The following is a 45,066-nucleotide window of genomic DNA, read 5'->3' as shown; positions in this document are numbered from 1 at the left end:
TTGATTAAAAAGGGAAAAGCACCCTTTTTAATTGATTAATCTTTTTGATTATTCTTTGATGTGCATTGGCTTGCGCTCAATGCCTTTGATTGATTAAAAAGGGAAAAGCACCCTTTTTAATTGATTAATCTTTTTGATTATTCTTTGATGTGCATTGGCTTCCGCTCAATGCCTCTGATTGATTAAAAAGGGAAAAGCACCCTTTTTAATCAATCTCTTATGTAAAGTTGTATGGGTGCATGTCGATTGAGACTTGTAGTTGTCCTTGGTTGATTTCACGTATGAAGTGTTGCTGTATTTCACGTAGTGTTTCTAGTAACCTCGGTTCGTTTCTGTATTTTATCATGCATTGATATCGATATCTATCTTTTATCCTTGCTAAAGGAGAAGCGACTGGACCTAGAACAGTGGTTGTATTTTTAAGCTCTCTTTTTAAAAACGAAGCAATTTTTTCTGATATTGTAATGACTTTTGTTAACTCTGGATGTGATATCGTAATTAACACCATAAAAACGTATGGTGGGTATAATGCCGTTTTACGTTGCGTCATCTCCATTTGAAAAAACTGCTCATAATCATGGTTTTTCACAAGTTCTATACTATAGTGTTCTGGTGTATAGGATTGGATGACTACCCTGCCTTCTAATTCATGTCTTCCAGCCCGTCCACTTACTTGCTCCATAAGCTGAAACGTACGTTCTGCTGATCTGAAGTCAGGAATGTGAAGCATGGAGTCTGCTGCAAGAACACCTACTAGTGTGATTTTAGGGAAGTCAAGCCCCTTTGCAATCATTTGTGTTCCCAGTAATATATCAGCCTCGCCTCGTCCGAATGCTGACAGCAATCTTTCATGCGATCCCTTTTTACGAGTTGTATCAACATCCATTCGAATCACTTTCGCTTCAGGTAACACACGTGTTAATTCCTCTTCTACTTTCTGTGTACCTGAACCAAAAAAACGAATATGGTCACTCCCACAAGAATCACACGTATTTGGCATTTTTTCCTCGTGTCCACAATAATGACACTTTAATGAGTGATGTGTCCGGTGATATGTCAAAGAAATATCACAGTGATCACAAGTTGCGACATATCCACAGTCTCGACACATTACAAATGTTGAATACCCTCTACGATTTAAAAACAGAACTGACTGTTCACCTTTTTCGAGCCGGTCCTTTAACATATCCAATAACGTAAAAGAGAACATCGACCTGTTCCCTTGACGTAATTCCTCTCGCATATCAATCACTTCTACCCCTGGCATTGCACGATTATGGACTCTATTCGTCAAAGGAAGAAGGTTGTATACCCCTTTTTTTGCACGAGCATATGATTCGAGTGAAGGAGTTGCACTTCCTAAAATAACTGGACAGTTATGATATTCTCCTCGAAAAATCGCCACATCCCTTGCATGATATTTCGGGTTTTCTTCTTGTTTATAACTAGTTTCATGTTCTTCATCTATTATAATAAGCCCGAGGTTAGAAAAAGGTGCAAAGATAGCCGACCTAGCACCTACTACAACCTCAACTTCTTTTCTTAAGATCTTTCGCCATTCGTCATACTTCTCACCCATCGATAAGCCTGAGTGTAACACTGCTACCTTTGATCCAAAGCGCCCTTTAAAACGTTGGACCATTTGTGGGGTGAGTGAAATTTCAGGTACTAGAACAATCGCTTCCCCTTCTCTTTTCAGCGCTTGGTCAATGGCCTGTAGATAAACTTCTGTCTTTCCACTACCCGTCACACCATGTAGTAAAAAGGTCTCATGATTGTCGTTCTCAACCGAATGAAGAATAGGTGTTAAGACATCTTGTTGCTGCTCCGTTAATGGTAACGGAGTTGTCCGTTCATATTCGACACCTGCGAGTGGATCACGATATACCTCTTTTTCAAACTCCTGAACATATCCCTTTTTAATTAGGGCCGTTAGCGTTTGTCTTGTGGTATTTACCGAATTCAAAAGCGTCTTAACAGGGATCTCGTTTGTTTCTTTTAAAAACGTAAGAAGTTCTTGTTGCTTAACAGCCTTAGCAGGTATTTCATTTGTTTGATTGTCTTTTACTAGTTTAATATAACGCTCTGTTTTCTTTTTTCCTTTTTCCTCAACTTGGTAGCGAACTTCAAGAATATCTTCTTTTACAAGTTGTTGAATAACTTTCACCTTTGCTTTGTCACCTTTAGTAAGGTCATCCCAAAATGGTCTTTTCTCATCTTGAAAGTGGTTGCGAAATTCAGGTGGTAAATCATCTAACTTTGTAAGCAACTGAAGTTCTTTTTTTACTTTAGTACGTAGAGCAGCCGGGATCATTAATTGATAGGCTGATAATCGAAAACTAAGAGTCTGCTCTGATAACCAATTCCCTAATGTAAGCAATTCCTCTGTCAAAACTGGTACAACATCTAAAATTTCATAAATTGGCTTACGTTTACCATGTTCTGAAACATTTGTTATATCAACGACAAAACCTTGAATTTTCCGTGGGCCAAACGGAACAATTACCCTGATACCAGGTTGTAAAACTTCACTCCACTCACTTGGAATATCATAATCGAATAGTCGATCGGTTTGAGAAGTAGGAACATCGACTATGACTTTAGCAATCATAAATCCTCTTGCCTTTCCATATAGGAGGTAATATCGTTAAGAATACACTCTGCCACTTCTGATTTTGATAAAACTGGATACTCTTTTTTCGTACCATCTTTGCTATACGTAGTAATGATATTAGTATCCCCTTTAAATCCAGCACCCTCTTGTGAGATATTATTAGCAACAATCAAATCAAGATTTTTAGATTCCAGCTTTTTTAATGCATATTCTTCTACTCGCTCAGATTCAGCAGCAAACCCTACTAGAAGTTGAGAGGTCTTTCGCTCACCTAATGTTTTTAGAATATCAATCGTTCTTTCCATTTCAACGGCCCAGTTACCTGGTTGTTTTTTACGCTTTTCACTGAACGTTTCTTTTGGTCGATAATCAGCTACAGCTGCAGACTTAATCACGATGTCAGCTTGTCCAAATCTCTTTATAACAGCCTCATACATATCGTTAGCTGAAACAACATCGACAATTTCAACTCCAGCTGGTGCCTGTAAATTGGTTGGTCCGGAAATAAGCACGACTTCAGCTCCCTGATCTTTTGCTGCTGTGGCGATTGCGTATCCCATTTTCCCAGACGAATGATTGGTGAAATAACGCACAGGGTCAATTCGCTCTTGAGTTGGGCCAGCAGTAATTACAACCTTTTTCCCAATAAGTGGTTTATCCTTTGTAGAGAAGTGTTGCGAAACAATCTTCAAAAGATCTTCCGGCTCTGCAAGTCTCCCCTTCCCTGTCCAACCACAAGCAAGGTATCCTTCGTCACCATCAATAATTTTATAACCATCTTGCTTGAGGGTGGTAACATTTCGCCTTACCGACTTACTGTTGTACATATTCACATTCATCGCAGGTGCGAGATAAATAGGTGCTGTGGTTGCCAGCAATGTTGTTGTTAACATATCATCAGCTACACCATTCGCTAGTTTTCCAAGCACATTGGCAGTTGCTGGTGCAACAAGAACAAGATCAGCCCAATCAGCAAGGTCTATATGGGCAATTTTGGTTGGGTCTGGTTCATTAAAGGTATTGTCGTACACTGGTTGACGTGAGAGGGCTTGAAATGTAAGAGGCGTTACAAATTCCTTTGCTGATTTTGTCATAATTACTTTCACATTTGCTTCAGCCTGTATTAATTTACTTGTTAAGGCCGCCACCTTAAACACAGCAATCCCTCCACTAACTGCGAGGAGTATATTCTTTCCTTTAAGCATTTTTCCACCTGCTCCCTATAAACTTAAATGAAAACTACCATAGAAAAAAAGGCTGACCCAAAGATCAAACCCTTAACCAGTACTTATCGCTTGTGTATATGCGGGTCATGGGCTTATGTGTTGAGTCAGCCTTGTAACGTTTTTATTCCTCGTCTTCTAGTGGGGTAATTCGTTTAAAATGCAAATGATCGTCAATGATTTCTTCGAGTGCAACTCCAACAGGTTTATGCGAAGCAGGACGACTTACCATTGGTCCACGTGTATAATCTTCGCGAATTTCACGTGCACGTTTGGCTGAAACCGTAACGAGAGTATATTTGGAATCTAATTTTGTTAATAGTGAGTCAATAGAAGGGTATAGCATTATTCAACCTCCACGAGTTCTTTATATTTTTCAATTAAACGTTCACGTTTGCAATGTTCTGCAGTAACTATTGATTTGATTCGTTCAACAGCTAAATGTACTTGATCATTTTCTACGACATAATCGTATTTTTTCATCATATCAAGTTCTTCACGCGCAACTGTCATTCTTTCATTAATAATATCTTCTGTTTCCGTTCCACGTCCAACAATACGACTTCTAAGTTCAGCCAAACTTGGTGGCATTAAGAAGATAAACACACCTTCAGGAAAACGTTCCTTTACTTTTAAAGCGCCTTGAACTTCAATTTCTAGAATTATATCTTGGCCACTTTCTATTGTTTCTTTAACGTACTCAATTGGTGTGCCATAATAGTTCCCTACATATTCTGCCCATTCCAGCAATTGATCTTGCTTAATCATCTGCTCAAATTGTTCTCTTGTTTTAAAGAAGTAATTGATACCCTCTTGCTCTCCTTCTCGTGGAGAACGAGTCGTTGCAGAAACAGAATACTGAACTGACGTATTCTCATTTCTTAAAGCCGTGCAGACAGTTCCTTTCCCAACGCCTGCAGGGCCTGATAATACCAGTAATATACCTTTATCTTTCTTCATGGAGACCTCCTACACGCTTCACGCATTCACTTATGTATCTTGATATATTCTTGATTAGTCTTCACCCGTATCGTCTCTTGTAGTCAAACGCTGAGCTACTGTCTCTGGTTGGACTGCACTTAAAATTACGTGATCACTATCAGCAATAATGACAGCTCGAGTTCTACGACCATATGTTGCATCAATTAACATATTACGATCCCGTGCATCTTGAATAATTCGTTTAATTGGTGCTGACTCTGGACTTACGATGGAAATAATTCGATTTGCTGAAACAATATTTCCAAAACCGATGTTTATTAATTTAATGTTCATTCTTCTTACCCCCACTTTAGGAGAGTAGCATCCACTCTCAACATTGTTATCCAAACTAATCTAACTATATACGAAACTTCTTTCGAATTCTAGCTCCTATTCAACATTTTGTACTTGTTCTTTTAATTTTTCAAGAAAACCTTTCATCTCAACAACGTGTTGTCTAATCAAAGAATCAGCAGCCTTGGAACCAATTGTATTCACTTCACGGTTCATTTCTTGAACAAGAAAATCAAGACGCCTTCCGATTTCTTCATCTTGATGTAAGTAATACTTGTATTGGTTTACATGCGCACGTAAGCGAACTAACTCTTCACTAATATCCATTTTCTCTGTAAAAATCGCCACTTCTGTTAAAATTCTTGTATGGTCAATTTCCATTCCATCATTTACGTACGATCGAATTCTCGCTTCGAGCTTTTCACGATAACGTTCTATTAGTGTGGGAGCACTTTCTTCTACTTCATTACAGCAATCTAATAATTTCTGTAACCTCAGCTCCATGTCCTGTTGTAAAAAAAGCCCTTCTGTCACTCTCATTGAATCAAGTGATTGGAGCGCTTCTTCAAGACCTTTTAATAATTCCTTCTCTTTTTTTGACCAGTCAATATTGCTTACCTCTTCGACTTGAGCAATATTTTTATTACCTAATAATGTACTAACATCAAGTGAGGATTCATGTCCTAGTTTTGCCTTAATCATTTCTGAAGCTCTTACATACTGATCAAGTAGCTCCTCATCTAGTACTAAGACTCTTTTATATGTTGACTTTAATTCAACATGTATCGAAACATCGACTTTCCCACGTGACACATTATTTTTCACAAGCTTTCGAAAGCCTTCTTCCAAAAAAGATAGTATTGGAGGTACCTTTAATTGGCACTCTAAAAATCGGTGATTGGTCGCTTTTACTTCTATGGAAACTTCACCACATTCAAACTTCACAACCGAAGAACCATATCCTGTCATACTTTTCATTTTTATCACATCCAACTAACATTTTACAGAAAAATACTTTGTGCAACAAGAGAGAAGATATACAAAGAGGTTGACTCTTACATAGCCCGTTAAGCTACAAGTCAACCTCTTTATATTATTTTCTTTTGATTAACTGAAAACCACCAAGAACAACTGTTGGTATAGCAGCCATTCCTAGTACAAGTAACCACTCATGTCCAGTTAGCGCCACCGTATGGAAAATGGCTTGTAATGGTGGGTAATAGATTACTGCTACCATTAATAGAGTGGAGATCACAACCGCCCCTACTAAATAGCGATTTTCAAAAGGATTTCGATGATAAACAGAATATTCACTTCGACAATCAAATACATGAATAAGTTGCGCCATAACGAGGGTAACAAACGCTACGGTTTGTGCTCTTGTTAAATCATTCGGATCTGCTTGCAGCGTAAGCCAAAATGCTAGTAAGGTAACTACCCCAATCATGAAGCCTCGACTCAAAATTTTCCATGTCAATCCCCTTGCAAATACACCTTCGTTTGGATCTCGAGGTGAGCGTTTCATCACATCTCCTTCGGCTTGGTCCATCCCAAGAGCCATCGCTGGAAGACCATCAGTCACTAGATTAATCCATAGTATTTGAATTGCAACTAAAGGTAGTGGCATCCCAAGCATCATTGCAAAAAGCATAACAAGAATTTCACCAACATTTGAGGCCATCATGTAACGAATAAACTTTCGAATGTTCTCGTATATGTTACGGCCCTCTTTAATTGCTGCTTTAATTGTTGAGAAATTATCATCACTCAATATGAGAGATGATGCTTCTTTGGCAACATCCGTTCCCGTTATCCCCATGGCGATCCCGATATTTGCAGCTTTGATTGCTGGTGCATCATTCACACCATCTCCTGTCATGGCAACAATATGACCTTTAGCCTGAAGGGCTTTTACGATTTTTAACTTATGTTCAGGTGAGACACGTGCATAGACATCTACATCATCAACGACTTCTTCTAATTCTGCTACACTTAGCTTCGAGAGCGTTTGCCCGTCTAATACTTTTCCATCCTTTGATAAAATTCCTAATTGACGAGCAATTGCAGCTGCTGTTACCTTATGATCGCCAGTAATCATGACGGTTTTGATTCCAGCTTGGCCACACTCTATAATTGAATCTTTCACCTCAGGTCTTGGAGGGTCAATCATGCCTTGCAGTCCAATAAATGTCAAACCTTTTTCAGCTTCAAACGATTGTTTGCAGGATTCATTTGCGTTGAGTGGACGATAGGCAATGGCAATCGTCCTAAGTGCACGTCCAGCTAACTGATCGATGATCGATTCTACCTCTTTTTTTCTCTTTGATGTAAGCGCTTCTTCAGTTCCACCGTACGTAATTTTTCGACACTGACCTAAAACAACGTCCGGGGCCCCTTTTGTAATAACATAAGATCTGCCCCTTTTATCTTTTACTATGACAGACATCATCTTTCTTGCTGAGTCAAACGGAAACTCTACTACTCTAGAAAAATGGTTTTCTAAGCCAGCCTTCGTGTAACCTGCTTTCATTGCAGCCACAACAAGTGCACCTTCTGTAGGATCACCATCCATAACGTATTCTGTAACTGGCTTTTTAAGGATTCCTTGTTTAGTAGTTTTTTCTATTAAGTTAGCATTATTACAGAGCCACCCATAGCTTACTAATTGCTGGAGCCTCCGTTCTTTCCTTGGGTCTATCTTCTTTCCATTCTCACGGAAAATTCCAACAGGTTCATAGCCTCCACCTGAAATTTCCCAAAGCTTACCACCACTCCAAGCGTGAGTAACAGTCATTTTATTTTGAGTGAGAGTACCTGTTTTATCCGAACAAATAACAGAGGCACATCCCAATGTTTCAACTGCAGGTAGTTTTCTTACTATTGCTTTTCGTTTAATCATTCTCTGTACGCCCAAAGCTAAGGCAACAGTAACAATGGCAGGCAGCCCTTCCGGAATCGCAGCAACCGCTAAAGAAACCCCTGATAATACCATTGTATAAACATCGTGACCTTGTAATACCCCAATAATGACAACTAAAGCTGTTAACACTAACGCAACAGAAATTAAGACCTTTCCTAATTGCTCAAGCCTACGTTGCAAAGGCGTCATGAGAGTTGTCGTTGATTGAAGTAAGTGAGCAATTTTCCCCATCTCCGTTTTCATTCCCGTACTAACGACTACACCAATTCCACTGCCTTGTGTAACAAGTGTCCCCATAAACGCCATATTAGCTTGATCGCCAATTTCAATATTATGATCGCTTTCCAATGCTTTATGATGCTTCTGAACTGGAACCGATTCTCCAGTCAAAGATGATTCTTCGATGCGCATGCCACTTGTTTGAAGAAGACGTAAATCTGCTCCAATGCGGTCCCCACTTGAAATTTTGACAATGTCTCCTGGGACCACTTGTTGAGAAAAGACTTTTTTCCATTCCCCCTTCCTAAGAACAAGCATTTGTGGAGCCGATAATTCTTTTAACGCATCAAGAGATTTTTCTGCTTTTCTTTCTTGAACAAAACCGAGTATGCCGTTAAGTAAAACAATCACCATTATCGTAATGGCATCAATATACTCACCTAAGATACCTGAGATAAATGTAGCCGCTAATAAAACAAGTACCATGAAGTCTTTAAATTGACCAAGAAAAACAAATAAAGCAGATGGTTTTTTCCCTTCATTAAGCTTATTCGCCCCGAATTTCTTTAACCGTTTTTCTACTTCTTTTTCAGTTAAACCCTCTTCTATATTCGTCCCAACAGATGACGTTACTTCATGTTCTTCTAACTTGTACCAGTTCATCTCGACACACCCCGCACTTTTATTCTCTTTTGATTTTCTCATAAAGGCTTATCCAATCGTTTATACAAGCCATCTTATTCAGTGAAGTGCGAAAACATGCTATACTCATAAGAGCATTCTCCAAAAAGTAACCATAGCTTCTGTAGTGGTTCTGTATTAGAAGGAAAGCTAGAGTGTAAGAAAGGAATGAGTGCCATGTCATTTGATGGATTTATGACAAGGGCGATGACATACGAACTAGAAACGTTGTTAACGTCAGGAAGAATCTCCAAGATTTATCAACCATATAAGACGGAGTTAGTATTTACCATTCGGGCAAATGGAAAAAATCATCAATTATTGTTATCAGCTAACGCTAGCTTTGCAAGAATCCATATTACAAAAGAGAAATATGACAACCCTTCTACTCCCCCTATGTTTTGTATGTTATTACGCAAGCATCTAGAGGGCAGTATAATCGAGAAAATTGAACAACTTGATATGGAACGTGTGATCATCTTCCATATTAAAAATAAAGATGAATTAGGCGATGTGACATACAAACAATTGTACGTAGAAATTATGGGGCGCCATAGTAATATTAGCTTAGTTGATAAGAAAACAGGTCTAATCTTAGATAGTATTAAACACATAAGTCCTTCCCAAAGCAGTTATCGATCAGTGTTGCCGGGACAGCCTTATAAGCTTCCTCCTGAACAACATAAAGCGAACCCGTTTGAATTAGACTTTGAGGGATTACTGAAGCGAGTTGATTTTAATAGTGGACGAATCGATCGACAATTAGTTGAAAAAATTGCTGGTATTTCTCCACTTTTAGCAAAAGAAATTGTCTTTTTATCCGGTACTGTCGTTAACAAAACGACGTTACCTAACGCTTATCTAAAAATCATGAATCAATTACAAAATCATGACTATCAACCTCAAATGGTTACAGTTGATGGAAAAGAGTCCTACTACGTTATTCCACTGGAACATTTATCAGGAGAACGGAAAGATTTTGAATCAGTAAGTGAAATGCTCGATCGTTTCTATTATGGAAAAGCAGAACGAGATCGCGTGAAGCAGCAAGCGCATGATCTAGAACGTTTCCTTCGAACAGAATGGCAAAAAAACAAAAAGAAAATAAAAAAATTAGAACAAACATTAACTCAAGCTGAACGCGCGAAGGAATACCAAAAGCTCGGCGAACTATTAACTGCTAATTTACATATGGTCAAACGTGGAGATCAACAAGTAGAAGTCATTGATTATTATAACGAAGAGGGTGCTACAACGGTCATTAAACTCGATCCACAGAAAACACCTTCAGATAATGCTCAATCGTATTTCAAAAAATACAATAAGGCAAAAAATTCAGTTGCTATTGTAGAAGAACAAATTGAAAAAGCAAAAGAAGAAATTCTTTATTTTGATCAGTTAATTCAACAAATGGAAAGCGCTGCACCAAAAGACATAGAAGAAATACGTGAGGAATTAATAGAAGAAGGCTACATTCGAAAACGTCTTAAGCAGCAAAAGAAAAAGAAAGAAACAAAGCCTCAACTTGAACATTATGTATCAACAAATGGTTTTGAATTTTTTGTTGGCAAAAACAATAAGCAAAATGAATACGTCACAAACAAATTTGCAAGACAAGATGAGATCTGGTTACACACTAAAGATATTCCTGGATCTCACGTTGTCATTAGAAGTACCGAGCCTGACGAACAAACACTACTTGAAGCAGCTACAGTTGCTGCCTATTTCAGCAAGGCGAGACAGTCTAGCTCCGTGCCAGTGGATTACACCAAAATTCGCCATGTGAAAAAGCCCAATGGTGCAAAACCCGGTTTTGTCATCTACGATAATCAAACAACCATTTTTGTTACTCCAGATGAGGACCTTGTCCGTACACTCAGAAAGTAACCTAATTGATTTGCCTATCTATCATTTTTAAAAATTGTGGTCTCAGTTATGAGACCACTTCTTTTTACTTTTTTGCTACTGTAATCGTTGCCAAACCATCTAACACAGGAGTATGAACAACATTTCTTAACTTTAAATCAGTTAATAACGTAGTAAACTCATTGTTAGAGTACCGATGTCTTTTCGTTGAGACATTCGACCATGCAAGTAAAGATTCCTTCTCAAACCCTTTCATGCCGTAAAGCTTAGCATATTCACTCGCCGAGTTAGGATTCATCTCTGTTGATGGATTCAACATCGTAATGACTCCAGAAGGTTTTAGGACACGAAACATTTCACTGAGACCTTTTTTCGGTTCCGGGAGAAGGAACATAACACAGGTTGATAGAGCAACATCGATTTGATTTTTCTCTAATGGTAGGTTGTACGCATCCCCAACAAGGAGCTTGCTACAAGCTGACCCTTCCCCTTCCCCTAACAAGGACCGGCTTTTTTCAATCATTTCTTCTGATAAATCTATACCTACCAATTCACTAGCTTCTTTTTTTCCACGTTCTAGCAATCTCCCTGTTCCACAGCCAATATCCAATATTGCTTTGTTGTTCCAACTACCGGAAAGTTCTTTTATTTGGTCATGAATTTCACCGAGCCATTTTGTTTGCGCCATTTGATCAAAAAACTCAACAAGGTTATCAAAATCAGTACCTGTCATTTTTTTCATTATTCTTCACCCTTTCATACCGTTATGTTACCAAAAGAAAAAGTGTTCTAGAAGGAATAATTTCGCCTTTTAGAACACTCTTACTCTCTATACTTGTTCTTTCATCCACCCTTGTGAAGATGGATCTTTACGCCACTGCACTAATCGACTTTCTTGATCTTCAGTTATTGTACCTTTTTCTTTGGCTACCGTAAGTAACGTAGAGTATGATGTTAGAACATATGTTGGAAGCTCTGCTCTCTTAAGAGCATCATATGCTTTCTCAAATTCATACGTAAAAATCGCCACAATGGCCACAACTTCGGCACCACTTGCACGCAAAGCTTCTGCCGCTTGAATAACACTTCCTCCAGTTGAAATCAAATCTTCAACAAGAACGACTTTCTGCCCCTTCTCAATCTTGCCTTCAATTTGATTTTGTTTTCCATGTCCCTTTGCGCTTCCTCTAACATAGATCATCGGTAATTCTAATTGATCAGCTAATAATGCTGCATGTGGAATTCCTGCCGTTGCCGTTCCTGCGATTACATCAACTTCCATATTTTCAAGAAGCTTTGTAAATCCAGCAATAATATCTTTACGAACATTTGGATAAGACAGTGTCAAACGATTATCACAATAAATAGGTGATTTAATTCCAGATGTCCACGTAAATGGATCATTTGGACGCAGATGAACTGCACCGATATCTAAAAGATGCTTGGCAATTTGTTCCTTCATATTTTAACCCTCCCAGTCTTGTTTCATTGCTTGATAGACGTTGAGTGGATCGTCTGCACTCGTTATACTTCTTCCTACGACAATCCCCCAGCTTCCTAATTCTCTAGCCTCACGGGGTGTAACGACACGCTTTTGATCCCCTACTGCATCATTTTTTCTTCGAATACCCGGACATACAGTATAAAACTCGGAACCACACGCTTCATGAATGAGAGGAACTTCCTTCGCCGAGCAAACGACTCCGTCCACTCCACTGTCTTTTGCCAATAAAGCATATGATCTTACAACTTCATTTAACGGTTGGTTTATTAGTAATTCTCTATGCATAGTTTCTTCATCCGTGCTTGTTAACTGGGTGACTGCAATTAAAGTTGGACGAATCTGCCCAGCTGTTGTTCCTTGCTCCAAACCATCAAGCGCAGCACTCATCATTTTCTTGCCACCGGCAGCATGCACGTTTACAATATCTACATCTAGACTAGCCAATTCACGCATCGTTCTTTGAACAGTGTTTGGAATATCATGTAACTTTAAATCTAAAAAAATCTGATGGCCTGACTCTTTTAATTCATGGATCACTTGTCTGCCCTCACGGTAGAATAGTTCCATTCCGACTTTAACAAATAGTGATTCCTCATGAAAGTGTGCTAGAAGCTTTTTACGTTTTTCTGCATCATCTAAATCTAATGCGACTATGAGTGGATGTTGCATTTTTTAAAGCTCCCTCCTATTAGTTCTTGCACATGACCAACTTCTAATTCATCTAACAATGCCGGAAGTCTTTCAATGATTGTCGGACAAACAAATGGGTCAGTAAAATTAGCTGTTCCAACCGCAACGGCACTAGCACCTGCTAGCATAAATTCGACCACATCTTCTGCACTATAAATGCCACCCATTCCAATGATTGGAATATCAACAACTTGAGCTACTTGATGAATCATTCGGATCGCAACAGGCTTAATAGCAGGACCTGATAAACCACCATAGCCGTTTGCCAAAATTGGCTTTCTACTCTTTAAATCTATACGCATACCTAAGAGTGTATTAATCATCGATAGACCATCAGCCCCAGCTTTCTCAACTGCGCGAGCAATCTCAACAATATCAGCAACATTAGGCGAAAGTTTCACATAAACTGGTACGTCTGATACTTGTTTCACTTCCCTTGTAAGTTCAGCAGCCACTTCAGGAATTGTTCCAAAAGCGATTCCACCTTGCTTTACATTTGGACAAGAAATGTTAAGTTCAATCGCATGTACGTTTTCTGCTTTTGATAGTTTCGCTGTAGTTTCAACATAATCGGCAATCTCTGTTCCAGCTACGTTAGCCACAATCGGGACATCGTATTGTTCTAACCAAGGCAATTCGTTGGATAATACCCCTTCTACACCTGGGTTTTGTAATCCGATTGCATTTAACATTCCAGCTGACGTTTCAGCCACTCTAGGTGTAGGGTTTCCAAATCTCGGCAAATCAGTTGTAGCCTTAATTGCGATTGCTCCAAGTAATTCTAAGTCATAATAATTCGCATATTCTTTACCAAATCCAAAACACCCTGAAGCTGGCATAATTGGGTTTCTCATCGAAAGACCAGGTAATTCTACATTTAATCGACTCATAGTACAACCTCCCCAACCGGAAAGACTGGACCATCTGTACAGACTTTTCGGTAACTCGTCCCGGACTCATCTCCGACAACATGACAAACACAGGCGAAGCATGCTCCGACTCCACATCCCATACGCTCTTCAAGTGAAATGTATAACCGGTTGTCACCGTAACTATTCGATAATGCTTTTAACATTGGAGTAGGGCCACATGAATAAATCGTATCAAATGATAAATTTTGCTCTTTAATAACATCGGTAACAAAACCTTTTGATGCGTATGTTCCATCAACCGTTACAACATACGTGTCACCAAGCTCAGAAAACTCTTTTTCGTAAAAAACATTTTCTTTGCTTTGAAAACCTAATACATGAATGACAGTTACTCCTCGATCTTTTAATTGTTTAGATAAATAATAAAGAGGAGGTACCCCAATTCCACCACCAACAAGGAGAGCCGTTTCTCCAGGTTTTGTAGCTTCAATAGGGAAACCATTTCCAAGTGGACCTAAAACGTCAATTTTTTCTCCTTCGCGCTTGAGAGAGATTCGCTTCGTGCCCTTTCCCTCAGCACGATAGAGCATTGTGACTGTCTCCTTTTCTGTATCAACATCGCAAATACTGATTGGCCTTCTTAGCAAAAGATCCTCATTTGTATCAACCCGTAAATGCAAGAATTGCCCAGGTTCTGTCATTTGTTTTGTAAGATTTCCTTGACATGTTATTTCCATTATATTTGAGGCGATTTCTCGCTGCTTCGTAATTGTTAAAAGCTCTTTCTTTATCATGATCGGTCCCCTCACCTCTTTTTCTGCGAAAGGTGGCGAGCTGTGGAACAATCTCAAATGAGGAAAGATCCCTTTGCTTCGCCACCTTCTATTACTATTGTATTTATTCTAATTTTCTACATTTGCATTTGTGGCATACATTCTGACGAAAACGTAATAGACTCTAGTACTCGAAGTAAAGCTTCTCCTGTATCAATAGATGTTAAGCAAACAACACCATTTTCAACCGATTCACGACGAATCCGGAAACCATCACGAGCTGGTTGTTTTCCTCTTGTTAATGTATTGATGACAAATTGAGCTTGTCCTTCACGAATAACATCTAATAAATTTGGCTTTTCTTCTGCAATCTTGTTAACTACGGTAACAGGAATGTTCGCTTCTTTAATAAAGCTCGCTGTTCCAGCTGTTGCTAAAATATCAAACCCTATTTGGTGAAAACGTTCCACGAGGCTCAATGCTTCTTCCTTATCTTTATCAGCTACCGTAAAGAGAACCGAACCATGAGTTGGGATACTCATTCCTGATGCAATTAAACCCTTATAAAGAGCTTTTTCTAACGTTGTGTCTCGTCCCATTACTTCCCCAGTTGATTTCATCTCCGGCCCAAGTGTAATATCTACCCTCCGAAGTTTCGCAAATGAAAACACAGGAACTTTAACGGAGACCTCTTTTGCTTCAGGTTGATAGCCTGTCTTATAACCAAGCTCTGGGAGAGACTTACCAAGCATTACCTTTGTAGCTAGGTTTGCCATTGGTACTCCTGTAATTTTACTTAAGAACGGTACAGTACGACTTGAACGTGGGTTTACCTCTAATACATAAACCTCGTCTTTATGCCAGACAAATTGGATATTTAATAATCCAACAATATTTAGCCCTCTTGCAATTGCAATTGTTCGATCAATTAATTTCTGTTTGAGATTCTCCGGTACCGTTTGTGGTGGATAGACCGCTATTGAATCCCCAGAGTGAACCCCTGCACGCTCTATATGCTCCATGATCCCGGGGATGAAGACATTTTCACCGTCAGAGATCGCATCTACTTCTAGTTCTTTTCCTGTCAAATATCTATCAACAAGAACAGGGTGTTTCGGATTGACAGATACTGCATTTTTCATGTAATTAAGAAGTTCTTTTTCTTTATAAACAATTTCCATAGCTCGCCCACCGAGAACATATGAAGGACGCACAAGTACAGGATAACCAATCTCATTGGCAATTTTTATCGCGCCTTCAACAGACGTTGCTGTGCGACCAAGTGGTTGTGGAATATCAAGTGACAGAAGAGCTTGTTCAAATTTATCTCGATCCTCAGCACGGTCCATACTCTCAAGTGACGTTCCTATAATCGGAACTCCTCTTGCTTCCAGTTCTTCAGCTAAATTAATCGCTGTCTGACCACCGAACTGAACAATTACCCCTTCAGGCTTTTCTTGTTCATAAACATGCATAACATCTTCAACCGTTAGCGGTTCAAAATAAAGTTTGTCTGACGTGCTAAAATCTGTTGATACCGTTTCAGGGTTATTATTAATAATAATTGCTTCGTATCCTGCTTCTTTAATCGCCCAAACTGTATGAACAGTTGCGTAATCAAATTCAATCCCTTGACCAATTCGGATAGGACCCGATCCTAACACAAGAATACTCTTTTTCTCTGTTTGAATTGCTTCATTCTCATCTTCATATGTACCATAAAAATATGGTGTTTCAGATTGAAATTCAGCAGCGCATGTATCTACCATTTTATATACAGGACGAATATTCTGTTCCATACGAAGGTTATAAATCTCACGTTCTTCCTTTTTCCATAACCTTGCAATCGCAATATCAGAAAAACCTCTCTCCTTAGCCTTTTCTAACAATTCAATATCACCAGATGATTCTGTAAGTTTAGCCTCAAGCGCTATAATTCGTGCTAACTTTTGCATAAAGAAACGATCGATCTTTGTTAACTCACATAAAGATTGAACAGATTGACCTCTTCTTAATAATTCAGCTAAAACAAAGAGGCGCTCATCATCGGTTATATCTAACCGTTTCACTAACACGTCTGTGTCCGTATTTGCAATCTTTGAATCATAAATGTGGTCATAGCCAGCTTCCAATGAGCGAACGGCTTTTAATAGAGATTCTTCTAAATTACGTCCAATCGCCATTACTTCTCCAGTTGCTTTCATTTGTGTACCTAGTGTACGATTAGCAGCATCAAACTTATCAAATGGCCAGCGTGGGATTTTAGAAACAATATAATCAAGTGCAGGTTCAAAACTTGCATATGTTTTACCAGTAATCGGATTCATTAATTCATCTAAACTATACCCTACAGCAATTTTCGCAGCCATCTTTGCAATTGGATAACCAGTTGCCTTTGAAGCAAGAGCTGATGAGCGACTTACACGAGGGTTTACTTCAATAATATAATATTGATCGCTATCGGCATCATGAGCAAACTGAACGTTACATCCACCTTCTATTCCTAATGCACGAATAATCTTCAAAGACGAATTACGTAAGCGTTGGTAATCACGATCTGTTAACGTTTGACTTGGCGCTACAACGATAGAATCACCTGTATGAACACCAACTGGATCAATATTCTCCATATTACAAACAACAATTGCTTGGTCTTTAGCATCACGCATTACTTCATATTCTACTTCTTTAAATCCAGCAATACTTTTTTCTATCAAACATTGAGTAACTGGACTATATTTTAATCCACTAGTTACAATTTCACGTAATTGTTCTTCGTTATGAACAATTCCTCCTCCTGTACCACCAAGTGTGTAAGCAGGTCGAACAATAATTGGGTACCCCACTTTTTCCACAAACTTGTATGCTCCTTCTAATGTATGGACAATATCACTTTCTGGCACAGGTTCATCAAGCTCATTCATTAACGATCTAAATAGGTCTCGATCTTCTGCACGCTTAATTGCATCCAGGTCTGTACCAAGCAATTCAATATTATATGTTTTTAAAATTCCAGATTCATCAAGCTCCATTGCCATATTAAGACCTGTTTGTCCACCGAGTGTTGCAACGATGCCATCAGGACGTTCTTTTCGAATAATACGACTAACAAAGTCCAATGTAATTGGTTCAATATAGACACGATCAGCCATAGTTGTATCCGTCATGATCGTTGCTGGATTGGAATTAATTAAAATAACTTCATATCCTTCTTCTTTTAACGCTTGACATGCCTGCGTTCCGGCATAATCGAATTCCGCTGCTTGTCCAATAACAATTGGACCTGAACCTATCACTAAAATTTTATTTATATCATTACGTCTGCCCATTTTTTATATCTCCCCTCGATTAGACAAGCACAGTTGCTTTCTTTTCTGTTTCCATCATTGTCACGAATTGGTTAAATAACTCATTCGCATCATGTGGTCCTGGTGATGCTTCTGGATGGTACTGTACGCTAAATGCTGCGTGTTCGAGGTGTCTGACACCTTCTACCGTACCGTCATTCACAGCAACATGTGTTAATTCAAGGCTTGTCCCTTCCAAAGAGTCACGATCAACAGTGTAGCTATGATTCTGTGCAGTAATATCGATTTTTCCAGTTGCTATTTCACGGACTGGATGATTGGATCCACGATGCCCAAATCTCAATTTGCTTGTTGTTGCACCACATGCAAGAGAAAGTAGCTGATGTCCAAGGCAAATACCAAAAATCGGCACTTGTCCAAGAATCTCCTTAATCATTTCAATTGCTTCCGGTACATCGAGTGGGTCTCCGGGTCCATTACTTAACATCACTCCATCTGGACGAAGACGTAAAATCTCTTTTGCACTCGTATTATACGGAACAACCTCAACATCACACTGTCTGGCAATTAGCTCTCGTAAAATACCACGCTTCATACCAAAATCAACAAGCACGACTCTCATCCCTCTTCCAGGAGCATGATAAGGCGATTTAGTTGATACACGTTGTACTTGGTCACGGAGGAACGTCGTTTGCTTTAACTCATCTACGACTGCAGAAACGTCAACATCTAGTGAACAGACACGACCACGTAGGGTTCCATGTTCTCTAATTAAACGAGTTAATTTACGAGTATCAATACCTGATAATCCTGGGATGCCTTTCGCACGTAAAAGCGTGTCGAGCGATTCTTCTTGACACCAATGACTTGGCTCCGGTTCATATTCTTTCACAATAAATCCATTGATTGCTGGAGTAACTGATTCAAAATCATCACGGTTGATTCCATAGTTCCCGATAAGGGGATATGTCATTGTTACAATTTGACCACAATAAGATGGATCCGATAAAATCTCTTGGTACCCTGTCATACCAGTATTAAAGACGACTTCCCCACTCATTGTTTTTTCTGCTCCGAAACCTTCACCTACAAAAACATTACCATCTTCTAAAATGAGTTGACGTTTCATACTGTCACCGTTCCTTTCTCAAATACAAGTTTTCCATCAACAAATGTATATTCTGGCCACCCAAAACAAGCCCAACCATCAAATGGCGTATTCATTCCTTTAGAAAGAAATGTTTCTTTATTAATTACACGTTCTTCTTCAAGGTTTATAACTGTAACATCGGCAATTTCTCCCTCTTTCAGGACACCTGATTGTAAGTTAAATGTCTTAGCTGGTTTTACTGTTAACCAATCAACAAGCTGCTTTAGGGTAATTCTTCCTGTTTTCACCAAATGGGTATAGAGCAACGGGAACGCTGTTTCTAACCCTACAATTCCAAATGGTGCTCTTTCCATTCCCACAGCTTTCTCTTCCTCTGTATGTGGCGCATGATCCGTTGCAATAAAATCAATTGTTCCATCTAAAAGCCCTTCCCAAAGAGCTTCTTTATCTTCTTTTGAACGTAAAGGTGGATTCATTTTAAAGTTAGTATCTAACCCTGGAATATCATCTTCACATAATAAGATATGATGAGGTGATACTTCAGCAGTTACATTGATTCCGGCAGCTTTTGCATCTCTAATTACACGAACGGACTCTTTAGTACTAACGTGGCAAACATGATAATGACATCCAGTTGCTTCAGCTAGTAGCACATCACGAGCAATATGCACGGATTCACATACAGATGGAATACCAGGAAGATTATGCTTTTGTGAGAACACCCCTTCATGTACACAGCCACCATGAATTAGAGTATTTTCTTCACAGTGGGCAACAACAGCCATATTCACTGCTGCAGCTTTTTTCATTGCTTGCAGCATCATATCAGCTGATTGGACACCGACTCCATCATCTGTGAAAGCAAACGCACCTGCATTTTTAAGTGCATCAAAATCGGTTAGTTCTTTACCTAATTGCCTTGTTGTGATTGACGCATACGGAAGTACACGTACAAGTCCAGTCGAGTCAATTCGTTTTTGTAACCAGTCCATTTGCTCTTTTGTATCGGGTACAGGTCTAGTATTTGGCATGGCTGCGATTGTTGTAAAACCTCCAGCTGCTGCTGCTTTCGTTCCCGTTTCGATCGTTTCTTTATGCTCTCCACCTGGTTCACGCAAATGTACGTGAACGTCTACGAGTCCTGGTGCAATCAACTTGCCTTCTACGTTTACTACTTTGATTTCATCTTCATTTGGTTCATTAAATTGAATTTTCCCTTCTACCATATAAACGTCTTTCATTTCCAACTTCCCATTCTCAGTTAAGACCAATCCACCTGCAAGTTTAATTGTCATTTTGCGTTCCCCCTTATATTTGTTCGAGCGCACGTTTTATAACCGCTTTTCTAACTGCGACACCGTTTTTCATTTGTTTAAAAATCCTAGAACGTTCACATTCAACAAGTTCATCTGCTAACTCAACTCCTCGGTTTACTGGAGCTGGGTGTAAGATAATGGCATTTGGGTTCATTCTTTTTTCTCTTTCAAGTGTTAACCCATACTCATTATGATAACTTTCTTTTGTCCATTTCATTTTTCCGTCATGGCGCTCATGCTGGATTCTAAGAAGCATGACGACATCGGCATTTGGTAGTTCTTCATCAAGATCGACATATTGATAAGATTGTTCATACCCCGCCATCCATTCTTTTGGACCGGCAATTTTCACCTTTGCTCCAAGCCTTGTTAACATATTAGCATTTGAACGCGCTACTCGACTATGCCGTAAATCACCAGCAATGATCACATTGATACCAGTAAAAGTAGAGAATTCTTGTTGAATCGTTAACAAATCAAGCAGCGATTGTGTTGGGTGATGACCACTTCCATCCCCGGCATTAATAATTGGAATACTTAAACTTTTTCGAATTTGGTTAAAATAGTCATTTTCTGGGTGTCTGATAACAAGAGCATTCGCACCGATCGCTTCAAAAGTTTTCACAGTGTCAAGTAATGATTCACCTTTTTGCACACTTGAGCTCTCCTCTGAGAAAGATAGAACATTTAATCCTAATGTTTTTTCTGCAACTTCAAAGCTGTATCGTGTTCTAGTGCTCGGTTCAAAGAACAGGTTTGCGATAAATAATTCTTTGTTTACTCGCCACTCTTTTCCTTCTGCAAAACCGGCTGCCTCCTTTAATATGTGAACAATTTCGACTGTTGACAGCTCCTCTAGTGTTAGTAATTCTCCCCTAATCGCTTTTTGTTCCATCATTGTCACCATTCAAACCAGCCTCCTCTTAAGTATACCTTTGTTTCACCCATATAAAAAAATAACCCTGTGAGCAGAGTGTCTCCCAGGGTATACGTAAAGAGAGAAGCTATCCTTCTCTTTGCCGAACCCCTTGGAAGTCTCTCTGTACTTCATTAAAAGGGAAATCTATTTAGTTATTATCAGTTTCGAACATTGTTTTCTTTCCATAACTTACTTCTTTTTCAGGTAAAACAAGGTGCAAAATAATCCCAACGATCGTCGCTAATGCCATACCTGCAATCTCAATATTATCTGAGACTTGTATAAACGCTCCTCCGATTCCTATCACTAAAATGACAGAAGAGATAATTAAGTTCCTCTTTAATCCAATGCTAATTTCATTATCAATTAACATACGTAATCCTGATGAAGCAATTACTCCAAACAACAGAATTGATACACCACCCATGACAGCAGTAGGAATTGTTGAAATAAGCGCTGCAAACTTACCCACGAATGAGAAAGCTACAGCAATTACGGCGGCACCCGCTATAACAAACACACTGAATACTCGAGTGATTGCAAGGACTCCGATATTTTCGCCATAAGTTGTATTTGGAGGTCCTCCGACGAACGAAGCAATAATCGTTGCTATTCCATCCCCTAGAATGGACCGGTGTAAACCTGGTTTTTTGATAAAATCCTTTCCAACAACTTTACTTAATACCATTTGGTCTCCAATATGTTCAGCAATTGTAACAACTGCAATCGGAACCATGATGAAGGCGATCTCCCATGAGAATGCTGGAGCATAGGTCACAAACGGAACAAGTACGTCCGGAGCTTGAAACCAACTTGCCTCTCGAACTGGCTGCCAATCGACAAGTCCAAAAAACAAAGCTGCTAAATACCCACCGATGATCCCAAACATAATGGGAACTAGACTGAAGAAACCTTTGAAAAACATCGTCGCTAATACAGTAATTGTTAATGTAATTAAGGCTACGATAAAATGTGTAGTTGAATATTCACCTGTTATAGGTTCATTCATTGCCATATCAATTGCTACGCCTGCTAACCCTAATCCAATTACCATTATGACTGGCCCCACAACAATCGGTGGTAAAAAGCGCATAATTGAGTTAGCTCCGAATGCTTTTATGACTAATGCAATGATTCCATATACAATACCTGCTAAGAAACTCCCGATCATTGCTCCTTCAGGGCCATTTAATGATGATGCCGCAATAATTGGAGCGATAAATGCGAATGAGGAGCCTAAGTAAGCCGGTATTTGACCTCTTGTAACGAGGAGGTACGCTAATGTTCCCAACCCACTTGAAAGTAAAGCAACTGCAGGACTTAAACCCACTAAGTATGGTACAAGGATTGTTGCCCCAAACATGGCAAATAAATGCTGTAAACTTAAAACAATCCATTTATCTAATCTTGGCACTTCTCTGATGCCTATTCCTTTTGTGTCTGATGCCATTTCAAAAAACTCCTCCTATTGTAAACCAAAAACCTCTCTGCTTAGGCAAAGAGGTCCAAATAAGCCCACCGTAAAATGCAACGGAGTAGGATTTTGACCCTCTTGAAAGCCTCACAGGACTAATTTAAAGAGGTAATGTATTTATTTTTGTTCGATTGTTACTTCATCTGTTTTATCAACTTCTCTAAGCTTTGCGACAATTTTTTCACTCTTGGAAGTCGGTACATTTTTCCCTACATAATCAGGGCGAATTGGTAATTCCCGATGCCCCCGATCTATTAGAACAGCTAGTTGTATCTGTTCAGGTCTGCCAATATCAATCAACGCATCAAGGGCAGCTCGCACCGTTCTCCCCGTAAAAAGTACGTCATCAATTAGAATTACTTTGCGATTACTTATTTCAACAGGAATATCGGTTCCTTGAAGAATCGGTTCTTTTGACTCTGATTTCACTGTCAAATCATCACGATAAAGGGTGATGTCAACCTCTCCAACAGGTATCTTAGCACCTTCAATTTGTTCAATACGTTCAGCCAAACGCTTTGCTAGATAAATTCCTCTGGTTTTTATACCAATTAAAATACAATTTTCAATACCTTTATTGTGCTCAATAATTTCATGAGCTATCCGAGTTGTTGCTCGTCTTATAGCTTGCTCATCCAAGATTACTCTTGACACATGCACACCTCCATATTCTCCTAGAAAACGAAAAACCTCTCACATCCTTTAGACATGAGAGGTTAAAGTTCATAAGGGATACAGACGTAAACACACCTGTTTTCCTTATCTCCGTTTCCTTCTCAGCCTCACGGGACTGTAGTTAAAGGACTATTAAGTTCTTAGTTAATTATGAACCATAGTGTTATTGATGTCAACATTATTTTGTCCGTAATAAGTGAAGAAGATTCTCCATATCTTCGGGTATAGGTGCATGGAAAACCATTTCCTCACCAGATTTGGGGTGTTTAAATCCAAGTACTTCTGCATGAAGTGCTTGTCCGTTTATCTCCAGTGTTTTCTTTTTTGGACCATATTTCGGATCTCCAGCTAAAGGGTATCCAATATATTTCATATGCACTCGAATTTGATGAGTTCTTCCTGTTTCTAATTCACATTGCACATACGTATAGTCATCAAACGTATCAAGTACGGTAAAATGGGTTACAGCATCCCTACTGTTTTCTTCAGTTACAGTCATTTTTTGACGGTCCTTTTTATCTCGACCGATCGGCGCATCTACTGTACCATGTTCATGTGGTATAACTCCATGTACAATTGCTTTATAAACCCTTTTTGTTGTCTTAGCTTTTAATTGTTCTACAAGTGACTCATGGGCACGATCATTCTTAGCTACCATTATTAATCCAGAAGTATCTTTATCTATACGGTGTACAATTCCGGGCCTAATCACACCATTAATTCCTGATAAATCTTTAACATGATGCATTAAAGCATTCACTAATGTACCACTATGGTGACCAGGAGCTGGGTGAACAACCATCCCTCTTGGTTTATTTATAACGATAACATCTTCATCTTCATATACGACATCAAGCGGAATATCCTCTGCAGTTATTTCTAATTCCTCAGCTTCAGGAATATCAAGAGTAATGACATCACCCTCTGTAATTTTATAATTGCTTTTCACCTTCGAACCATTCACTTTCACGTGCTCGTCTTTGATCCAAATTTGCACTTGAGTTCGTGACCAATTCTCGTTCTCCATTGTCAAAAATTTATCTATTCGTTCTAATTTGTCATTTCCAATTGTCCATTCATAATGTTCCATTACTTATTCTCCTTCTTTTGTTGACGTTCATCATTGATCATTTTAATAAATAAAAGGCCTACACCAATACAAAGTGCTGCATCAGCTACATTAAAAATGGCAAAATTATAGCCGAAAATATATGTATCAATAAAATCGACAACTTCTCCTCTGAATAAGCGATCGATAAAATTCCCTAGAGCTCCACCAAGAATAAGTGCTAAAGAAACACCGAATAAACGACTATTTTTTGCTTCCTTTTGCATGTAATAAATAATTGCAATTACAACAATTGTTGTAACAATATAAAAGAACCACATCTGTCCTTGAAGAATCCCAAATGCTGCACCTTGATTACGATGAGACGTAAAATAAAGAATATTTTCTAAGATGGTGATTCTCTCTCCAATGGCCATCTCTGTATCAACAATCCATTTAGTAATTTGATCAATTATCAAAACAATAAAAGCTATAAGATAATATTTCAATATTAGTCCTCCGTTCCATAAGTCCACATCTTTCCATACGTTAAGCATTATAGCACAAAAAGAAGGGGATGACCCCCTACTTTCCGTTCAAGTATTGATCGTAATGGACATTACGTTGAAAGACAATATCCTCATCACCTGTATAGCCTTCAATACCTGTTGAAAGAAATCCTTCAATCTCTTCAACATAGCCGATTAGCTCATTATTTTCGTCAAGTGATGAATCCTCATAGATCATTGAGTTTTCATTAAATTGTGCAACAGATTGATAAGCGTCTTCTGCATCAAACTCTGTTTCATGGTCATCCTTATCGAAGTTAAACTTGTGAAAACCATCTAATACATCTTCTTCAGGTGGCCTATCATCCGTAATGCGATTATTGGCCATATTTACTACCGTACGAGCAGCCGGATTGGCTTCTAACCGTTCATATGGTATCTCCTGACCAGTCACTTCACATATACCAAAAGTTCCATTTCCAAACTTTGTTAAAGCATGTTCAATTTCTTCATGTTCTCTTTCCAATTGCTCAAGTAATGCAAAGTCTTTTTCTCTCTCGTATAAATCAGTTGCCGTATCAGCAGGATGGTTATCATATTGAGAAAGCTCACCAGTTGAAAAAGATAGCGTTCTCGATTGTTCTTCTTGAAAATGGTTTTTTATACGTTCTTCTACTTGCAATTTTCTCTCAAGAAGCTGTTGCTTGATCTTTGTATAATTAGCCATATTCATCCTCCCCATCACATAAATTTAAATGCTCATTTATTATTGTGACCAGCTGATGGAGAGATAGCCAACACAACATTTGTCAAAGATAAATAAAAAAGAAAAGGTCTGACTCTTGTTGATGAAAGTCAGACCTTTTAATTCCAATTATTAATTTTTCACATAATAAGTTTTTACTGTTTCTGCACAAGTAGAGCATAAACCTGGATGTTCGTCATCATGACCAATTGTTTCTGAAACAACCCAACAACGCTCACATGTTTCTCCTTTTGCAGCCTCAACAACAATCGCTAATTCCTCAAATTTGATTGCATCACTAGGAGCCTCACTTACTTCTCCAGCCAATGTAACACCCGAGACAATAAATAATTTTTCGAGTTGAGGGATATCCAAAAGTAATTCTTTAACAGCTCCACTCGAGTATAACGTAATAGACGCAGTTAATGACTTACCGATCTTCTTATCATTTCTTGCTTGTTCAAGTGCTTTTAAGACATTATCACGAACAAGCATAAAGTGGTTCCACTTTGTTTTTAATTCGTTAACATCACCAAAATCCTTTGCCTTAGGCATGTCTGTTAGTTGTACACTTTCCTCAGAAACTGTTGGAATATGTTCCCATACTTCATCTGCTGTATGACTTAAGATTGGTGACACAAGTTTAGTTAGAGCAATGAGTATTTCATACATTACGGTTTGAATTGCACGTCGAGCCTCGTGACTCTCATGCTCAATATATAATGTATCTTTAGCTAAGTCCATATAGAATGAACTTAATTCAATCGTACAGAAATTATGAATCGCATGATACACAGCCGAAAATTGATATTGGTCATATGCTTCTGTCACTTTTTCAATAACTTCATTTAACTTTACAAGCATAAAGAGGTCTACGCCTTTTAAATCGTTAACATAATCTTTTGAAGGATCAAAATCATGTAAATTTCCTAATAAAAAGCGAAAAGTGTTACGAATTTTACGATATGATTCTGATACTTGCTTTAAAATCTTATCAGAAACACGGACATCCGCTTGGTAATCTACAGACGCTACCCAAAGACGTAAAATATCCGCACCTAATTGTTTCATAACATCATTTGGAATTACCACATTTCCAATTGATTTACTCATTTTTCGGCCTTCACCGTCTAGAGCAAAACCATGACTTAGCACTCCTTTATAAGGAGCTTTTCCCGTTATAGCTACACTTGTAGAAAGTGATGAGTTAAACCATCCACGATACTGGTCTGAGCCTTCTAGGTAAAGATCAGCAGGACGTTTTAAATCATCTCGTTCTTCCAATACCGCTTGATGAGAAGAGCCTGAATCAAACCAAACATCCATAATATCCATCTCACGAGTGAAAGTTCCATTTGGGCTATGTTCAGATGTGAACCCTTCTGGTAATAGTTGTTTTGTTTCCCATTCAAACCAAACATTCGAACCGTGCTCACGGAACAAATTAGAAATATGTTCAATCGTCTCATCTGTAATAATCGGTTCACCATTCTCACCATAAAACACTGGAATCGGAACGCCCCATGCACGTTGACGAGAAATACACCAATCTCCACGATCACGAACCATATTAAATAAGCGCGTTTCTCCCCATTTTGGCAACCAGTCAACTTCTTCAATTGCTGTTAATAAATCAGCTCGGAAATTCTCAATAGAAGCAAACCATTGAGCTGTTGCGCGGTAAATTACCGGCTTTTTTGTTCTCCAGTCATGAGCATATGAATGAGTAATAAATGTTAACTTAAGCAGTGCACCTACTTCATCTAACTTCTCTGTTATTGGCTTGTTTGCCTCATCATAGAACAGACCTTCAAATCCAGGAGCTTCCTCTGTCATATTCCCTTTATCATCAACCGGACATAATACATCAAGGCCATATTTTTGACCTACAATAAAGTCTTCTTCCCCGTGTCCTGGAGCTGTATGTACACAACCTGTACCAGCATCGAGTGTTACATGATCACCACAAATAACTAAAGATTCCCGTCCGTATATAGGGTGCTCTGCTTTTACATATTCAAGATCGGTACCTTTTACCGTTTTCACAACTTCTGGGCTTTCCCATTCGAATTCCTTTTGAAGAGACTCCAAAAGCCCTGCAGCCACAACATATTTTTGATCGTTAACAGAAACAACATTATAATCAAGTTCGGGATGTACAGCAATTGCTAAGTTTGCCGGGATCGTCCAAGGTGTTGTTGTCCATATTACAAATTTCTCATCACCTGTAAGAACACTCTTACCATCTTTTACGTTAAAAGCAACATAAATAGATGGCGAACGTTTATCTTTGTATTCAATCTCAGCTTCCGCAAGTGCAGATTCTGATGAAGGAGACCAATAGACAGGCTTTTTGCCTTTATAGATATGACCTTTCTTGGCCATTTCACCAAATACTTTTATTTGCTGCGCTTCATACGCCTTATCCAAAGTAATATACGGATTCCACCAATCCCCACGAACCCCTAAACGAATGAACTGTTCTCGCTGACGTTCTATTTGCTTTCTTGCATACTCTTCGCAAAGTTTACGAAACTCAGCTACACTCATTTTTTTGCGATTGACTTTCCCATTTTTCGTTAGGGCTGTTTCAATTGGCAAGCCATGAGTATCCCAGCCAGGAACATATGGTGCATGAAATCCAGCCATTGACTTATAACGAACGATAAAGTCCTTAAGAATCTTGTTCAAGGCATGTCCCATATGAATATCACCATTTGCATACGGGGGACCATCATGCAATACGAATAAAGGACGACCTTGAGTTCGTTCTTGCACTTTTTTATAAATATCCATTTCATTCCATTTTTCTTGTCTTTCTGGCTCTCGATTTGGTAAATTTCCTCGCATAGGGAACTTTGTTTTTGGCATTAATAATGTGTCTTTGTACTCCATTCTTTCTTTCCTCCTATTTACTTGTTAGAAGGTGGAAATAGCTTTGCTCCACAAAAAAACTTCTCATCCCCAAAAAGGGACGAGAAGTTTACCCGTGGTACCACCCTGCTAGAAAGCCTTCACTTTCCACTCGATATTCGTAACGGGAATAACTCGTTGCAGCCTACTGTTTTATTTCAGTGCAAAACTAAAGGGTGATTTTCCAATGTAACCGTGTTTAGGCTTGCACCATCCCTAAATCGCTAGTCACGTTTCCACACTGTACTCGTCCCTATCATCGTCTTTATCAACATTCATTTAATGATTATCATTATATGATAGCCATTTAATAAGTGCAAGGTTATGAAGAAAAAACTTCTAAACGCGCTCTTCAGCTACATCATCCTCTTCTGTTACTTCATCCCAATCATCTGATTGTAGCATCTCTAATTGAGCTTCAATTAACATTTTAAAACGCATCTTATAAACAGAAGCCTGTTTTTTTAATTCTTCCATATCCATCATAACTTTTCTAGACTTTGCAAGTGCATCGTTAATAATTCGATCAGCATTTTTCTCAGCTTCTTTGACAATAAGCTGCGCTTCTTTTTGTGCATTTCTTCTTACTTCTTCAGCTGCTTCTTGAGCAACTAAGATCGACTTATTTAACGTTTCTTCGATATTATTAAAATGATCTAACTTTTCATCTAGATTGGTAACACGTTCGAATAACTCCTTCTTCTCACGTAAAACAGCCTCATAATCCTTAATAACTTGATCTAAAAATTCATTAACTTCATCTTCATCATATCCACGAAACCCTCTTGTAAATTCTTTATTGTGAATGTCTAAAGGGGTTAAAGGCATATAAGCCACCTCCATGTTGTTTGAGTGATCAGCAATACTCCTATAATAACCAGTATTTCGACACGAATTTCTGTAATCCTGCAACGATTTCAATTTTCCCTATTTCTTTCGCCCAAAACGTAAACGATACTTTGCCTTTTTCGTTAGTCCATCTATTTCTGTGATACGCGCCCTTCCAAATCCTCTAACCGAAATGTTATCGCCTTCTTCTAGAATAAAATCGACACGATCAACTGTTTTCCAATTAACTTTAACGAGTCCCTTATCAATGTACGGCGAAACTTTCGTTCTCGAAAGTCTAAATATTTGAGCTAACACCACATCTAGTCTCATAGACGATACTGTAGCCATAGATTCTTCCCATTCGTCTTTAGGTATAATGTGCTCACATAACGGAATTCGATTCAAACGCACAGATGCTTTTCCAATTGTTTGAATATTCATCTCAAGATAATCAGCAATTTCAGTTGCTACAATCATCTGTGCAACACCATCTTCACTTAGTGAAATATCGCCAAATTTTTCACGTTTCACTCCTACATTCATAGCAGACCCTAATATATCTCTATGTTCTAATTTAATGAATTTAACCGGATAGTCAATTGAAAATAATGTAAGGTTAAAATCAGCAATAGTGGTTTCTAGATAAGAAGGCGTCAAGCGCATACGGCGACGTTCAGCATAAGGAGAGCCCCCCGCAAACGAGAGGCTCACTTCATCATCATATCCTATAATTGTTCGTACAATTTCTTGCTGTCTCGGGTCAAGGAAATCACTTAAACGATCAATATGCCTCAATTTTGCGTCATCTAGCCATTCGAGTACCTGGTCAACAAAAGGGCGCTCTTCTTCACGATAGTGTTGATAAATACTAATTTATGCTCACCCCTATCTGTTAAATCCCAAATAGCGCAAGGACTCCACCACTTGCTAGACGTAACACAATTATAGCCACGATTGGTGATAAATCAATCATACCAAGTGGAGGTACAAATTTTCTAAATGGTTCTAAGTAAGGTTCTACAATTCGTCCTAAAAATTGGCCAATTGAAGACTCCCTGGCATTCGGAAACCACGACATTAAAATATATCCAATAATAAAGAAAGAATAAATATACATAGCTTGATAAAGTAACATACCAATTGCTTGCAAAGTGTTCACCACCTTCTACTAACTAAAAATGCTCTTGCATCATTTCTGTAATCGTTCCTGAGACATCAACGTTATCTGGTGTACAAAGAAAAATATTGGTACCGACCTTTTGAATGTCCCCTCCAATAGCATACACTGTTCCACTTAAAAAATCGACAACACGTTTTGCTTGATCGTGAGAAATTCGCTGCAAGTTAATAATGACGGCTTTACGATTTTTTAGGTGGTCAGCTATTTCTTGCGCCTCGTCGTACGTTCGAGGTTCAAGTAACATAACTTTTGCGCCTTTTTGCACACTTTGTAAACTAACGACATTTTGTGTTGAAGCAGGAGTTGGCTGTTGTTTTGTTGCTTGACTACGTGTACGACGTTTAGGCTGACTATCCTCTTTTTCAGTATGATCCTCAACGTATTCTTCTACTTCTTCATACTCATCCTCTAATTCAAAAAAACGCTTAAATTTAGACTTCATCCCCATTTTTATTCTCCTCTCACTAAAAGCTAATCCCTACCTACAAGCGCTGACCCTACCCGAATAAAGGTTGCTCCTTCTTCAATAGCCACTTTAAAGTCATTAGACATGCCCATCGAAAGTTCCGAACATGGTGCATTTGGTAGTTCCAACAATTGTACTTGATCCCTTATTTTACGTAATTCTCGAAAAATAGGCCTTGTCAATTCAGAATCCTCGAAAAAAGGAGCCATTGTCATTAGCCCAACCACTTGGATCTTTTCAAACTGTGTCAATTGTCTGACAAAGGGAATGACTTCCTCGGGAGCAAGTCCAGATTTTGACTCCTCGCCAGACACATTCACTTGTACAAAGCATTTCATTACTTGACCATCTTCCAGGCGCTTGTCCAATTCCTTCGCAAGAGAAAGGCGGTCAAGAGAATGAAGGTAATCATACTTTCCAACTATTTTCTTCACCTTTTTTGTTTGTAACGAACCGATAAAATGCCACGTCCCTCTATTTCCCAGAGCTTCCCATTTTTCTACTGCACCTTCAGCTCGATTTTCACCAATATGTTGTAAGCCAGCACTCAATACCTCTGCTGTCGTTTCTAAACTTACATATTTAGTCACTGCTATTAGTTTAACTGAAGATTCATCACGATTACTTCTTTCACAAGCTTTTTCAATCTCATCTTTTAAAAACATTAACCTTTCTCTTACAGTCATGTTGTTAATCACCATCCATCTTAAGTCCAATAAAACTCATTAGTCGTCCCGTTTTTCCAGCATCTGCACGATATGAGAACATCCTATTATCGCTAGCTGTACAAATATTGGAAACCAATAATTTTTCTTCCTGAATGCCTGCTTGCAACAATAATTGCTTATTTACCTCTTTTAGATCTAGCAAGAATTTTCCATTTGCCTGTTCCTCATAAGGAGAGTGCTCTAAATAATCAGGCCAGCACTTCATCACTTCGATAATCACTTTATTATCAACTTCATATGCTGCCTGACTAATACTCGGTCCAATAGCAACATGAATATCATTAATCGAGATTCCTTCATGCAACCATTTTTCTATCAAGAAAGCACCAATATTTAGCACGCTCCCACGCCATCCTGCATGAGCAAGGCCAACAGCATGATGTTTTGGCGCATAAAAATATAGAGGAACACAATCTGCATAAACGCTAGTTAATAACAAATTGTCTTCAAAAGTATAAACGCCATCCGTTTTTGGAATGGCCGTATCAAGCGAATCACTACCAAAACCAGCCTCAGCTTTTGTAACTTTCTTAATTGAAGCTTCATGTACTTGTTCAGTACTAACCCACCTTGAAAGTGAAATGTCTATATCACTTGCTAATAATTGACGATTCTTCCTCACCACATCTGGATTATCTCCAACATGAAATCCCATATTTAAACTATCGTAAGGCCCTTCACTTTTGCCTCCTAACCTAGTCGAAAAACCAACAACGAGGCGAGGATGGTCTTTTTGCCAACGTTCAATTGTTAAATATCGTTCGCTTATTTGAACAAAAGGTTCCATAATTCCCTCCTCCCCTCTAAAAAAGGAAAACTTATCATAATTTTATTTTATCATATGAGCCTCTATACAAGAAACGACTTTCTTCTTCATTCATCTCTTTGGTGGTGTCGAAGGTCGTTCAAATTTTTCTTGTTTACGATGATAAGCACTTGGTACTTCTACTAAAATAACATCAGATCCAATCCGAATAATATTTTTCCAGGGAACGATAATTTCTTCTGTTTCCTTCCCAAAAAGTCCCATCATTTTACCAGATCCATTTATAATTAATGCCTCAATAGCTCCTGTTGTTAAGTTTATTTCTAAATCTGTTAAGTTCCCTAACCTCTTCCCATTATCCATATTTACAATATCTTTAATTTGTAGCTCTGATATTTTAATCATAGTTCTGTCACACCTCTTTGAAGTAGTTTGTCTTCTACTATATGCGTGACTGTGGGGGATTTATGATGATCATAACTGCAAAAAGAAAAGAGGATGACCTTAGGCCATCCTCATTAATCATCCTTGCTTATTCAATCCTCAAGACCCTTAATGAAAACCTTCCCTAAAGCCATCCTCTCATTTCCTATATTTGAGCGTGTTTATTCATTTGTTGAATTGCTGCTTTTTCTAATCGAGACACCTGCGCTTGGGATATCCCAATTTCATCTGCTACTTCCATTTGGGTCTTACCTTCAAAAAATCTCATATTCAAGATCATCTTTTCGCGATCATTTAATCTGACCATCGCTTCTTTTAATGCAATTTCTTCAACCCAATTGACATCCTTATTCCGTTCGTCACTTATTTGATCCATGACGAAAATCGGATCCCCACCATCATTATAAATTGGTTCAAACAGAGATACTGGATCTTGAATCGCATCTAACGCAAAAACAACATCCTCTTTCGGTACATCTAATACCTTGGCAATTTCTTGGACAGTTGGCTCTTTTTCACGTTTTTTTTCTGACATGATTTGATCGCGAACCTGTAATGCCTTATAGGCGATATCTCGCAAAGACCTAGAGACACGGATCGGATTATTGTCTCGCAGATAGCGCCGAATCTCACCTATGATCATAGGAACCGCATATGTAGAGAATTTTACGTTTTGGCTAAGATCAAAATTGTCAATTGACTTCATTAATCCTATACAACCTACTTGAAAGAGGTCATCAACGTATTCTCCACGATTGTTAAAACGCTGGATTACACTTAGCACAAGGCGCAAGTTTCCATTCACCAGTGTTTCTCGTGCACTTGATTCTCCATTTTGCAATCGCTCAAATAGCTCTCGCATTTCTGTGTTCTTTAGAACAGGTAATTTCGAGGTATCTACACCGCAAATCTCAACTTTATTTCGTGTCAATTCTTTCCCTCCTATCGCGGGAGATGATGTCTATGAAAAGTATCTCCTCAGCAGGAAAAAATATGCACGAGCAATGTCGAATCTAAAAGTACATTATCGCTCGTGCACGTCATGACAACAAAATCTAACAGAAAAAAATTTTTAATACAATTTGTATATAAAAGTTAGAAAATTAGTTCTTATTGATGAGAAACCAGCTAGAAGATATACCCTTTTTTTATCACTTTGATTTCACAATTTATACCCTCTCTCGTACGCAAGCTTGTAGGGGGAAAACAATCAATGCGCTCCACGTAGAACGAATTACTAAAAACGTAGGAGCAACTGCCAAAAGGTAAAGTTAACCTTTTGACAGTTGCTCCTAGACCATCTTATTGAACTCTTTTTGGAGTCGTTTAATAATTCTTTTCTCCAATCTTGAAATGTAAGATTGAGATATGCCTAACATATCTGCTACGTCTTTTTGCGTCTTTTCTTCGTCTCCAGCTAGTCCGAATCTTAATTCCATTATTTGTTTCTCTCGATCATTTAATGTATGAAGGGCTTTTACCAATAAACGTCTATCTACCTTTTCTTCAATCCCTCTTGTAATAATATCCTCTTCAGTTCCCAGTACATCAGAGAGAAGAAGTTCATTTCCATCCCAATCGATATTTAACGGTTCATCAAAAGACACTTCAGAGCGAGTCTTATTGTTTCTACGTAAGTACATAAGAATTTCATTCTCAATACATCTTGAAGCATAAGTTGCTAATTTAATTTTCTTTTCTGGATTAAACGTATTAACCGCTTTTATTAAACCGATTGTTCCTATACTTATTAAATCCTCAATGTTAATACCTGTATTCTCAAATTTTCGAGCAATATAAACAACTAATCGTAAGTTGCGTTCAATCAACATTGAGCGAACAGCCTTGTCTCCAGAAGGTAATTTCTTGAGCAGTACAGCTTCTTCTTCTTTAGAAAGTGGTGGTGGTAGCGCCTCACTTCCTCCTATGTAATAAATCTCATCTGCTTTCATTCCTAGGCGATACATTAATTTGTACCACAATAAAGTTAACTTTAGCTTTAGCATGTTGTGTGCCCCCTAATTACTGGATTATGCTAGCTTATCAGTGGAAACACCGAGAACTAACTTTGGATGAACAATACATTTAAACACCCCATCAGGAGATAACTCCTTATCCTGAAGTCCTAGCAAAACATTCCTTGTTTCAAACTGCTTTTCCTGATTATAAATTTTCACATTGTCTGGTCTTATTCCTGTAATAAAAGGTTGCGATTGACCAATTACTCGATATGGAATGATGCAAGCCCGTTCCACTAAACGCTGATCTGAACCTTCTTCTTTTGCATGTTCATGAAAAGTTAAAATGTGTTCAATTGATTCTACAGTGAAAAAAGGATTAAGTAATCTAGCTTCAATAATCATGACAGGTCTTTTTGTTATGGGATCGGATAATTGGTTTCCACTATCTATAAGTCCCTTTGTTCTAAATGTGTAACCTACGATGGTAATATCGACATCTACAATCTGATCATATTGCACTTGTTTCATCTCAATCTCCTCAAATCGATGTTTCGAAAAATACCAAATTAGTGGGAAACCAATCAAGACAAATACCCAACTTATTCCACTTCCAAAATAACCGGAATTAACTTGAACCATTCCATTTAAAAATTCAACTTCTGTGCTCCAAAAATAATGCAGAGCAAACAGACCACCACCTGTCATAAACCCAACAAAGTAAAACATTAACAATCCTTGTAAGAAATATCGAAATCTTTTATAGCCGAACGCTATAAACACAATGACGGCTGAGTACAGTAACTTCACCCAAGGTTCATTAAACAATGATGCAAGTGGAGTGAACATGAAAAATACAATTAACGAAGCAAAAAATGCCGCTAGGACCATTCGAATGTGATGGAACTTTCGCTTTAACACCAAGGCAGTTAAAGCAATTAATAAGTAATCGATACATAGATTGAGCAACCAAATCACATCAATATATAAGGTCATAAACATCCTCACATTCATTGATTTGAAACAAGTATATTACACATTCTATTAAGAAGTCTGTCACTTCATGACAAGCTAAAGGGGAATATTTTAGGAGATTTTTTGTAATATTGTCACCTTTTCTTCAGATGAAATAAAGATGTTTTTGAGGGAAATAAAAAAGACCTAGGACACCTTCTCACCTAGTAAACTTATAGCAAGTTCACAAGGTGAATCAGGTGACTAGGTCATCTTCGTTAAAATTATCTATTACGGTTTCTACGATTCCGTAAGAAAGTAGGTATATCAAGCGTATCTGTTGCTTCTGTTTGTTGTGCATTTTGCTGTACAAACCTTGATTCCTTTTGCTCTTCCTGCACTGGCTGTGCCGTTTGTTTCTGAGCTGGCTTTGACATCTTTGGAGCCATTTGACGTTGACCATTGTTTGTATTTTCTACATCTTCAAATCCTGTAGCAATAACCGTTACAACTATCTCATCTTTTAAATTCTCGTTAATAACAGAGCCGAATATCATATTTACTTCTTCATCAGATGCAGCTGAAACAATTTCAGCTGCTTCATGTACTTCATATAATGAGAGGTTTGATCCACCTGTAATATTCATTAGAACACCCTGTGCTCCATCTACAGATGTTTCTAATAAAGGACTGGAAATTGCTTTTTTCGCAGCTTCACCTGCACGATTCTCGCCTGTGGCGATACCAATCCCCATTAAAGCAGATCCTCTTTCCTTCATGATTGTTTTAACATCTGCAAAATCCAAGTTAATAAGACCCGGTACCGCAATTAGATCGGAAATACCTTGAACACCTTGACGCAATACATTATCAGCTTCTCTAAATGCTTCAAGCATCGGTGTGTTTTTGTCAACAATTTCCAATAAACGATCATTTGGAATTACAATAAGTGTATCAACCTTTTCTTTTAGAGCAGCTATACCTGCAGCTGCATGTGTAGAACGTTTTCGTCCCTCAAATGTAAACGGTCGTGTTACAACACCTACAGTTAAAGCACCAAGCTCTTTAGCTACTTCTGCAATAACGGGTGCAGCACCAGTTCCTGTTCCTCCACCCATTCCAGCAGTTATAAACACCATATCAGCACCCTGTAGCAATTCTTCGAGCTGTTCACGACTTTCTTCTGCAGCTTTTTTTCCAATTTCAGGATTAGCTCCCGCACCTAAACCACGTGTAAGCTTACCTCCAAGCTGCAACTTTGCTTCTGCTTTTGAAAGATGCAGTGCTTGTGCATCTGTATTTACAGCAATAAACTCTACACCTTGTAAGCCATTTTCAATCATTCGGTTAACAGCGTTACTTCCACCGCCACCAACTCCAATGACTTTAATTTGTGCTAATTGATCCATATCCATTTCAAACTCTAACATGTAAGGTCCCCCTAATCAGACTAAATCCCACTTCATACTATTCAAAAAAGACTTTAAACCAGTTTTTCATTTTTCCTTTTGATTTTGGTTTTGCTTTTGACTTTTCGCTTTTCTGTTCCAACGGTAATTCTTTACGTTCATGATTCGTATCTTGATACATTTCAGCTGCACTTACAGAGGCTGCAACTTCTTTCCCTTGAACTTTCGCATTTTTATACGCAAATTGGATGAGTCCAACTCCAGTTGTGTACTGTGGTTCTCGAACACCTAAATAATCTGGAAGTGCAACACGGACATTCCCTTGTAATAGTTCACTAGCTAACTCTAACACACCAGGGATCATTACAGTCCCCCCCGTTAATACATACCCACTCGGAAAATCACGGTATCCTAGTCGTGTTATTTCACGATAAATAAGTTCGAACATTTCTTCTACCCTTGGTTCAATAATATGAGCCAATTCAAATTGAGTGTACTGTTCAGCCTCAGAATGACCAATCGTTGTTACATCAAAACGCTCATCCTTAGAAGCATCATCAATATAGGCATGTCCATGCTTCGTTTTAATTCGCTCTGCTTCATCAGAAGAAATACGTAAACCAACAGCGATATCATTTGTAATATGATCTCCACCAATTGGCAAAACAGTGGTATTTTGTAAAGTCCCCTGCTCGAATATCGAAACGGTTATAGAGCCACCACCAATATCAATCAAGCAAACCCCTAAACTTTTTTCATCCTTCGAGATTGCTACTGAACTTGTTGCTAATGGTTGCAGACAAATTTCAGCAACTTGTAACCCTGCTCGCTCAACGCAACGGAGTAGATTATGTAAAACGGTTTTCGAACCTGTAATAATCATTCCTTCCATTTCAAGCCTTACTCCAATCATACCACGTGGGTCATTGATTTCATCAAGACCATCTACAATGAATTGTTTTGGTATTACATCAATGATTTCACGTTCTGGAGGAATAGAGAGTACTTGTGAGGCATCAATAACACGAGCTATATCTTCATCACCGATCTCTCTATCTGAACTCGAAACTGCAACAACTCCATGACAAGGTTGAAGCTGGATATGATTACCATTCACTCCAACTACCACTTGTTTTATTGAAAGCCCTACCATTCGCTCTGCTTGTTCTACTGCTCTGCGAATCGATTGAACCGTTTCATCAATATCAACAATCGAACCTTTTTTTATCCCTTCAGAGTTTGACTTGCCAACTCCAATAATATTCATCGTTCCATTTGACATTTCACCAATGATCACTCTGACATTGGATGTACCGATGTCTAAACTTACATAAATCTCGCCGCTGTTCAATCTATGGCACCTCCTCGTGTAATCAATCGCGTCAATTAGGTTAACAGCTTAAAAACCTAATAAAGAATTAGCGTACTAATATATTCATAGATTATAGACTAATTCAACACTTAATACAGTTATCCTTTCTAAAAACGCGATTTTCTCATTTTTTTATGTTTTTTTTCAAATTCAATTGTATAAGGTTTTACCTATTTTGATGATTCGCTTGCCATTTCGATAACAACATTCTCCGTATTACGGCAATGTTATTAAATAGACGAACACCGAAAGCAAAAATTGCTGCTAGATACAAGTCTACACCAAGATGAACACCTAGAAAAGCTAAACCTGCCGCTAAAAGTATATTAAAGAAAAAACCCGATAAAAACACACTAGGATCAAATGAATTCTGTAAATATGCACGTATTCCACCAAATAATGTATCTAATGCTGCTAATACAGCAATTGATAAGTAACTTGAATATTCAGCAGGAATTCGCACGTCCGTCATTAGTCCTAATAACACTCCTATGATCAAACCAATAATTGGTAACCACATTTCTTTCTTACTCCTCCTTTACTACTTCCATATACCGTACTCGTCTCGTTTGATCATAAGCAGGCATTTCAACTTCTTCGACTTCCTCAATCGATAATGAAAAGCCTCTAATCTCTAAGTACTCAATTGAAGCTGATACGAGCATATGATTATGCAAACTCTCCGACTTTTCAGTAAGAACTTTTATTTGTAAAGGAAGAGGAGGTAAGCGACGATTATTTAAATATGTGACCTCATTAACATCTCGAAAAGCAGATGTTGTAATAATACGTTCGTTACCTACAGCGATTTCTTCTGCACCGTAAATGTTTAACTCATTTACTAGAAACCTAAGTACTTCAGATGATGGGGTTCGACTTGCTTGTCCAAAATATTGATCATTATAAAGCGTATCAATTGTAAGGATAAGCCCCTCACCACTCAGCTCTTCAAAACCGGCCTCTACACGCAAGTCCTTGACTTGTTGTGTGAGGACGTCGATAACATCTTCTTCTCTATTTTCAATAGAATTTTCATATTGCAATAATAGAACTTGCGCTTTCTCTATTTCAGAATTTAACTGTTGTCTTTTTTCCTGTTCATCTAATAACTCTCTTCTAAGCTCTCTTATATCTCTCGTATCACGAATAACTGGTTCTTTTGTCGTTTGAAACTGAATAGCAAGCATTAAACCAATACAGATTGTTACAAAAGTGAAGATCCATTTACTCTTTTGCAAAGTCGTCACCCTCTCTCTGTTAATTGAGGGTCTAATGTTATTAAATTCTGCTTCTGAATTCGGACTGTAATCTCATCATTTAATAATTGATGTTGAACCCCACCTGGCAGCGTCAAAGCTGATTCAAGGTGATCAGGATCGCCTATTGCAGTCACTACAAATGGAGCAGAGGATACATTTCCATCTACGCTTATAACAGGACCGGTACACTGGATATACGATTGACGGGATAGTCTAAAACCATTTATAGCAATTGCTTCTGCCCCAGCAACAAATAATTCATGTACAACACGTTGGATATGAAATTCATGAACAATATAATCATTTGGGTTCGCGCCATCTGGTACATAGTCAGCATCTGTAAGTGCTATCTCTATCCCAGGACCTTGTACCTCAACTTGTCCTACTATTTTTCTTAACCTTTCAATATCCTCTAATAAATTTTTTGCTTTAACTTCCTGCTCTTCGTCCATAGAAGCTAAGTTATTTTCCAACTCCCTAATCTGAGCTTGCAATAACCGCAAATCTTCTTGTAACTTCAAGTTTGTTGTTTGCTCCATAACTACTTGGTTTCTTAACTCATCTTCAAGTTCCCATTGACGTTCAAATCCTGGTGGAAGCACTGAACTTCTTTCAGTAGCAATTTGATAACTGAGTGCTGAGATAAATCCAGTTACAAGTAAGACGAAGGATAGAATAATATGTTTACCCTTCACCTTCACTAGTTTCTTCCTCCTCCTTATTAAATTCTTCAAAATACGGACTCATTTTCATATGGAGAATACCTTGCTTATTCTGATCCAATTGTTTCACAATTGAAGGATAAGGGGCTAAATTCTCAGAAAATCCTCTTATAGACGTATGAACTTCAATACCATCGGTCATATAAAGAACAATCGCAAACATATCATTATCTGTTGGCTCATAGAATATTTCAGAGATCCTTTCAATCAAGTGACTAGGAACTGTCTGTAATTCTGCAGATAGTTCAGCTAATGCCCCTCCTTCAGAAAATCCAATTAAAAGTGGGGCGTCTGAAGGAAATTCTTGTTTGGGTAACTCTTCTAAATAGACACCCGTCTCAAGGATAGGATAATAACTATCTTCTTGGTAAAGGTATCCGATTCGTGAATGCTCTTCGATAATGATATTAACTGTACTCGGGAACTGTCTTTCAATATTTACATTTGCAATTTCTTTGTGTTTTTTTATTTGCGTAATGATCTCATCTTTCTCAAGGTTCCACATGCTTGTCCCAGAGTTTATGTTACTAAGCTTAGTAACTTCCTCATCGTTAACAAAGACGTTACCTTGGACATTAACACCTCTAACGTGACTTAAGGGTGATTGAAAATAGACCATTAACACAAGGAGTATAAAAAAGAAAGATAAAAAAAACAGCAAGCGCCTATTAGCACGCTGTTTTCGCTGCTCTTTTAGCGATGGGATTCGTTCATTAATCGTAATTACCTTTTCCTTATTCATATACTCTCCCCCGACAACTACAGCAGTCTTTTAGTCAAAAAGAAAAACTCCCCTGAACTTCTTCAGATTGCTATTAACCAAGTGCTACCTTTACTTGCAAGAAAAGCCCTCCCTTCTCCTAGATGAGAATTTGGAGGGAGGGACCTTTTTTGACCTTATATTAGTTTAATTGTAACATATTCACTAATGAAAATAAGCTATTTTACTCGTTTTCTTTTGACCTGCCAATCATTTCTACTTCAGTCTCAATATCGATGTTATATTCCGATTTAATAGAGCGTTTCACATGATCAATTAAATCAAGCACATCTTGAGCTTTTGCATTTCCAATATTAACAATGAAGTTTGCATGCATAGTTGAAATTTGCGCTCCACCAATTTGAAACCCTTTTAACCCAAGCTCTTCGATTAACTGGCCTGCATAGTTAGGAAGAGGATTGCGAAATACACTTCCACAGGTAGGATATTTCCAAGGTTGAGATTCTCGACGGTAATCTTTATTGGCTTGCATATTTTTGATAATTTCCGTCTTTTCGCCTTTTTCCAATTGAAAAACAGCTTCAACACAAATACCCTTTTCAACCTGAAGCCTAGATGTACGGTAAGAAAAGCCCATATCATCTTTTTGAATCCATTCTAACCTTCCATCTGGGAATAAGATTAGCGCTTCTTTTAAAATCTTTGAAATATCTGACCCATGTGCTCCTGCATTCATGAATACTGCTCCACCTACTGAGCCAGGGATCCCCCCTGCAAACTCTAACCCCGAAAGACCTTCTCGACTAATGAGAGTCGCTAGCTTAATTACAGGGTAACCCCCTCCTACTTTAATCGTATCATTATTGATAACGAGATCATCAAGACCTTTACCTAATTTAATTGTTACCCCTTCTATTCCTCCATCTGCCACAAGTAAATTAGAACCTCTACCAATTACTCTCCATGGAACATCGTAATCATTTACTAACTTCATTACTTTCTTTAAGCTTTGTAAGCTATCTGGTTCTACAAAAACATCAGCTGGCCCTCCAATTTTCCATGTTGTATGGTTTGCTAGGAGTTCCTCTTCTTTAATTACGATATTTTCTTTTTTTAACGAATCTATAAACTGTTTCATATTCTTGGTCCCTCTTTTCATGCAACAAGACATTTTTCATTAGTTATTGTCACATTATGCAAATACCTAATTATCGTGATGCTTCCTTTAATAGTTGGTACAGATTACTTGCAGCTGTTGGTACACCTAACTCTTTAGCGGCTTTATGCATATTTTTCCATTTCTCATCTTCTTTTAATATACTATCGATGTCTTGCAGTAACATTTCCCCATTCATTTCTTGTTCTTTCCGAACAATTGCTGCTCCATTTGTTTTTAGAGCATTTGCATTTTTTTCTTGGTGGTTATTAGTTACGTATGGGCTCGGAATTAATATACTTGGCAAACCAAGAGCTGTAATTTCCGCTAACGTTGTAGCACCTGCCCTCGCTACAATTAAATCAATCGCCCCTAATACATTAGGCATGTTATGAATAAACGGTCTGATGATAAGGTTTGAAGATGTTTCACTCTCATGTATCTTTTCCATGACAGCATCATAATGCACAGAACCTGTGACATAAACGACTTGGTAATCTCTCTTTGACCATTCATTCAAAACCGAGAGAAATGCATCGTTAATAGGTTTTGCTCCTCTACTCCCCCCAACAATTAGTACGGTCTTTTTACTAGGATTAAGGCCAAGTGACTCCCTTCCAGCTGCTTTATCAATATTAATGACATCTGATGCACGCGGGTTTCCAGTAAAAACAACCTTATGCTCTGGGAAAAATTGCTTCGCCTCTTCAAAACAAATTGCTATTCGATCAACATATTTACTTAAAAACTTGTTCGTCAATCCTGGTACACTATTTTGCTCGTGTACTACAGTAGGAATCTTTAGCTTAGCTGCGGCATAAACCACCGGGCCACAAACATAGCCCCCTGTTCCAATGACAACATCTGGTTTAAAGTTTTTTATTAACTTCTTCGCTCGCTTGGTTCCCGTTAAAAAACGACTGATTGTTTTAATATTCTCAAATGATAACTTACGTTTAAAACCAGATATATGTATTGTCTCAAAGGGTATCTTCTCTCTAGGAACAATCTCAGCTTCTAAGCCACTCTCTGTACCGATATATAATATTTCTGCATTTTGATGTCTTTTTTTTATTTCATTAATTAATGATAAGGCAGGATATATGTGGCCCCCTGTTCCTCCTCCACTTACAACTACTTTCATTGGCTTCCTCCCAAAAAGTTGATTAGTATCATTTTATCATGAACAGAACTTGTATTATACACGAAACCTGTGAGTTTTTTCATGATTTCATTATATTTTATACTTTCCCATTCTATTCAATTATTTGTCTTGAAAAATTAATGAAATTAAAAAATTTCTCTAATGAAAAGAGGTTACCTCAACCAGATTCATAGGTTGAGGTAACCTTCACCTAACATAACGGCTAATATTTAACAATACACCAATTGACACTAGCATTAATGTTAAGGATGAGCCCCCATAACTCAACAGCGGAAGCGTAATTCCGGTAACTGGCATGAGACCTGTCACAACACCAACATTAATCATTACTTGAATTGCAACCATCGAGATGATCCCAACAGCTAAAAAGCTACCAAATAAATCAGGTGCTCCTAAAGCTATCCTGATTCCCCTCCAAAGTAAAATACCAAATAAAAAGAGAACTATAAATCCACCAATAAATCCGAGCTCTTCCGATAAAATGGCAAATATGAAATCCGTCTGAGGCTCTGGTAGGTAAAAATACTTTTGTCTACTTTCACCAAGCCCCATACCCATTAATCCACCAGGTCCAATCGCATATAATGACTGGATAATCTGAAAGCCACTCCCTAGAGGGTCTGACCATGGATCTAAAAAAGACGTAATCCGTTTGATTCGGTAAGGAGCTGAAGCAATTAATGCAATAAAACCAATAAGACCAGCTACCCCAAGCCAAGCAAAATGGCTAAGACGGGCACCAGCAACAAAAATCATAATGACGCATGTACCAACCATAACTGCACCTGTCCCCAAATCTGGTTGCAACATTATTATTCCAAATGCTACCATCACAAGTGATAGAGAAGGAACCAACCCTTCTTTAAAAGAAACTATCTTCTTTTGATTTTCAGATAAATATTTTGCGAGAAACGCGATCATTGCCATTTTCATAAATTCTGACGGTTGAATTGAAAAAGCACCAACCCCCAACCAACTTCTCGCACCACCTCGAACGAGACCAACTCCCGGGATAAGTACGATCACTAACAAGATAAAACAAATAATCAAGATAACCTTAGACCATGTTCGCCACGTCCAATAATCCACTTTCATCATGAAAAGCATCGCAATGACACCTACTCCAGCAAAAAATAGCTGTCGCTTCGCAAAGAAAAATGAATCATCAAACCGGTAACTTGCCCATGCAGCACTCGCACTGTAAACCATTATTAATCCGATTACTAATAGCATAATTGTTGTAAACAGTAAAACATAGTCTGGTGCCGTTCTCTCCTTTG

42 protein-coding genes and 1 other annotated feature (1 of these 43 running past the window's edge) are annotated in these 45,066 nt (G+C 38.3%); of the genes, 1 reads left to right on the top strand and 41 read right to left on the bottom strand.

The genetic code is table 11. The features are described from left to right. Positions 1 to 217: 217 nt before the first annotated feature. The 7 genes from priA to AC1FXZ_RS03630 all read right to left on the bottom strand — a co-directional run bounded on the left by priA (position 218) and on the right by AC1FXZ_RS03630 (position 8,914). Positions 218 to 2,611: a primosomal protein N' gene (gene priA, locus AC1FXZ_RS03660; protein ID WP_480051086.1), complete on the bottom strand. Its 2,394-nt coding sequence runs from the start codon at positions 2,609 to 2,611 to the stop codon at positions 218 to 220. Continuing rightward, positions 2,608 to 3,819, bottom strand: a complete 1,212-nt coding sequence (gene coaBC, locus AC1FXZ_RS03655; RefSeq protein ID WP_480051084.1) for a bifunctional phosphopantothenoylcysteine decarboxylase/phosphopantothenate--cysteine ligase CoaBC — start codon at positions 3,817 to 3,819, stop codon at positions 2,608 to 2,610. Before coaBC ends, priA begins: the two co-directional genes overlap by 4 nt. A 142-nt stretch (positions 3,820 to 3,961) precedes the next feature. After that, complete coding sequence (rpoZ, locus tag AC1FXZ_RS03650) at positions 3,962 to 4,183, bottom strand: DNA-directed RNA polymerase subunit omega (RefSeq protein ID WP_480051082.1); 222 nt, start codon at positions 4,181 to 4,183, stop codon at positions 3,962 to 3,964. Then, complete coding sequence (gmk, locus tag AC1FXZ_RS03645) at positions 4,183 to 4,797, bottom strand: guanylate kinase (protein ID WP_480051080.1); 615 nt, start codon at positions 4,795 to 4,797, stop codon at positions 4,183 to 4,185. Before gmk ends, rpoZ begins: the two co-directional genes overlap by 1 nt. A gap of 54 nt (positions 4,798 to 4,851) precedes the next feature. Continuing rightward, positions 4,852 to 5,112 (bottom strand): extracellular matrix/biofilm regulator RemA, encoded by a 261-nt coding sequence (remA, locus tag AC1FXZ_RS03640; protein WP_480051078.1) that lies wholly within the window; start codon positions 5,110 to 5,112, stop codon positions 4,852 to 4,854. 96 nt (positions 5,113 to 5,208) lie between these two features. Further along, complete coding sequence (locus AC1FXZ_RS03635) at positions 5,209 to 6,090, bottom strand: YicC/YloC family endoribonuclease (protein WP_480051076.1); 882 nt, start codon at positions 6,088 to 6,090, stop codon at positions 5,209 to 5,211. 115 nt (positions 6,091 to 6,205) lie between these two features. Next, positions 6,206 to 8,914, bottom strand: a complete 2,709-nt coding sequence (locus AC1FXZ_RS03630) for a calcium-translocating P-type ATPase, SERCA-type (RefSeq protein ID WP_480051073.1) — start codon at positions 8,912 to 8,914, stop codon at positions 6,206 to 6,208. Positions 8,915 to 9,109: 195 nt separating this feature from the next. Between AC1FXZ_RS03630 and AC1FXZ_RS03625 the strand changes: the two genes are divergently transcribed. Beyond that, positions 9,110 to 10,819 carry an Rqc2 family fibronectin-binding protein gene (locus AC1FXZ_RS03625; protein WP_480051071.1) on the top strand — a complete coding sequence of 570 codons (1,710 nt, stop codon included), beginning with the start codon at positions 9,110 to 9,112 and terminating at the stop codon, positions 10,817 to 10,819. Between the two features lie 64 nt (positions 10,820 to 10,883). Here AC1FXZ_RS03625 and AC1FXZ_RS03620 read toward each other — a convergent pair whose 3' ends face one another. From AC1FXZ_RS03620 to spoVE, 34 genes are all read right to left on the bottom strand, one after another. Continuing rightward, positions 10,884 to 11,540 (bottom strand): class I SAM-dependent methyltransferase, encoded by a 657-nt coding sequence (locus AC1FXZ_RS03620; protein WP_480051069.1) that lies wholly within the window; start codon positions 11,538 to 11,540, stop codon positions 10,884 to 10,886. Positions 11,541 to 11,627: 87 nt separating this feature from the next. Continuing rightward, on the bottom strand, positions 11,628 to 12,260 hold the full coding sequence (gene pyrE / locus AC1FXZ_RS03615) for an orotate phosphoribosyltransferase (RefSeq protein WP_480051067.1): 633 nt from the start codon (positions 12,258 to 12,260) through the stop codon (positions 11,628 to 11,630). 3 nt (positions 12,261 to 12,263) lie between these two features. Then, entirely contained in the window at positions 12,264 to 12,971 is a 708-nt protein-coding gene (gene pyrF / locus AC1FXZ_RS03610; protein WP_480051065.1) for an orotidine-5'-phosphate decarboxylase, read from the bottom strand. Continuing rightward, complete coding sequence (locus tag AC1FXZ_RS03605; RefSeq protein ID WP_480051063.1) at positions 12,953 to 13,882, bottom strand: dihydroorotate dehydrogenase; 930 nt, start codon at positions 13,880 to 13,882, stop codon at positions 12,953 to 12,955. Before AC1FXZ_RS03605 ends, pyrF begins: the two co-directional genes overlap by 19 nt. Then, complete coding sequence (locus tag AC1FXZ_RS03600) at positions 13,879 to 14,658, bottom strand: dihydroorotate dehydrogenase electron transfer subunit (protein ID WP_480051061.1); 780 nt, start codon at positions 14,656 to 14,658, stop codon at positions 13,879 to 13,881. Before AC1FXZ_RS03600 ends, AC1FXZ_RS03605 begins: the two co-directional genes overlap by 4 nt. Before the next feature lie 116 nt (positions 14,659 to 14,774). Beyond that, positions 14,775 to 17,966 (bottom strand): carbamoyl-phosphate synthase large subunit, encoded by a 3,192-nt coding sequence (gene carB, locus AC1FXZ_RS03595; protein WP_480051059.1) that lies wholly within the window; start codon positions 17,964 to 17,966, stop codon positions 14,775 to 14,777. A 19-nt stretch (positions 17,967 to 17,985) separates the two neighbouring features. Then, complete coding sequence (locus AC1FXZ_RS03590) at positions 17,986 to 19,074, bottom strand: carbamoyl phosphate synthase small subunit (protein WP_480051057.1); 1,089 nt, start codon at positions 19,072 to 19,074, stop codon at positions 17,986 to 17,988. Next, positions 19,071 to 20,351, bottom strand: a complete 1,281-nt coding sequence (locus AC1FXZ_RS03585; protein WP_480051055.1) for a dihydroorotase — start codon at positions 20,349 to 20,351, stop codon at positions 19,071 to 19,073. Before AC1FXZ_RS03585 ends, AC1FXZ_RS03590 begins: the two co-directional genes overlap by 4 nt. Positions 20,352 to 20,364: 13 nt before the next feature. Then, positions 20,365 to 21,279, bottom strand: coding sequence for an aspartate carbamoyltransferase catalytic subunit (locus AC1FXZ_RS03580; RefSeq protein WP_480051053.1), 915 nt, complete (start codon positions 21,277 to 21,279; stop codon positions 20,365 to 20,367). Between the two features lie 160 nt (positions 21,280 to 21,439). Next, a complete protein-coding gene (locus AC1FXZ_RS03575) occupies positions 21,440 to 22,741 on the bottom strand; it encodes a solute carrier family 23 protein (RefSeq protein ID WP_480051051.1) in 1,302 nt (433 codons plus the stop codon). 141 nt (positions 22,742 to 22,882) lie between these two features. Next, complete coding sequence (gene pyrR / locus AC1FXZ_RS03570; protein ID WP_480051049.1) at positions 22,883 to 23,419, bottom strand: bifunctional pyr operon transcriptional regulator/uracil phosphoribosyltransferase PyrR; 537 nt, start codon at positions 23,417 to 23,419, stop codon at positions 22,883 to 22,885. Positions 23,420 to 23,618: 199 nt separating this feature from the next. Then, entirely contained in the window at positions 23,619 to 24,530 is a 912-nt protein-coding gene (locus AC1FXZ_RS03565; RefSeq protein ID WP_480051047.1) for an RluA family pseudouridine synthase, read from the bottom strand. Further along, positions 24,530 to 24,997 carry a signal peptidase II gene (gene lspA / locus AC1FXZ_RS03560; protein WP_480051045.1) on the bottom strand — a complete coding sequence of 156 codons (468 nt, stop codon included), beginning with the start codon at positions 24,995 to 24,997 and terminating at the stop codon, positions 24,530 to 24,532. The genes AC1FXZ_RS03565 and lspA overlap by 1 nt, the downstream gene beginning before the upstream one ends. 76 nt (positions 24,998 to 25,073) lie before the next feature. Beyond that, entirely contained in the window at positions 25,074 to 25,724 is a 651-nt protein-coding gene (locus AC1FXZ_RS03555; protein WP_480051043.1) for a TraR/DksA C4-type zinc finger protein, read from the bottom strand. 150 nt (positions 25,725 to 25,874) lie between these two features. Continuing rightward, positions 25,875 to 28,637 carry an isoleucine--tRNA ligase gene (gene ileS, locus AC1FXZ_RS03550; RefSeq protein WP_480051041.1) on the bottom strand — a complete coding sequence of 921 codons (2,763 nt, stop codon included), beginning with the start codon at positions 28,635 to 28,637 and terminating at the stop codon, positions 25,875 to 25,877. 72 nt (positions 28,638 to 28,709) lie between these two features. Next, positions 28,710 to 28,924: a binding site (T-box leader), on the bottom strand. A gap of 70 nt (positions 28,925 to 28,994) precedes the next feature. Next, positions 28,995 to 29,483, bottom strand: a complete 489-nt coding sequence (locus tag AC1FXZ_RS03545) for a DivIVA domain-containing protein (protein ID WP_480051039.1) — start codon at positions 29,481 to 29,483, stop codon at positions 28,995 to 28,997. Positions 29,484 to 29,582: 99 nt separating this feature from the next. Continuing rightward, the gene (locus tag AC1FXZ_RS03540; protein ID WP_480051037.1) at positions 29,583 to 30,281 is read right to left on the bottom strand and encodes a YlmH family RNA-binding protein; all 699 of its coding nucleotides are present in this window, start codon (positions 30,279 to 30,281) and stop codon (positions 29,583 to 29,585) included. A gap of 97 nt (positions 30,282 to 30,378) precedes the next feature. Then, a complete protein-coding gene (locus AC1FXZ_RS03535) occupies positions 30,379 to 30,636 on the bottom strand; it encodes a YggT family protein (protein WP_480051035.1) in 258 nt (85 codons plus the stop codon). A 22-nt stretch (positions 30,637 to 30,658) separates the two neighbouring features. After that, positions 30,659 to 31,114 (bottom strand): cell division protein SepF, encoded by a 456-nt coding sequence (locus AC1FXZ_RS03530; RefSeq protein ID WP_480051033.1) that lies wholly within the window; start codon positions 31,112 to 31,114, stop codon positions 30,659 to 30,661. A gap of 23 nt (positions 31,115 to 31,137) precedes the next feature. Beyond that, positions 31,138 to 31,818: a YggS family pyridoxal phosphate-dependent enzyme gene (locus AC1FXZ_RS03525; RefSeq protein ID WP_480051031.1), complete on the bottom strand. Its 681-nt coding sequence runs from the start codon at positions 31,816 to 31,818 to the stop codon at positions 31,138 to 31,140. Between the two features lie 4 nt (positions 31,819 to 31,822). Next, positions 31,823 to 32,647: a peptidoglycan editing factor PgeF gene (pgeF, locus tag AC1FXZ_RS03520; RefSeq protein WP_480051029.1), complete on the bottom strand. Its 825-nt coding sequence runs from the start codon at positions 32,645 to 32,647 to the stop codon at positions 31,823 to 31,825. 90 nt (positions 32,648 to 32,737) lie between these two features. Then, a complete protein-coding gene (locus tag AC1FXZ_RS03515; RefSeq protein ID WP_480051028.1) occupies positions 32,738 to 33,031 on the bottom strand; it encodes a YlmC/YmxH family sporulation protein in 294 nt (97 codons plus the stop codon). A 184-nt stretch (positions 33,032 to 33,215) separates the two neighbouring features. Continuing rightward, a complete protein-coding gene (sigG, locus tag AC1FXZ_RS03510; protein ID WP_480051026.1) occupies positions 33,216 to 34,001 on the bottom strand; it encodes an RNA polymerase sporulation sigma factor SigG in 786 nt (261 codons plus the stop codon). 361 nt (positions 34,002 to 34,362) lie between these two features. Further along, entirely contained in the window at positions 34,363 to 35,076 is a 714-nt protein-coding gene (gene sigE / locus AC1FXZ_RS03505; protein ID WP_035662472.1) for an RNA polymerase sporulation sigma factor SigE, read from the bottom strand. Between the two features lie 24 nt (positions 35,077 to 35,100). Next, positions 35,101 to 36,024, bottom strand: coding sequence for a sigma-E processing peptidase SpoIIGA (spoIIGA, locus tag AC1FXZ_RS03500; protein ID WP_480051024.1), 924 nt, complete (start codon positions 36,022 to 36,024; stop codon positions 35,101 to 35,103). Between the two features lie 242 nt (positions 36,025 to 36,266). Beyond that, positions 36,267 to 37,412, bottom strand: a complete 1,146-nt coding sequence (ftsZ, locus tag AC1FXZ_RS03495; RefSeq protein WP_480051022.1) for a cell division protein FtsZ — start codon at positions 37,410 to 37,412, stop codon at positions 36,267 to 36,269. A gap of 37 nt (positions 37,413 to 37,449) precedes the next feature. Further along, on the bottom strand, positions 37,450 to 38,742 hold the full coding sequence (ftsA, locus tag AC1FXZ_RS03490) for a cell division protein FtsA (protein ID WP_480051020.1): 1,293 nt from the start codon (positions 38,740 to 38,742) through the stop codon (positions 37,450 to 37,452). A 187-nt stretch (positions 38,743 to 38,929) separates the two neighbouring features. Next, positions 38,930 to 39,283 carry a small basic family protein gene (locus AC1FXZ_RS03485; protein WP_480051018.1) on the bottom strand — a complete coding sequence of 118 codons (354 nt, stop codon included), beginning with the start codon at positions 39,281 to 39,283 and terminating at the stop codon, positions 38,930 to 38,932. A gap of 7 nt (positions 39,284 to 39,290) precedes the next feature. Then, positions 39,291 to 40,001, bottom strand: a complete 711-nt coding sequence (locus AC1FXZ_RS03480) for a DUF881 domain-containing protein (RefSeq protein ID WP_480051017.1) — start codon at positions 39,999 to 40,001, stop codon at positions 39,291 to 39,293. Between the two features lie 5 nt (positions 40,002 to 40,006). Further along, a complete protein-coding gene (locus tag AC1FXZ_RS03475; protein WP_480051016.1) occupies positions 40,007 to 40,723 on the bottom strand; it encodes a DUF881 domain-containing protein in 717 nt (238 codons plus the stop codon). Continuing rightward, on the bottom strand, positions 40,707 to 41,486 hold the full coding sequence (locus tag AC1FXZ_RS03470) for a cell division protein FtsQ/DivIB (protein WP_480051015.1): 780 nt from the start codon (positions 41,484 to 41,486) through the stop codon (positions 40,707 to 40,709). Before AC1FXZ_RS03470 ends, AC1FXZ_RS03475 begins: the two co-directional genes overlap by 17 nt. Before the next feature lie 202 nt (positions 41,487 to 41,688). Then, entirely contained in the window at positions 41,689 to 42,603 is a 915-nt protein-coding gene (gene murB, locus AC1FXZ_RS03465) for a UDP-N-acetylmuramate dehydrogenase (protein WP_480051013.1), read from the bottom strand. A gap of 70 nt (positions 42,604 to 42,673) precedes the next feature. Then, positions 42,674 to 43,765, bottom strand: coding sequence for an undecaprenyldiphospho-muramoylpentapeptide beta-N-acetylglucosaminyltransferase (murG, locus tag AC1FXZ_RS03460; protein ID WP_480051011.1), 1,092 nt, complete (start codon positions 43,763 to 43,765; stop codon positions 42,674 to 42,676). A gap of 207 nt (positions 43,766 to 43,972) precedes the next feature. Beyond that, positions 43,973 to 45,066: the 3' portion of a stage V sporulation protein E gene (gene spoVE / locus AC1FXZ_RS03455; protein WP_480051009.1), read on the bottom strand. The gene runs 4 nt beyond the window's last position; only the last 1,094 of its 1,098 coding nucleotides appear in the window; the start codon falls outside the window, past its right edge; its stop codon occupies positions 43,973 to 43,975.

The organism is Halalkalibacter sp. HAAS-P014, assembly GCF_056619965.1.
This window is presented reverse-complemented; position numbering and strand designations above follow the sequence as displayed.

Coding starts and splice junctions, on each gene's coding strand:
- priA (WP_480051086.1), bottom strand. CDS start 2,611: ATGATTGCTAAAGTCATAGTCGATGTTCCTACTTCTCAAACCGATCGA.
- coaBC (WP_480051084.1), bottom strand. CDS start 3,819: ATGCTTAAAGGAAAGAATATACTCCTCGCAGTTAGTGGAGGGATTGCT.
- rpoZ (WP_480051082.1), bottom strand. CDS start 4,183: ATGCTATACCCTTCTATTGACTCACTATTAACAAAATTAGATTCCAAA.
- gmk (WP_480051080.1), bottom strand. CDS start 4,797: ATGAAGAAAGATAAAGGTATATTACTGGTATTATCAGGCCCTGCAGGC.
- remA (WP_480051078.1), bottom strand. CDS start 5,112: ATGAACATTAAATTAATAAACATCGGTTTTGGAAATATTGTTTCAGCA.
- AC1FXZ_RS03635 (WP_480051076.1), bottom strand. CDS start 6,090: ATGAAAAGTATGACAGGATATGGTTCTTCGGTTGTGAAGTTTGAATGT.
- AC1FXZ_RS03630 (WP_480051073.1), bottom strand. CDS start 8,914: ATGAACTGGTACAAGTTAGAAGAACATGAAGTAACGTCATCTGTTGGG.
- AC1FXZ_RS03625 (WP_480051071.1), top strand. CDS start 9,110: ATGTCATTTGATGGATTTATGACAAGGGCGATGACATACGAACTAGAA.
- AC1FXZ_RS03620 (WP_480051069.1), bottom strand. CDS start 11,540: ATGAAAAAAATGACAGGTACTGATTTTGATAACCTTGTTGAGTTTTTT.
- pyrE (WP_480051067.1), bottom strand. CDS start 12,260: ATGAAGGAACAAATTGCCAAGCATCTTTTAGATATCGGTGCAGTTCAT.
- pyrF (WP_480051065.1), bottom strand. CDS start 12,971: ATGCAACATCCACTCATAGTCGCATTAGATTTAGATGATGCAGAAAAA.
- AC1FXZ_RS03605 (WP_480051063.1), bottom strand. CDS start 13,882: ATGAGTCGATTAAATGTAGAATTACCTGGTCTTTCGATGAGAAACCCA.
- AC1FXZ_RS03600 (WP_480051061.1), bottom strand. CDS start 14,658: ATGATAAAGAAAGAGCTTTTAACAATTACGAAGCAGCGAGAAATCGCC.
- carB (WP_480051059.1), bottom strand. CDS start 17,966: ATGGGCAGACGTAATGATATAAATAAAATTTTAGTGATAGGTTCAGGT.
- AC1FXZ_RS03590 (WP_480051057.1), bottom strand. CDS start 19,074: ATGAAACGTCAACTCATTTTAGAAGATGGTAATGTTTTTGTAGGTGAA.
- AC1FXZ_RS03585 (WP_480051055.1), bottom strand. CDS start 20,351: ATGACAATTAAACTTGCAGGTGGATTGGTCTTAACTGAGAATGGGAAG.
- AC1FXZ_RS03580 (WP_480051053.1), bottom strand. CDS start 21,279: ATGGTGACAATGATGGAACAAAAAGCGATTAGGGGAGAATTACTAACA.
- AC1FXZ_RS03575 (WP_480051051.1), bottom strand. CDS start 22,741: ATGGCATCAGACACAAAAGGAATAGGCATCAGAGAAGTGCCAAGATTA.
- AC1FXZ_RS03565 (WP_480051047.1), bottom strand. CDS start 24,530: ATGGAACATTATGAATGGACAATTGGAAATGACAAATTAGAACGAATA.
- AC1FXZ_RS03555 (WP_480051043.1), bottom strand. CDS start 25,724: ATGGCTAATTATACAAAGATCAAGCAACAGCTTCTTGAGAGAAAATTG.
- ileS (WP_480051041.1), bottom strand. CDS start 28,637: ATGGAGTACAAAGACACATTATTAATGCCAAAAACAAAGTTCCCTATG.
- AC1FXZ_RS03545 (WP_480051039.1), bottom strand. CDS start 29,483: ATGCCTTTAACCCCTTTAGACATTCACAATAAAGAATTTACAAGAGGG.
- AC1FXZ_RS03530 (WP_480051033.1), bottom strand. CDS start 31,114: ATGGGGATGAAGTCTAAATTTAAGCGTTTTTTTGAATTAGAGGATGAG.
- AC1FXZ_RS03525 (WP_480051031.1), bottom strand. CDS start 31,818: ATGACTGTAAGAGAAAGGTTAATGTTTTTAAAAGATGAGATTGAAAAA.
- pgeF (WP_480051029.1), bottom strand. CDS start 32,647: ATGGAACCTTTTGTTCAAATAAGCGAACGATATTTAACAATTGAACGT.
- AC1FXZ_RS03515 (WP_480051028.1), bottom strand. CDS start 33,031: ATGATTAAAATATCAGAGCTACAAATTAAAGATATTGTAAATATGGAT.
- sigE (WP_035662472.1), bottom strand. CDS start 35,076: ATGCTAAAGCTAAAGTTAACTTTATTGTGGTACAAATTAATGTATCGC.
- spoIIGA (WP_480051024.1), bottom strand. CDS start 36,024: ATGACCTTATATATTGATGTGATTTGGTTGCTCAATCTATGTATCGAT.
- ftsZ (WP_480051022.1), bottom strand. CDS start 37,412: ATGTTAGAGTTTGAAATGGATATGGATCAATTAGCACAAATTAAAGTC.
- AC1FXZ_RS03485 (WP_480051018.1), bottom strand. CDS start 39,283: ATGTGGTTACCAATTATTGGTTTGATCATAGGAGTGTTATTAGGACTA.
- AC1FXZ_RS03470 (WP_480051015.1), bottom strand. CDS start 41,486: ATGAATAAGGAAAAGGTAATTACGATTAATGAACGAATCCCATCGCTA.
- murB (WP_480051013.1), bottom strand. CDS start 42,603: ATGAAACAGTTTATAGATTCGTTAAAAAAAGAAAATATCGTAATTAAA.
- murG (WP_480051011.1), bottom strand. CDS start 43,765: ATGAAAGTAGTTGTAAGTGGAGGAGGAACAGGGGGCCACATATATCCT.